This window comes from Synechococcus sp. CBW1107, assembly GCF_015841355.1.
Lineage (GTDB): Bacteria > Cyanobacteriota > Cyanobacteriia > PCC-6307 > Cyanobiaceae > Regnicoccus_A.
The window spans coordinates 1,436,438-1,489,010 of record NZ_CP064908.1 but is presented as its reverse complement, the minus strand read 5'-3'; the positions used below and the strand labels follow the sequence as shown (position 1 = coordinate 1,489,010).

At 63.9% G+C, this 52,573-nt stretch carries 62 protein-coding genes (2 of these 62 cut by a window edge); 31 read left to right on the top strand and 31 right to left on the bottom strand.

Annotated features, from left to right (window positions below):
* The 3 genes in view from I1E95_RS07755 to I1E95_RS07745 are tightly spaced (at most 12 nt apart) and all read left to right on the top strand, a layout consistent with a single transcriptional unit that may run on beyond the window.
* Nucleotides 1-521, top strand: partial view of a hypothetical protein gene (locus I1E95_RS07755; protein ID WP_197166699.1) — the 3' portion only. The gene continues 157 nt to the left of window position 1, outside the view; only the last 521 of its 678 coding nucleotides appear in the window; its start codon lies off the left edge, out of view; the stop codon is at nucleotides 519-521.
* Nucleotides 522-533: 12 nt separating this feature from the next.
* Entirely contained in the window at nucleotides 534-1,583 is a 1,050-nt protein-coding gene (locus I1E95_RS07750) for a hypothetical protein (RefSeq protein ID WP_197166697.1), read from the top strand.
* 3 nt (nucleotides 1,584-1,586) lie between these two features.
* A complete protein-coding gene (locus tag I1E95_RS07745) occupies nucleotides 1,587-1,781 on the top strand; it encodes a hypothetical protein (RefSeq protein WP_197166696.1) in 195 nt (64 codons plus the stop codon).
* Nucleotides 1,782-1,792: 11 nt separating this feature from the next.
* Here the strand turns inward: I1E95_RS07745 and I1E95_RS16865 are convergent, their stop codons facing one another.
* Entirely contained in the window at nucleotides 1,793-2,011 is a 219-nt protein-coding gene (locus I1E95_RS16865) for a sigma factor-like helix-turn-helix DNA-binding protein (RefSeq protein ID WP_231594934.1), read from the bottom strand.
* Nucleotides 2,012-2,048: 37 nt separating this feature from the next.
* Here I1E95_RS16865 and I1E95_RS16860 point away from each other — a divergent pair, with 37 nt between their 5' ends.
* Nucleotides 2,049-2,249, top strand: coding sequence for a hypothetical protein (locus I1E95_RS16860; RefSeq protein ID WP_231594933.1), 201 nt, complete (start codon nucleotides 2,049-2,051; stop codon nucleotides 2,247-2,249).
* Between the two features lie 304 nt (nucleotides 2,250-2,553).
* Here I1E95_RS16860 and I1E95_RS07735 read toward each other — a convergent pair whose 3' ends face one another.
* Nucleotides 2,554-2,748, bottom strand: a complete 195-nt coding sequence (locus I1E95_RS07735; protein WP_197166695.1) for a hypothetical protein — start codon at nucleotides 2,746-2,748, stop codon at nucleotides 2,554-2,556.
* A gap of 408 nt (nucleotides 2,749-3,156) precedes the next feature.
* On the opposite strand from I1E95_RS07735, the gene I1E95_RS07730 reads away from it, so the two are divergent.
* The gene (locus tag I1E95_RS07730) at nucleotides 3,157-4,548 is read left to right on the top strand and encodes a DNA cytosine methyltransferase (RefSeq protein ID WP_197166694.1); all 1,392 of its coding nucleotides are present in this window, start codon (nucleotides 3,157-3,159) and stop codon (nucleotides 4,546-4,548) included.
* Here the strand turns inward: I1E95_RS07730 and I1E95_RS07725 are convergent.
* The 5 genes from I1E95_RS07725 to I1E95_RS07705 form a co-directional block, all read right to left on the bottom strand.
* Entirely contained in the window at nucleotides 4,529-5,413 is an 885-nt protein-coding gene (locus tag I1E95_RS07725) for a hypothetical protein (protein WP_231594932.1), read from the bottom strand. The genes I1E95_RS07730 and I1E95_RS07725 overlap by 20 nt on opposite strands.
* Before the next feature lie 465 nt (nucleotides 5,414-5,878).
* Complete coding sequence (locus I1E95_RS07720; protein ID WP_197166692.1) at nucleotides 5,879-6,136, bottom strand: hypothetical protein; 258 nt, start codon at nucleotides 6,134-6,136, stop codon at nucleotides 5,879-5,881.
* 457 nt (nucleotides 6,137-6,593) lie between these two features.
* Entirely contained in the window at nucleotides 6,594-7,709 is a 1,116-nt protein-coding gene (locus I1E95_RS07715) for a tetratricopeptide repeat protein (protein WP_197166691.1), read from the bottom strand.
* Nucleotides 7,709-8,473 (bottom strand): hypothetical protein, encoded by a 765-nt coding sequence (locus I1E95_RS07710; RefSeq protein ID WP_197166690.1) that lies wholly within the window; start codon nucleotides 8,471-8,473, stop codon nucleotides 7,709-7,711. The genes I1E95_RS07715 and I1E95_RS07710 overlap by 1 nt, the downstream gene beginning before the upstream one ends.
* Nucleotides 8,474-8,543: 70 nt before the next feature.
* Nucleotides 8,544-8,954 carry a hypothetical protein gene (locus tag I1E95_RS07705; protein WP_197166689.1) on the bottom strand — a complete coding sequence of 137 codons (411 nt, stop codon included), beginning with the start codon at nucleotides 8,952-8,954 and terminating at the stop codon, nucleotides 8,544-8,546.
* A 42-nt stretch (nucleotides 8,955-8,996) separates the two neighbouring features.
* Between I1E95_RS07705 and I1E95_RS07700 the strand changes: the two genes are divergently transcribed.
* From I1E95_RS07700 to I1E95_RS07690, 3 genes are all read left to right on the top strand, one after another.
* Nucleotides 8,997-9,263 carry a hypothetical protein gene (locus I1E95_RS07700; protein WP_197166687.1) on the top strand — a complete coding sequence of 89 codons (267 nt, stop codon included), beginning with the start codon at nucleotides 8,997-8,999 and terminating at the stop codon, nucleotides 9,261-9,263.
* Nucleotides 9,264-9,484: 221 nt separating this feature from the next.
* Nucleotides 9,485-10,741 (top strand): IS256 family transposase, encoded by a 1,257-nt coding sequence (locus tag I1E95_RS07695; protein WP_197161565.1) that lies wholly within the window; start codon nucleotides 9,485-9,487, stop codon nucleotides 10,739-10,741.
* Between the two features lie 892 nt (nucleotides 10,742-11,633).
* On the top strand, nucleotides 11,634-12,608 hold the full coding sequence (locus I1E95_RS07690) for a hypothetical protein (protein WP_197166686.1): 975 nt from the start codon (nucleotides 11,634-11,636) through the stop codon (nucleotides 12,606-12,608).
* On the opposite strand, the gene I1E95_RS07685 is transcribed toward I1E95_RS07690, so the two are convergent.
* Together I1E95_RS07685 and I1E95_RS07675 are read right to left on the bottom strand one after the other, a co-directional pair.
* Nucleotides 12,601-12,951 carry a tetratricopeptide repeat protein gene (locus I1E95_RS07685; protein ID WP_197147803.1) on the bottom strand — a complete coding sequence of 117 codons (351 nt, stop codon included), beginning with the start codon at nucleotides 12,949-12,951 and terminating at the stop codon, nucleotides 12,601-12,603. The two genes, I1E95_RS07690 and I1E95_RS07685, sit on opposite strands and share 8 nt — an antisense overlap.
* Nucleotides 12,952-13,222: 271 nt before the next feature.
* Nucleotides 13,223-13,435 carry a hypothetical protein gene (locus I1E95_RS07675; protein WP_197166685.1) on the bottom strand — a complete coding sequence of 71 codons (213 nt, stop codon included), beginning with the start codon at nucleotides 13,433-13,435 and terminating at the stop codon, nucleotides 13,223-13,225.
* A 715-nt stretch (nucleotides 13,436-14,150) separates the two neighbouring features.
* On the opposite strand from I1E95_RS07675, the gene I1E95_RS07670 reads away from it, so the two are divergent.
* Together I1E95_RS07670 and I1E95_RS07665 are read left to right on the top strand one after the other, a co-directional pair.
* Nucleotides 14,151-15,287 (top strand): hypothetical protein, encoded by a 1,137-nt coding sequence (locus I1E95_RS07670; protein WP_197166684.1) that lies wholly within the window; start codon nucleotides 14,151-14,153, stop codon nucleotides 15,285-15,287.
* Nucleotides 15,288-15,403: 116 nt separating this feature from the next.
* Nucleotides 15,404-15,874, top strand: a complete 471-nt coding sequence (locus I1E95_RS07665) for a hypothetical protein (protein WP_197166683.1) — start codon at nucleotides 15,404-15,406, stop codon at nucleotides 15,872-15,874.
* A gap of 89 nt (nucleotides 15,875-15,963) precedes the next feature.
* Here the strand turns inward: I1E95_RS07665 and I1E95_RS07660 are convergent, their stop codons facing one another.
* From I1E95_RS07660 to I1E95_RS07650, 3 genes are all read right to left on the bottom strand, one after another.
* Complete coding sequence (locus I1E95_RS07660; protein ID WP_197166682.1) at nucleotides 15,964-16,803, bottom strand: RAD52 family DNA repair protein; 840 nt, start codon at nucleotides 16,801-16,803, stop codon at nucleotides 15,964-15,966.
* 105 nt (nucleotides 16,804-16,908) lie between these two features.
* Entirely contained in the window at nucleotides 16,909-17,532 is a 624-nt protein-coding gene (locus I1E95_RS07655) for a siphovirus Gp157 family protein (protein WP_197147809.1), read from the bottom strand.
* A 68-nt stretch (nucleotides 17,533-17,600) separates the two neighbouring features.
* Nucleotides 17,601-18,098 (bottom strand): hypothetical protein, encoded by a 498-nt coding sequence (locus tag I1E95_RS07650; protein ID WP_197147810.1) that lies wholly within the window; start codon nucleotides 18,096-18,098, stop codon nucleotides 17,601-17,603.
* A gap of 1,277 nt (nucleotides 18,099-19,375) precedes the next feature.
* On the opposite strand from I1E95_RS07650, the gene I1E95_RS07645 reads away from it, so the two are divergent.
* The 3 genes from I1E95_RS07645 to I1E95_RS07635 all read left to right on the top strand — a co-directional run bounded on the left by I1E95_RS07645 (nucleotide 19,376) and on the right by I1E95_RS07635 (nucleotide 20,713).
* Nucleotides 19,376-19,993: a hypothetical protein gene (locus I1E95_RS07645; protein ID WP_197157455.1), complete on the top strand. Its 618-nt coding sequence runs from the start codon at nucleotides 19,376-19,378 to the stop codon at nucleotides 19,991-19,993.
* A gap of 58 nt (nucleotides 19,994-20,051) precedes the next feature.
* Nucleotides 20,052-20,342, top strand: coding sequence for a hypothetical protein (locus tag I1E95_RS07640; RefSeq protein WP_197157453.1), 291 nt, complete (start codon nucleotides 20,052-20,054; stop codon nucleotides 20,340-20,342).
* A gap of 116 nt (nucleotides 20,343-20,458) precedes the next feature.
* A complete protein-coding gene (locus tag I1E95_RS07635; RefSeq protein WP_197157451.1) occupies nucleotides 20,459-20,713 on the top strand; it encodes a type II toxin-antitoxin system Phd/YefM family antitoxin in 255 nt (84 codons plus the stop codon).
* 40 nt (nucleotides 20,714-20,753) lie between these two features.
* Here the strand turns inward: I1E95_RS07635 and I1E95_RS07630 are convergent, their stop codons facing one another.
* The 5 genes from I1E95_RS07630 to I1E95_RS07605 form a co-directional block, all read right to left on the bottom strand.
* Nucleotides 20,754-21,176: a type II toxin-antitoxin system VapC family toxin gene (locus tag I1E95_RS07630; RefSeq protein ID WP_197157450.1), complete on the bottom strand. Its 423-nt coding sequence runs from the start codon at nucleotides 21,174-21,176 to the stop codon at nucleotides 20,754-20,756.
* A gap of 13 nt (nucleotides 21,177-21,189) precedes the next feature.
* Complete coding sequence (locus I1E95_RS07625; RefSeq protein ID WP_197157448.1) at nucleotides 21,190-21,486, bottom strand: AbrB/MazE/SpoVT family DNA-binding domain-containing protein; 297 nt, start codon at nucleotides 21,484-21,486, stop codon at nucleotides 21,190-21,192.
* Nucleotides 21,483-21,821: a type II toxin-antitoxin system VapC family toxin gene (locus tag I1E95_RS07620; protein WP_197166681.1), complete on the bottom strand. Its 339-nt coding sequence runs from the start codon at nucleotides 21,819-21,821 to the stop codon at nucleotides 21,483-21,485. The genes I1E95_RS07625 and I1E95_RS07620 overlap by 4 nt, the downstream gene beginning before the upstream one ends.
* Nucleotides 21,822-22,492: 671 nt before the next feature.
* Nucleotides 22,493-23,284, bottom strand: coding sequence for an SDR family oxidoreductase (locus tag I1E95_RS07610; protein WP_197166680.1), 792 nt, complete (start codon nucleotides 23,282-23,284; stop codon nucleotides 22,493-22,495).
* A 166-nt stretch (nucleotides 23,285-23,450) separates the two neighbouring features.
* Nucleotides 23,451-24,200: a hypothetical protein gene (locus I1E95_RS07605; protein WP_197166679.1), complete on the bottom strand. Its 750-nt coding sequence runs from the start codon at nucleotides 24,198-24,200 to the stop codon at nucleotides 23,451-23,453.
* A 482-nt stretch (nucleotides 24,201-24,682) separates the two neighbouring features.
* Here I1E95_RS07605 and I1E95_RS07600 point away from each other — a divergent pair, with 482 nt between their 5' ends.
* Both I1E95_RS07600 and I1E95_RS07595 read left to right on the top strand, forming a co-directional pair.
* Nucleotides 24,683-25,324 (top strand): hypothetical protein, encoded by a 642-nt coding sequence (locus I1E95_RS07600; RefSeq protein ID WP_197166678.1) that lies wholly within the window; start codon nucleotides 24,683-24,685, stop codon nucleotides 25,322-25,324.
* 54 nt (nucleotides 25,325-25,378) lie between these two features.
* A complete protein-coding gene (locus tag I1E95_RS07595) occupies nucleotides 25,379-26,719 on the top strand; it encodes an amidohydrolase family protein (RefSeq protein WP_197157439.1) in 1,341 nt (446 codons plus the stop codon).
* Between the two features lie 214 nt (nucleotides 26,720-26,933).
* Here I1E95_RS07595 and I1E95_RS07590 read toward each other — a convergent pair whose 3' ends face one another.
* The 3 genes from I1E95_RS07590 to I1E95_RS07580 form a co-directional block, all read right to left on the bottom strand.
* Complete coding sequence (locus I1E95_RS07590) at nucleotides 26,934-27,344, bottom strand: hypothetical protein (protein ID WP_197166676.1); 411 nt, start codon at nucleotides 27,342-27,344, stop codon at nucleotides 26,934-26,936.
* Between the two features lie 162 nt (nucleotides 27,345-27,506).
* Nucleotides 27,507-27,869: a type II toxin-antitoxin system VapC family toxin gene (locus I1E95_RS07585; protein WP_197157435.1), complete on the bottom strand. Its 363-nt coding sequence runs from the start codon at nucleotides 27,867-27,869 to the stop codon at nucleotides 27,507-27,509.
* 13 nt (nucleotides 27,870-27,882) lie between these two features.
* Complete coding sequence (locus tag I1E95_RS07580; protein ID WP_231594931.1) at nucleotides 27,883-28,179, bottom strand: AbrB/MazE/SpoVT family DNA-binding domain-containing protein; 297 nt, start codon at nucleotides 28,177-28,179, stop codon at nucleotides 27,883-27,885.
* 543 nt (nucleotides 28,180-28,722) lie between these two features.
* On the opposite strand from I1E95_RS07580, the gene I1E95_RS07570 reads away from it, so the two are divergent.
* From I1E95_RS07570 to I1E95_RS07560, 4 genes are read left to right on the top strand one after another with little or no spacing between them, the layout of a single operon-like run.
* Nucleotides 28,723-30,867, top strand: a complete 2,145-nt coding sequence (locus I1E95_RS07570; RefSeq protein WP_231594930.1) for a DEAD/DEAH box helicase family protein — start codon at nucleotides 28,723-28,725, stop codon at nucleotides 30,865-30,867.
* 53 nt (nucleotides 30,868-30,920) lie between these two features.
* Nucleotides 30,921-31,283 carry a helix-turn-helix domain-containing protein gene (locus I1E95_RS07565; protein WP_231594929.1) on the top strand — a complete coding sequence of 121 codons (363 nt, stop codon included), beginning with the start codon at nucleotides 30,921-30,923 and terminating at the stop codon, nucleotides 31,281-31,283.
* Between the two features lie 12 nt (nucleotides 31,284-31,295).
* On the top strand, nucleotides 31,296-31,802 hold the full coding sequence (locus I1E95_RS16845) for a helix-turn-helix domain-containing protein (RefSeq protein ID WP_231594603.1): 507 nt from the start codon (nucleotides 31,296-31,298) through the stop codon (nucleotides 31,800-31,802).
* Nucleotides 31,799-32,884, top strand: coding sequence for an IS3 family transposase (locus I1E95_RS07560; protein ID WP_231594602.1), 1,086 nt, complete (start codon nucleotides 31,799-31,801; stop codon nucleotides 32,882-32,884). Before I1E95_RS16845 ends, I1E95_RS07560 begins: the two co-directional genes overlap by 4 nt.
* A 641-nt stretch (nucleotides 32,885-33,525) precedes the next feature.
* Here the strand turns inward: I1E95_RS07560 and I1E95_RS07555 are convergent.
* Both I1E95_RS07555 and I1E95_RS07550 read right to left on the bottom strand, forming a co-directional pair.
* Nucleotides 33,526-33,747, bottom strand: coding sequence for a hypothetical protein (locus I1E95_RS07555; RefSeq protein WP_197166674.1), 222 nt, complete (start codon nucleotides 33,745-33,747; stop codon nucleotides 33,526-33,528).
* Between the two features lie 164 nt (nucleotides 33,748-33,911).
* Entirely contained in the window at nucleotides 33,912-34,196 is a 285-nt protein-coding gene (locus tag I1E95_RS07550) for a hypothetical protein (RefSeq protein WP_197166672.1), read from the bottom strand.
* 92 nt (nucleotides 34,197-34,288) lie between these two features.
* Here I1E95_RS07550 and I1E95_RS07545 point away from each other — a divergent pair, with 92 nt between their 5' ends.
* The 3 genes from I1E95_RS07545 (at nucleotide 34,289) to I1E95_RS07535 (ending at nucleotide 35,783) form a co-directional block, all read left to right on the top strand.
* Nucleotides 34,289-34,810: an AbrB family transcriptional regulator gene (locus tag I1E95_RS07545; RefSeq protein ID WP_197166670.1), complete on the top strand. Its 522-nt coding sequence runs from the start codon at nucleotides 34,289-34,291 to the stop codon at nucleotides 34,808-34,810.
* Between the two features lie 174 nt (nucleotides 34,811-34,984).
* A complete protein-coding gene (locus I1E95_RS07540) occupies nucleotides 34,985-35,374 on the top strand; it encodes a DUF6554 family protein (protein WP_197167265.1) in 390 nt (129 codons plus the stop codon).
* Nucleotides 35,355-35,783: a hypothetical protein gene (locus I1E95_RS07535; RefSeq protein ID WP_197166664.1), complete on the top strand. Its 429-nt coding sequence runs from the start codon at nucleotides 35,355-35,357 to the stop codon at nucleotides 35,781-35,783. Before I1E95_RS07540 ends, I1E95_RS07535 begins: the two co-directional genes overlap by 20 nt.
* Before the next feature lies 1 nt (nucleotide 35,784).
* On the opposite strand, the gene I1E95_RS07530 is transcribed toward I1E95_RS07535, so the two are convergent.
* On the bottom strand, nucleotides 35,785-37,401 hold the full coding sequence (locus I1E95_RS07530; RefSeq protein WP_197166663.1) for a DEAD/DEAH box helicase: 1,617 nt from the start codon (nucleotides 37,399-37,401) through the stop codon (nucleotides 35,785-35,787).
* A 138-nt stretch (nucleotides 37,402-37,539) separates the two neighbouring features.
* Between I1E95_RS07530 and I1E95_RS07525 the strand changes: the two genes are divergently transcribed.
* Nucleotides 37,540-37,953: an HNH endonuclease gene (locus I1E95_RS07525; RefSeq protein ID WP_197167264.1), complete on the top strand. Its 414-nt coding sequence runs from the start codon at nucleotides 37,540-37,542 to the stop codon at nucleotides 37,951-37,953.
* 13 nt (nucleotides 37,954-37,966) lie between these two features.
* Here the strand turns inward: I1E95_RS07525 and I1E95_RS07520 are convergent, their stop codons facing one another.
* On the bottom strand, nucleotides 37,967-38,185 hold the full coding sequence (locus tag I1E95_RS07520; protein ID WP_197167597.1) for a serine protease inhibitor: 219 nt from the start codon (nucleotides 38,183-38,185) through the stop codon (nucleotides 37,967-37,969).
* A 32-nt stretch (nucleotides 38,186-38,217) separates the two neighbouring features.
* Here I1E95_RS07520 and I1E95_RS07515 point away from each other — a divergent pair, with 32 nt between their 5' ends.
* The gene (locus I1E95_RS07515) at nucleotides 38,218-39,183 is read left to right on the top strand and encodes an SDR family NAD(P)-dependent oxidoreductase (protein WP_197166661.1); all 966 of its coding nucleotides are present in this window, start codon (nucleotides 38,218-38,220) and stop codon (nucleotides 39,181-39,183) included.
* Nucleotides 39,184-39,306: 123 nt separating this feature from the next.
* Complete coding sequence (gene pdxA / locus I1E95_RS07510; protein ID WP_197166660.1) at nucleotides 39,307-40,329, top strand: 4-hydroxythreonine-4-phosphate dehydrogenase PdxA; 1,023 nt, start codon at nucleotides 39,307-39,309, stop codon at nucleotides 40,327-40,329.
* A 37-nt stretch (nucleotides 40,330-40,366) separates the two neighbouring features.
* On the opposite strand, the gene accB is transcribed toward pdxA, so the two are convergent.
* Nucleotides 40,367-40,861 carry an acetyl-CoA carboxylase biotin carboxyl carrier protein gene (gene accB, locus I1E95_RS07505; protein ID WP_197166659.1) on the bottom strand — a complete coding sequence of 165 codons (495 nt, stop codon included), beginning with the start codon at nucleotides 40,859-40,861 and terminating at the stop codon, nucleotides 40,367-40,369.
* Between the two features lie 5 nt (nucleotides 40,862-40,866).
* Complete coding sequence (gene efp, locus I1E95_RS07500) at nucleotides 40,867-41,427, bottom strand: elongation factor P (protein WP_197166658.1); 561 nt, start codon at nucleotides 41,425-41,427, stop codon at nucleotides 40,867-40,869.
* A gap of 213 nt (nucleotides 41,428-41,640) precedes the next feature.
* On the opposite strand from efp, the gene I1E95_RS07495 reads away from it, so the two are divergent.
* Entirely contained in the window at nucleotides 41,641-42,705 is a 1,065-nt protein-coding gene (locus tag I1E95_RS07495; RefSeq protein WP_197167248.1) for a peptidylprolyl isomerase, read from the top strand.
* On the top strand, nucleotides 42,698-43,723 hold the full coding sequence (thiL, locus tag I1E95_RS07490) for a thiamine-phosphate kinase (protein WP_197166657.1): 1,026 nt from the start codon (nucleotides 42,698-42,700) through the stop codon (nucleotides 43,721-43,723). Before I1E95_RS07495 ends, thiL begins: the two co-directional genes overlap by 8 nt.
* 81 nt (nucleotides 43,724-43,804) lie before the next feature.
* On the opposite strand, the gene I1E95_RS07485 is transcribed toward thiL, so the two are convergent.
* Nucleotides 43,805-44,827 (bottom strand): type I glyceraldehyde-3-phosphate dehydrogenase, encoded by a 1,023-nt coding sequence (locus I1E95_RS07485; protein ID WP_197166656.1) that lies wholly within the window; start codon nucleotides 44,825-44,827, stop codon nucleotides 43,805-43,807.
* Nucleotides 44,828-45,003: 176 nt separating this feature from the next.
* Between I1E95_RS07485 and murC the strand changes: the two genes are divergently transcribed.
* The 3 genes from murC to I1E95_RS07470 are packed head-to-tail and all read left to right on the top strand — an operon-like array spanning nucleotide 45,004 to nucleotide 47,786.
* Nucleotides 45,004-46,467, top strand: a complete 1,464-nt coding sequence (gene murC / locus I1E95_RS07480) for a UDP-N-acetylmuramate--L-alanine ligase (protein ID WP_197167246.1) — start codon at nucleotides 45,004-45,006, stop codon at nucleotides 46,465-46,467.
* A 3-nt stretch (nucleotides 46,468-46,470) separates the two neighbouring features.
* On the top strand, nucleotides 46,471-47,403 hold the full coding sequence (murB, locus tag I1E95_RS07475; RefSeq protein ID WP_197166654.1) for a UDP-N-acetylmuramate dehydrogenase: 933 nt from the start codon (nucleotides 46,471-46,473) through the stop codon (nucleotides 47,401-47,403).
* A 47-nt stretch (nucleotides 47,404-47,450) separates the two neighbouring features.
* The gene (locus I1E95_RS07470; RefSeq protein WP_197166652.1) at nucleotides 47,451-47,786 is read left to right on the top strand and encodes a YbaB/EbfC family nucleoid-associated protein; all 336 of its coding nucleotides are present in this window, start codon (nucleotides 47,451-47,453) and stop codon (nucleotides 47,784-47,786) included.
* A gap of 30 nt (nucleotides 47,787-47,816) precedes the next feature.
* Here the strand turns inward: I1E95_RS07470 and rsgA are convergent, their stop codons facing one another.
* The 4 genes from rsgA to grpE are packed head-to-tail and all read right to left on the bottom strand — an operon-like array spanning nucleotide 47,817 to nucleotide 50,969.
* Entirely contained in the window at nucleotides 47,817-48,818 is a 1,002-nt protein-coding gene (gene rsgA, locus I1E95_RS07465) for a ribosome small subunit-dependent GTPase A (RefSeq protein ID WP_197166651.1), read from the bottom strand.
* Nucleotides 48,808-49,101 carry a sulfurtransferase TusA family protein gene (locus I1E95_RS07460; protein ID WP_197166648.1) on the bottom strand — a complete coding sequence of 98 codons (294 nt, stop codon included), beginning with the start codon at nucleotides 49,099-49,101 and terminating at the stop codon, nucleotides 48,808-48,810. The genes rsgA and I1E95_RS07460 overlap by 11 nt, the downstream gene beginning before the upstream one ends.
* A 15-nt stretch (nucleotides 49,102-49,116) precedes the next feature.
* Nucleotides 49,117-50,232 (bottom strand): molecular chaperone DnaJ, encoded by a 1,116-nt coding sequence (dnaJ, locus tag I1E95_RS07455; RefSeq protein WP_197166646.1) that lies wholly within the window; start codon nucleotides 50,230-50,232, stop codon nucleotides 49,117-49,119.
* Entirely contained in the window at nucleotides 50,232-50,969 is a 738-nt protein-coding gene (grpE, locus tag I1E95_RS07450) for a nucleotide exchange factor GrpE (protein WP_197166645.1), read from the bottom strand. Before grpE ends, dnaJ begins: the two co-directional genes overlap by 1 nt.
* Before the next feature lie 97 nt (nucleotides 50,970-51,066).
* On the opposite strand from grpE, the gene I1E95_RS07445 reads away from it, so the two are divergent.
* A protein-coding gene (locus tag I1E95_RS07445) for a GspE/PulE family protein (protein WP_197166644.1) crosses the window boundary here: on the top strand, nucleotides 51,067-52,573 show its 5' portion. It continues 302 nt past the right edge of the window; the window shows 1,507 of its 1,809 coding nt (coding positions 1-1,507); its start codon is at nucleotides 51,067-51,069; its stop codon lies beyond the right edge, outside the window.

The following is a 52,573-nucleotide window of genomic DNA, read 5'->3' as shown; positions in this document are numbered from 1 at the left end:
TCAAGCCCGGCACCAACCTCTCGGTGGATGCCGACGGCACCCTTCATGCCGCCATCCCCGGCGCCCTCACCTACAGGGGCGCGATCGACCCCACCACCACCGAGGCACCGGCTGGGGCTGCCGCGGGGGATGTGTACCTGGTCAGTGCTTCCGGTATTGCCCTCGAGAGCTGGAGCGGCCTCGCTGGCCAGCAGATCGCCCAGGGTGGCCTGCTGCTGTTTGACGGCAGCAACTGGAGCGCCAACGCCGCCCTGGGGCCCGATGGCGCCGGCGTGATCCGCATCCAGGTGGCCGCACCACTGGCCATTGATGAGAGCGATCCAGCCCAACCCCTGCTCAGCGTTGATCCAGCCACCACCGAGAGAGCCGGTGTGTTGCGGCTGGCCAGCGGCGACGACCTCACCGCCGGCACCGAGGGCGCCGCTGTGGATGCTGCCGCCCTCAAAGCGGCGATGGCCACCGCCCAACCGGCCGGGGACTACATGCCGCTGGACCTGAGCACCTTGCCGGCCCTGCCCTGATCGCCGCAGCTGATGACCCTCCAACCAGGCGACCTGCTCGCCATTACCCGCCCCTCTGGGCTCCAGGCCGGCACCTACCAGCTGCAGGCAGCGGCGATGGCAGACCTCCTGAGCCCGCCGCCGGTGCTGGGAATCAGCGGCGTGCTCTGGTCGACCGTGCGCTCGGCGGCGGACAACAGCTGGCAGGCGATCTGCTGGTCGCCGGAACTGCGCCTGTACGCCTGCGTGGCCAACAGCGGCAGCGGCAACCGGGTGATGACCTCCAGCGATGGCATCCGCTGGAGCACCCAACCTGCGGCCGCCGATCAGAACTGGGTGGCCCTCTGCTGGGCCGCCGAGCTGGGGCTGTTTGTCGCCGTCAGCGACAGCGGGACCGGCCAGAGGGTGATGACCTCGCCGGATGGCCGCAGCTGGACCCTTCGCCAGACACCGGCCGACAACAGCTGGACTTCGATCTGCTGGTCGCCCGAGTTGGGCCTGCTGGTGGCCGTCGCCATTTCAGGCACGGGCAATCGGGTGATGACCAGCAGCGATGGCCTCAACTGGACAGCCGGCCCGGCTGCCGCGGATCAGGAGTGGCGCTCTCTCTGCTGGGCGCCGCAACTGGGCCTGTTCGTGGCGGTGAGCAGCACGGGCGGGAGCCAGCGGGTGATGACCTCAGCCAATGGCCGCAACTGGACGCTGCGCACAGCCGCTGCAACCAACAGCTGGACGGCGATCTGCTGGGCGGCAGAGCTGGGTCTGCTGGTGGCGGTGAGCAGCAGCGGCAAGGGGAACCGGGTGATGACCTCCCCGGATGGCCTCAGCTGGAGCAGCCGCAGCTCGGCGGCCAACAACGCCTGGACCTCCCTCTGCTGGTCGCCGCAGCGGGAGCTCTTGGTGGCCGTGGCCAGCAGCGGCACCGGCAACCGGATCATGACCAGCCCCGATGCCATCATCTGGACCGTGCGCAGCTCCCCGGCTGATCTGGGCTGGCGCTCGCTCTGCTGGTCGCCCCAGCACAGGCAGTTCGCGGCGGTGAGCAACAGCGGCACTGGCAACCGGGTGATGGTGAGCCCCTGAGCCATGACCTCCAGCCCCACCCCCCTGCCGGCGATTGGCTCGCGCTGCTGGCGGGATCTGATCAGCCCAGAGACCGGCGCCACGGTGCTCAGCCTTGCAGCCGAGACCCCCGAAGCCGATCCGATGGTGGAGTTGGCCTACGACGAAGGCGGCACCGGCTGGTGGCCGCTCTCCACGCTGGTTGTCGAGCAGGCCTGAGCTAAGGGGCCTCAGCCCGCCCCCACCAGCTGCTGGCTGAGAGCAGCGAGGGCCTTCTTCTGAGCCCGCTGCACCGCCATCGGGCTGATCTGCAGCTGCGCCGCGGCGGCTCGCAGGGAGAGGCCCTCGCAGACCGTGAGCCGCAAGGCCTTGGCCTGAACCGCCGGCAGCTGCTCCACCAGCTGCTCCAGGGCCGGCCCGGCGAGGGAGGCCTCGAGCGACGGGGGCATCGAGGCTGCTGTGGCCGAGCGGCCAGGTGCCCTTTTCGTGCTCCAGGCGGGAGATGCGCACCAGGCGGAAGCGATCGCGGAGGTGGTGCTGCAGGGCCCCGCTGATGCAGCGGCGCAGATCGGGCCCCGCGGGCTCACCTGCTCTGCAGCGGGGAGCGGAGCGGACCAGGGCCTCTCGGGCCACATGGATCAGATCCTCCCGCTCCACCAGCGGGAACAGGTGCCGGGCGGTGGCTGAGGCGATGGCATCGGCCAGCGGCAGGTGCTGCAGCACCAGGGCATTACGGGCACGCAGGACAGCAGCCTGGCGGGCAGGACCCTGTTGGCGGCGGCGGGAGGAAGCGGGGGAAGCCATCAGCAGGACGGCGGAGAACCCCACCCCCACCAGCCGGCCGCAGCGCCGTGGCAAGGACGCCCGACACCGGAGGGCGCCTGGCCCGATCCTTGACGCGGCGCGAGGACTGGTCGCGGGATACGGTGGGTCTGGGCCGGCTCGGTGGCCAATGCATTGTCAGTCCCGACACACCCACACCAACTCAGAGTCAGGCGGCCTTATGCTCCTTCTCGCCCGGGCTGTTTTTCGTGCGGGCCTGCACAGCCGAATGGATGGCGACAGAGGCCGCAGTGGGTAACACCATCGGGCTTGCACCCATCGGCACTTGCAAAACCAGACGACCTGCATCCATGAAGCAGGTGGTGGCTGACTGCTCTGCAAGATCAATGGCGGCCAGGACCAAGGCAGAGGCTATTGCTCTAGGAATTATCAGTAGCACACATCTCGCAAACACCCACAAAGATCATCAATGCAAGGATTTCGCTACTGAGTCAAGATCGGAAAATATTGGTGCTCACTTCAACGGTTCATCGGAGTTAGAGGGCCTCAGCAGGCAGCAGCAAACACAGCTTCGCTCTGCCGATGGCCGGCTCCGCCTTCATCTAGCTAACAAGTGCTCAGCAGAAATCAAAGAAATTGCTATCATCGCCAATATCGCGGTAGTTTTTATATCGAATAAGATCGAGAATAATGTGCCATCGCATCCGAATGACAGAGAAGCAGGATCATCGCGACTTCGCATTGGCCCGCCCACTAGCGGACGCGGGAAGCAGCGCTACAATAGACCGAGATTCCGGCTGGGCCCCCCCGCATGAAGCCAACCGCACTCAGCCTCTTCTCAGGATTAGGAGGCCTGGATATTGGCGTGGAAATGGCCGGCTTTAACATACTTGGAGCTGTTGAGCTAAACCCTCATGCATGCAGGAGCCTACGAATTAACCGGCGGTTTGCAAGACAACAAGAAAAGCTAATCACGCTAATTCGCCAGCATGAAAAAAGCAAAAGCAGGCGACAGGCCAGTCGTCCGCACTGGATTGCTCTTCGCGACAATGTCAATACCGGCAGATACTGCAAAGACACGCTTGTATATGATCGCGATATAGCGAGTTTAGACCGCAAAAATCTCGGCCGTCTAACGAGGGGGAGAGATGTTGACCTTGTGTTCGGAGGACCGCCCTGCCAAAGCTTTTCTATGAGCGGACAACGACAAAGCGTGTATGACAAAAGAGGCATGCTATTCGTTGAGTTTGCTCGCATCGTCAGCATTGTTCGGCCTAGATATGTATTACTGGAAAACGTAAAGGGAATTCTCAGCAGTCGAGCGGACATCTGGAAAACAAAATGTCTCGATTGCGATAATCAGTGGATGCCAGCACTTCTTGCAGAAGATGAAGCAGCCGAGGTTTGCCCAAAATGCAACAGCTCCAGTACGAAGCAATTTATATCAGCTAAGGCACACAAAGGTGGAGCCATGCAGCTGATTGAAAATGAATTTACCTGGCAAGGATATCGATGCAGTTATTCGGTATGGAATTCTGTTTTCTTTGGCGCTGCTCAGCGGCGCGAAAGAATGTTGATGATTTTCTCAAGGCATGATATGCCCTTCATCGCGTCAAGTCACGATACTGAGAAGCAGGAGTTCGTGCAGAACTCGCTGTTTCAGGCGGAACTGCCCAAGTCAAATCCCATAATACCGCTCAAAACACAACCCAAATCACTTCGCGAGGCACTCATTCAATGCAATCAGCATAGCGAAGCTATATCTAGTCCAAAGGCATGTCTGTGGTTGAGAAATGTAGTGAGACCACATGATGAACCGGTTACCTGGACGCTTGATCAACCAGCACCAACGATTGGTGCCCATCAAGCAGCAAAGCTCGCAATAGCTCCCAATGGAGTCCCAGATGCGCAAATCAGGTTGCAACAGTGGCATACACTTGGCAATAGGTTAGGAAAGGGAAATCAGCTAGATGTTACGTATGAATTCCTCAGCGATGAAGCACTTCTTGCATTGCAGACATTCCCGCTTGACTGGGCAGTCAGTGGTACACGGATGGAAAGAGTCTTTCAAATAGGGAACGCTGTTCCGCCAGTACTAGGTAAAGCTGTAGCATCACTAATCGCAGGTTCACCTTGTTTCGTTGATGGAAGCGAAACAATAAAGACTCTGAATCTTGCGAACCTCACTCCGTTAGCCGCCTGATCAGGGAAGTCTTCCAATCAGACCCAATTCCACCAAGCTTTTGAACGACTTCAAATGTGACCGAGGGCTCGGCAACAAACTCTTCGCTTGAGTCGGAATGCTGTTGGTTCAAGATTGATGCAATTACTTGATCATGAGAACAACTGTCCTTCTCGGCTTTCATGGCTATTAATCTCTGAATGCTTTTTTCGATAGGAACTGGCTGCGACCGAAGATCAAAAACATATCTCTCTGGATGTTGAGCCGGAACATAGAAATAGGGTTGTATCTTCATCCCCGCCTTGGGTGAAGTAATAGACATGATCTTATTGCCGCCGTCGTAAACCCAGAGATTAGTAGTGGAGCGCCTGGATACCTTAATGCGCTCTACTGATCTATAACGCGCAACCAGCCGGCTTGGATCTAGCTGCTTGATTGGATATTCGAAGTACATAAAGGATGAAAAGTCTCCAAGATAGAGAAGAATCCCCCATCTGGCTGGCTTCCCCCGAAATGTCTTAGATATAAGATCATTGTATGCATTTACTATCATAAACATATTGTCCTGAGCCGAATCACTAGTAGACCACTCTGGAACCACCCTTGTAAGGGAGGGATGCATAATCCACTTCTTGTCCTCAAGACTCCCGACTCTAATGCACTTCATTTCGACAACGGACCCATCGGAAAGCTCAATGTCGTTGCCAAAAACATTGCTAAAAGACTGGAAGGGTATATTCTTGATCTCGCAATAAATTGAAGTCCAGTGCTCTTCCTCAAGTTTATCAATGCCGCCCAATGAGCTAATCTTGCGAATCAGCAACGGTGACACAAGACTCCTTTCAGTAATGCTGAACGCCTTTAGCGGCTCGTGTATATAAAACATCTAATCCGTCTCCTCACTTATAGAAAGGCAATCGCCTTCAGATGGCTCAATGCGTATAACCATTTGAGGGCGCGCGCGAGATCGCATAGTTTCCCTGCCGATAATCACCCTCCCCCTTACGATTGATTTCGAACGAACCAGCGTTCCTAAAAAGTTCACGTCAAAGCTGTTGGCGTGAAAATGCGACATTATAAAATCACCCGATGACACGTAAAGGTATCCACGGTCAAACTCGGACTGAGTAATTGTCTTTATTATTGGAAATCCCTTGGGGCGAGTTGAGTACCCGCGCAGGCGTGCGATCGATGCTGGACTTTTTTGATCCATCAATCTCGCGTGTTTGAAAAAGTCTAAAGGCGCTGACCATGAGGCGCCATCAGTACAGACGTATTATTGAGGGGGAGGGAGTGCGCCTGTTGGTTTCTGCTGAATGAATAGGATCTGTCGACATATGAGCGCCTAGAATCAATTTATCCAGTATTCATCCAATGCCCACTTGTAAAGGATGTGTTCTAACTCCGCCAATTCTGAAACATACTCAATGTTGCCTATCTGCAGGTAAAAAGTCCCGTCCCCTCGACTCACTATATGCAGTATCTCTTCGACGTTAAGTTCTGCGCTTGGTTGATGAATAAAACCACCATAGCAAAGAAGTTTCTCGTCTTCAGGCTGAGATGGATCTCTGACAACCGTCATTGATTCTTGAAACTGCTCGAAAGACATGGCTCCCACGGCAGGGCCTCCCTTGGGCGTTGGTGTATAATTGTAGGACAATTAACGTGATGTCAATGAAACCCCAAGAGATCGTAAAGGCGCTCCAAGATGGAATGAAGGTATATTGGCAAGCTGAATCGTATCCAGTTATCAGCGATCCGGCAGGGATTAACTTCTATATAAAATCATTGGCAACGGGCCACTGCATTAGGCTATTTCAGTCTGATGGCCAAACTCTAAACGGCAACGAGGATGATTTCTTCGTGAATGGGCGCCTCTTGCCTGCTAGAAGTATTGAGAATCGGGAGGCATAAACGACTCTACTTATCAAACGAATGAACCTTTATGCCATAACTTATCGATCGCAGTCGGAGTCCCTTATGTCAGAAAAGAGCAGCACGAAATCTTAGAACCTATTTGCGGGAAAGCGAGATTTATCAGGCTGACTGTAAATATTATGAGGCTGTCACGAGGCATCTTCCCTGCGGAACCTTTGCAACCGCACCGCCTCCTGGTACTCCGCCTCGATGCCCAGTCCTGAGTCTTCATCGGGTGTCAGCCGCTTCATGCCCACGTGGATCAGGCAGGCGAGGGCCAGATCACTCCAGCTGCCGGGGAGGTTCTTGAGGGTGCGGGCGGTGCCGCGCTCATTGATCTGCAGCCCGCTCTGGCCGACGGCCGCCACCTCGCTGAGCACGGCAATGAAGCACTGCTGGTCCATCCCTTCGAACAGCTGCAGGGCCTGAAGGCAGTAGCTCACGGCGTCCTGCCGCAAACCCTCTGGCTGATCGGCGCGCAGATCGCGGGCGGCGATGCTGCCCCGCAGGTCCTTGGCCTTGTTCGCCAGCTCGCCGTAGGGCTGGGCTTCGATCACCTGCAACAGCAGCCGATCGGCCTCGTCGCGGTGCTCGTCTGGATCGAGCTCCAGCAGCGCCTGGGCCAGGTTGAAGGTGGTGATCAGATCGTCTGGCGCCACCTGCAGGGCCTGGCGGAACCGCGCCACTCCGGCAGCGAAGGCACCGGCGATCACCAGCAGGCTTCCCAGGCTGCGCAGGGCAAAGCTGTTCTGCGGCTCCAGATCGATCGCCGCCTCCAGCGCCTGGCGGGCCTCTGCCTTGTCGCCCAGCCGCATCGCGGCCAGGGCCAGCGCCACCTGGGCATTGGCCTGGGCGTGGGCATCGTCGGCGTTCGCCACCACCGCTCGGCGCAGCAGCAGCCGGGCCTCCTCTGGCTTGCCCTCTTCGCTGGCGAGGACGCCGAGGTTGTAGAGCGCCTCCGGGTGCTCGGGCTGCAGCTGCAGCAGGGTTTCCAGCAGCGGCCGGGCTTCATCGAACCGGCGCTGCTGCAGCAGTGGACCGATGGAGGCCATCGCCGGTGCCTCCGGCGCCGTGGGTTCCCAGGCCACCTCGATGCGTCCAGCAGCGAACACCACCGACAGCTGCCCGCCCATGGAGGCATAGGAGCACTGGAAGTAGTCGGTCACCGCCCGGTGGAAAGCCTCGGTGCCAGGGGTGCGGCTGCCCTCCGGCAGCAGCGAGGCATCAAAGCCGGCCTCTTCGATCGAGAACGCAGTGCCTTCCATCAGGGCGTCTTCCAGACGTACCAGCGGCTCAGGCCCAGCTTCTCGGCCCAGCCATCGACGATCTCCCGATCTGGATCCGCCGTGGCGGGCTCGGCGCGGGTGATGGCGATCAGCTCCTTGGCCAGGGCCTCGAACCCTGCCGCCTGGTACGGAATCGCCAGCGGCGGAACGCCCAACAGCTCAGCGGTCTGGAAGGCCTGGGCCGCATTCATCGCCCGGCTGGCCTTCACGACCGCGGCGGGGCTCATCTTGTCAACCTCCGCATTGAGGCAGGGCACGTTCTGCTGCACCTGGCCCTGCAGCACTGCTGCCTGCAGGCCCCGCAGCTCCGGCATCTGCTCGAACAGCCAGCGATCCGCCCACAGCCCCGGACCCATCGAGCGCAGCTGCAGCATCAGGCCGTCGTAGAAGCGCAGCCCGGCCTTCCGCGCCTGGGCCAGCCCGATGGAGCCCTTGAACATCTTTTCCACCTGGGCCACCACCTTCTCTCTGGCCTCCCGCTTCTCGGTGAGGTTCACCCGCTTCTCGGGCGGCACCTGCACGATGCGAAGCAGCAGGGCGGCCTCAAAGGCCACGTGGTAGCTGCTGGCCTCATCGGCATCGCGGTAGGCGATCAGATGCGCCTGATATCCCTCCGTGGCCGGCCGCACCGTGGCCAGGGTGCTGAGGTCGCTCTGCTGGGCCACCGCCACCGGCAGGCCACTGGCCTCCTCCACCTGCTGCAGCAGACGGTTCACGGCCGGCAGGAGCGCATGGGCAGGCATCGCCGGGCCAGGACAAGCAGGAAGCAGCCCCACGGTATCGAGAGCCGCGGCGCGCTCCTTGCTGGATTCCTCAGCCGAAACCCTTAGCTGGCCCTCGGCTGCCGGGCGGCAGCAGCGGGATCTCGATCTCTGCCCCCTGCTCCACCGGGTAGCCCTCCAGCTCCAGGTGCAGGTCGCTGCACACCAGCGTCAGCGGTGGCTCCAGGTCCTGGGCCTCCATGAACACCAGCACCACGTCCTGCCCTGGCCCGGCGGCATCGGGATGGCGCTTGACGTCCTGCTGGAACCGCAAGGACGTGTACTTCTTGAGGTCGGGCCGGGCCGAGAGCACGTTGGTGCGCAGGAAGCGGGCGTTGCCGTACTCGGTCTGGTTGACGAACGTGTCGTAGGGCTCATCGCCATCGGGCCCGGGCAGGTCGTCCTGGGTGGTGATCCGGATGTCCTTCACGGCAGGGCTGGGCGTGGGCAGTGCACCCAGCATCCGTGATCCAGCCAGGATGGGGAACGCCCTCCAGAGAGCACCGTGAGCGCACCCCTGCAGATCGGCGACACCGTTCGCTTCTCCCGGGCCTTCCTGCAGTCGATGGCGATGGTGAGCGGCCCTGATGCCCCTACCAGCAGCGGACCCTTTGCGCGGGGCACGGTGACCGCCATCGCACCGATCACCCCCAACAGCCCGATGGTGGTGGCGACGGTGAGCTGGGCCGATGGTGCCACCACCCAGGTGAACGTGACCAACCTCGAGGTTCAGCCCGGCACCCCCCCGCTCACGCCTCGACGAGTCGGCTGACGCCTGAATCGATCCGAGCCAGCCAGGCTGAGCTGCCACCGATCGGCACAGGAATAGGAGGGCTACGAACAAGCGGCGTCCCAGCAAGTGGTGTAACTCAGGAGGATCAGCCCCGGCGTAGCCGGGGCTGACGGCTCACCTCCCTCAGATTTCAGCTGTGGCAATGGGTGGGCCGGTCTGTGACCCTGTTCGGAGAACTACCACCAAACCGAACACAGACCATGACCCTCACCCATAGTGGCGCCTCCGAGCTGAGCCAGCTCATGGAGGGCACCACCGCTGGCGCCCTGATCCCAGAGATCGTGCGCCGGGGTTTCCAGGACCTGCTGGAAGCCGAGGTTTCTGCCCTCACGGGCGCTCAACTCCATGAGCGCTGCCCCGATCAGCGCTCCACCCATCGCAACGGCTACCGGGAGCGGCTGCTCACCACCCAGGTGGGCGACCTCAGCCTGGCCATTCCCAGGTTGCGGCAGGGCAGCTTCTTTCCCAGCTGGCTGGAGCCACGCCGCCGGGTGGACAAGGCGCTCTACGCCGTGGTGATGGAGGCCTACACCGGCGGGATCTCCACCCGCAAGGTCGACGCCCTGGTGGAGGCGCTGGGCGGGGCCAGCGGCATCTCCAAATCGGAGGTGAGCCGCATCTGCCAGGGGCTCGATGAGCAGGTGAAAGCCTTTCTGGGCCGGCCGCTTGACCATGCCCGCTTTCCCTACGTCTACCTCGACGCCACCTACCTCCACGGCCGCCTGGGCCGAAATATGCAGGTGGTGTCGCGGGCGGTGGTGGTGGCGATCGGCATCAATGCCCTCGGCTACCGCGAAGTTCTCGGCATTGCCGTGGGCGACAGCGAGGCGGAGGGCTTCTGGCGTCAGTTCCTGGGCTCACTCAAGGAGCGTGGCCTCGACGGCACCCGCCTGGTGATCTCGGATGCCCACCTGGGCCTGACGGCAGCGATCAAGCGGATGTTCCAGGGCAGTAGCTGGCAGAGGTGCCGGGTGCACTTCCTGCGCAACCTGCTGAGCCATGTGCCCAAGGCCGGCCAGGACATGGTGGCCGCTGCCATGAAAGCGGTGTTCGTGATCCAGGCTCCAGATCAGGTGCGCGCCCACTGGCAGCGGGTCACCGAGATGCTGCGCAAGCAGTTCCCCGGCGCCGTGCCCGTGATGGAAGCCGCCCGGGACGACGTGCTGGCCTTCCTGCACTTCCCCCAGGAGCACTGGCGCAAGGTCTGGAGCACCAACCCGCTCGAGCGCCTCAACAAGGAGATCAAACGCCGCACCAACGTGGTCGGCATCTTCCCCAATGATCCAGCGATCGTGCGCCTGGTGGGCAGCCAGCTGCTGGAGCAGCAGGAGGAATGGCAGCTGGAGCGTCGCCGCTTCTTCTCTGAGGCCACCATGGCCAAGATCCCAGAGCCAGAAGAGCCCTTGGAGCTCACCGATGCAGATCCGAACGCCCAGCCGGCTGCAACCATCAGCTGAAGCGCACCAGCTTCTACCTCGATCTACACAGAACACATCGATCGCTGAGTTGCCAATTCAGCGATCAGGGTTCATAATGGATCAATGGAGCTGCGCAATCAGCTTCCAAGCAGTCATCCCCTGACTGCTCCTGTTCACCCTCCGGAGAGGGTCACAGGACCTCCTGAGTTACACCACTCGGAGGGGCGCTACCTACGAACAAGGCGCATGCTCAGGAGCAGGGTGATCAGGCCCCCGCTCGTTTTCTTACCTCCAGGCCAACACACTTATTGTTGGGGTGATGGCTTACTCCCTGGTGCCATGCCTGCGCCCCCTCTGGGCCTTAGAGAACAGGGCTGCGTGCAGCAATCCAGTATCTGCCTGATTCCTGGCTGTGCACTTAGGGCCGCCCGTTGTTGCGGACAATCATGGCAATGAGAAGCGGATCGAGGGGTAACAAGGTTGGAGGAGGCCCCAGAGCAGCACGCATCCTTAGGAACCGGCTCAAAGGACGTAGACCGCGGTTCCCATGGGCTCCAAAGCCAGCTCCCCGCCCTAAAGCGACAATCGTCTGGACCGATTGCTATTCGGATAGATATGGTTATTTCAGGCGCGTTGAAATTATCCGGCCAGCCCCGATCAAGCCATCTAAAAATCGACCAGCCCCAGAAATTCTCTATCTCCACAAGGAAGTAGAAGATTCGTAGTCCTACCAACCCTGCTCGAAAAGTGAATGGATCTTGGGGCGCTCTGCTGCAACCGGTTCAGCAATTCGACCCCATCTCTACTGCCGAAGCCCTCTGTGTCAGAGGCCTTCTGCTTCCGGCGCCCATAGGGTGGAGGGTCGGGCAGCCACCCAGGTGAACGTGACCAACCTCGTGGTTCAGCCAGGCAATCCCCCGCTCACGCCTCGATGAGTCGGCTGACGCCTGAATCGATTCGGGCCAGCCAGGCCGACCTGCCGCCGATCGGCACGGTGATCACCGAGCTGCGCCGCCAGGACCCCTACATCCAGCAGGAGCAGCACCGCTACCGCTCACCGCGGGGCTTCCAGAGCTGGGCCAATCACCTGGCCTATGCCGCCCTGATCGAGGCGGGGCTGGAGGTGATGGATGAACTGAACGATCCGATCGGCTTCTGGGCGGCGACCACCTGCCGCTGGGCTCGGATCGTGGAGACCCCGCCCCGCTTCCTGGCGCCGGAGCTGGCCGAGGCCTTCCGCCGCACACCCTCTCCCCGTCTGGATGAGGACTTCCCGCAGGTGCTGCCTTGCTTCCGGCTGATGCTCCCCGATGGCGCCCTGTTCACGGAAGCCAAGGTGCCGATCCCGGTGGTGATCGTGGCCGACCTGCGGGCGATGGCCGACTGGCTGCCGCCCCAGGCGCAGCGGATCGGTGGCATCAGCTGTGTGGGACTAGCGCTTGATGGCACCAGCTACCTCACCCGCCATTCTTTTGAGCAGATCGGCGAGCGGAACCCCACGGTCGATGACCTCAGTCATCCGGCCTGGCAGTGGGACGAGCAGGCGGTGCAGAGCACCAACCAGCGGATGGAGGGCCTGGCGATCAATGCCCTGCTGGTGCAGCTCTACCAGCCGGAACTGCTCTCCACCGGCCCCGCCGCCAAGGTGCGCAGCGGCAAGGGGTTCGCCGGTGCTGCCGATCCAGAGGGCACGGTGAGCCCGCAGGGTCCGGTGTGGATCGGCAAGGACTTCCGGCTCGATCGCACCCCCAGGGCTGGCGCCAGCAACAGCACCTCAGGGGGGGGCGGCGGTGCCGCCCGGCGGCCCCACTGGCGCCGGGGCCATTGGCACACCGTTCTGCATGGTGAGAAGCGTCAGAGCCGGCGGATGCAGTGGTTCCAGCCGGTGTATGTGGGGCTCAGCTGAGCAGCCGGTGGCCGTTCAGCACCATCATCAGCACGTGGCGCGCCTCCAGGTTGTCGGGTTCACGCTCCAACAGCTGCTCCAGCAGAGGGATGGCCTCCTCATGGCGGCCGTCTTCCAACAGCCAACGCACTTGCATCAGTTCGGTGCCGGGATCGCCCAGGGGGATCCAGCTGATTTCAAACAGTCCCTCGGTGTAGGAGCAGGAGAAGCTGCCCTCCATCCCCTCATACGGCTCCTGATACAGGGCAAACACCGCATCCACAAAGGCCTGGGACTCGATATCGCGGCTGTCCTCCGGCAGCCGCGAGAGATCCACGTCCTCCTCCCGAAACGAGACGGACATGGCAGGCAGTGCTGGAACCGTGGTCTCAGCCATTGAAACGGTGGGGACTCCCCTCAGGTTGCTGCCCCTGCAGATCCTCCCGCAGCTACTGGATCCAGTTGGACTCCTGCACGGCCTGGCGCTCGATCAGCAGATCATCAAAGAGTTGACCCAGGCGGGTCCTTGAAGCCGCCCCGTACCGTGAACAGGCCTTCGCGGCAGCCGTCCCCAGTTACAGCCGCAGAAGAGCCCGACGGTTCCCCGCCGGGCGATGAGCGACTGGGCTCGGGCTTCAGAGCACCTGCACCCAGCCCTGGGCGCCGAGCACCCGCTGCTGATTGGCAGCAAGGATCAAGGCCTCATCGCGGGGCACATAGTGAGGCATCGCTGTGATGTGCCCCTCGCGATCGAGGAAGAGCACCCGCAGGAGCTCACCGGCAGCCCCGAGGAGATGCACCGAGATGATGCGGATCGGGCAGGTGCGGCTGAGAGGAGTGGCGGCCATGGCTGTGCTGGCGAACGACACCGCCGTCAAGCCCCGGCGCAGCCTGCACCGCGCAAGGGGCGCGCAGCGACTCGCGTCAGCCCTTGCGCGGCGCGCAAGCCTGGGCAGGCCGGGTGGCGTGATCGCCAGGCACTCAGCAGTGCCACCCTTCTGCCCCTCCCGCGGAAGTCGTCGGAGCGGCAGGGTGCCCATGTCGGCTCTATCCCTGGAGGCCAGAAGCGGGCTCTATTAGTCGCAGCCGATCACAACAGCTGCAGCGCGAATAGCCGAAGCCCAGCGATTACCTCACAAACAGAAGGGGGGCTCAAGGCGCCAAGCGGGCCCAAGGGCACACCACAGGAGAGCCATGTCAGCATGTGCTGACGTAAATCCTGAGGCTCCAACTTCGCAGATCTCTTGCAGCGCAAGGGGCTCTTGATCTGGAAACCTAAAGAAATCTGGAAGACTGTTTGACGGGGTCGTAGCTTACTAGCCCCCTGTGCATCATGCGGCATCGCAGGAAGCACAGGGGGCTAGTAAAAATCAATGGCTTCCCGGGAATTCTTCACTGACCGTGCTGGTCACTTCGTGGCAGGGCAGTTAATTTGTTCCCATCGGCCGTAACGCCATCTGTGGTGTCTGCGTAGGGGGAGACCCCCAGATGCAGCGCACCCAGGGGTCAAATGGCCGACGTGCTGCGCCAACAGCACGCCACTGATAACCGGAGGAGGTCATCTTGACCGAAGCTACCGCGCCACTGAGCGCGCAGCCAGATTGCGCGCGTCTTGTTTACGAGGCTGAACAGGCCCCGATTGCTGTCAACCGCAGCTCCAAAAAGCCCAGGGGACTGGATCACCTCAAGGAAATTCAGCCCCCAGCTGAAGCCAACGCCTACGCGGCGCAGCTGCGCAAGGTCCGCTACGGCCCTGCCACGCTGGACGCCTTCCTGATGCCGGATGGCAGCTTCCGCTTCTCGATGCGGAGCGCCGCGGCCTCGGTGCACATGCTCTCCAACTCCCAGGCTCAACGCACTATCGAGCGCGTTGTTCAGGGGAACATGCCTGAACCAGGGCCTGCCCAGATCCCTGTGATCGCAGGTGATCCAGCGGCCAGCACGCCCTGCCCAGGGCCTCTGCTGCTGGATGTGCCCTTTGCGGGGCCCGCTGGCTATGCGACGACCATGGACCACCAGACGCTGATCCGCTTCTGGGGGGAGCTCAGCCGGACGTCGCGGACCTATGGCCCGGCTGCAGTGCGCATGCTGGAGATCGGCGCTGAGGTTTCACTGATCGCGCTGTGCCAGCAGGCCTTTGGGATCGTGGACCACCGCTCGGTGGAAGAGCGGCTGCTGGAAGCCTGGATCGACCTCGGTACAGAGCGCCCTGAACCTCTGTTTGATGCCCAGTTCCGGCAGTTCTACGAATCGGTCGTTGGACATCGCTGGGGGTCTCCCGCCACAGCGAGCTGCCTCGCTGATCTCGTGTATCACCGCATTCCGCCTCAGGTCTATCAGGCCCTGAAGGAGATCAACCCGGTGACCAGGCCGGTTCTGATCAACAGCAAAGGCGAGCAGGTCGGCTTCCGGCAGCGGCCCATGCACACCCTGATCAGCGATCCTGCGTTTGCTCGGGCGATCAAGCCGATCGTGGAGGCGGCGAAGGTTCTGCTGGCGATCACGCCAAAGGGACAGTTCCGCGAAGTGTTGAGGGTCCTGGACTCGACAAACCCGCGGTACAAATGCCGCGGCCGCAAGGCTCTCGGCGGCGCGAGCAATCAGCCCCGACTGGCGCCTGCCCCCGCGAAGTGGCCCCATCAGCTTGATGGGAGCCGTGCCAAGCAAATGCCGTTGCTTGGTGATAAGTCATGTGCCTGAAAACCAGGCGTTCATCAACTGGGAAGCTGCATCTCCCTCGGTTCCGGCAGGGGTTCAAGACTCAGACCCTGTTGCCCTTTCGTTCTCAACGTCCACAGACCACGCCCACGTTCGTGATGACCGAATCCCAGCCCTCGACGGGCATCCTGCATCAGATCAACTGGCATGGAACATCCCCCTATGGGGTTCCATTCGCTGTCGTCAGCATCATCGATGCAGCCAATAACCTCCACCGGGCGCTGGCCTGCAGCCGGCGCTTCGGTGACCTGTCACGCCTCTCTGAGTTTGAGGGCTTGCGCGTGAATCTGGTGGCAACTCCCAATGGGCTCCAGCTCAAGCCGATTGCCGACCAGATCCCGCCTGAGCAACAGCTTCAAGAGGATGCACAGCTGGAGGCTGTGGACGAACACGGCGTTGCACCGCTTGATGCTGCCAACTCGATCCATGTCATCGGAGCCTCGCTCGACGCAGCCGATCCGGCAGCGGAGACCATTCCCCTGAACAGGCTGCAGGAAGTGGCAGCGACCGTGGCCAAGCTGGCACGGGATCTGCGGCTTCCTACCTGCATGTGGATCCACCTTCCATAGATCCCACTGAGCCGGCCCGTCGCATCTGCCCCCGCCATCTGACGGGGGCTTTCTGATGTCTTGGTCCGGACTGACTCTCTCCGGCCGCCTCAACAGGGCACCAGCTGCTCCCTGCCGGGCTGGTGCTGCACCAAGAAGGCTTCGATCCAGTCGTGATGACACTGCTGGCAGATCCGATCAGCAATCGAGGGGGCATCGGACGGCACCTGGAAGCGCTTGCGGAACGCCTTGGTGAAGCCCTCCAGGGCAGGCCGAGGCAGAGAGCGGATGGTGCTGTGGAGCTGGTGGATCGTGGCGGTATCCAGCGGTGCCAGGGCAGGATCAACCTGCTCCGCTTCAGGGGGCTGCACTGCCGGACCCCGCTGGGGCGGGCTGGGCTGTTGAGATCCATGCCGCGTGGCTCGGGTGACGACAGGAGCAGGATCCCGTTGCTCGGGGCGGCCCCGTTCCTCTCCACCGGCCGATGAGGTCACGCCGCGCTGAAGACGGTCATACAGGGCCAGGCCAAATGGGTTCCCGAAGGTCATCAGGGCCCGCTTCATGGCATCGGTCTCGGCTTCCTTGATGGCCGATTCGTGGGCCTGGCCCAGGTCGATGTCGATGCCGTGGCCGGCCCCGCTGCCCTCACGGATCAGGGGGCTGCATTCGCCAGCACCCACCGTGATGCGGACGCGTGCGGTGTAGGTGACGCCCCAGCCCGAGCGACCATCACGGCCAATGGAGCGCTCGCTCTGGTTGACGCACTCCACGGCGATGGTTTCGCGCTGCCAGCCGTCAAAGCCAAAGATGCGATTGGCTTCGGCGATGGCTTGCCAGCCCTCCAGGTAGCTGACCTTGGCGCGACCCTGCTCGCGCTGCTTGACCTTGGAGCGATCGAGCGGAGCCGAGAGAGCGGCGACCTGCTCAGGTGAGAAGACGGCGGTGGTCATGGCTGTTTTCCGGGGGTGAGGACGGTTGGAGATCGGGATTGGAGGACAGGGGCCCACTCCAGGCGCGGGCCCGTTGGGAAGGGGCGATGCCCCCTCTGGCTGCCGTCAGTGGATGCGCCAGGAACGGCGGGAAAGGAGCTGAGCGCCGCTGATCTGGCGACCAGCCTTGAGGGCCTCTTTGATGGCGGCTCGATCCGGCTTGCTGGTGGTCGTGACCATGAGCCACTCGGAATCGAGGGCCTCTTCGTCGTCGATCACGACGGCCGAGGACTTGCGGCTGCTGAGCTCGTGATTGGGGAACGAGAAGCGGGTGGCTGCTGGTTGCAGCTGGGTGAGGACGAAGACCAGCGACTCCTCCAGGGAATCGGCGCGGCCGGCATCGGAGCGGGCCAGATCGCTGAGGCGCTTGGCCTGCTGCTGGCGGTAGGCGGCCTGGCCGCGCAGGTGCTCGATCACCCAGCAGGTGGCATCGGCCTTGGCCGCCAGGGCTGCTTTGTTGCCCTCCTCTGCAAGGAGTGCCGCCTCCAGCTCGGCGAGGGCTGAAGCGCGGTGCCCTGGATCATCCGCCTCCAACTGCTCAGCCAGCTGGCCGATGGCACTGGTGAGCTCCTGGGCCTCGATGCCCAGCTGCCATAGGGAACCGGACCGCTGCAGGGAACAGGCAGGACCTGAGGCTTCCGGGGCCGAAGCAGTGGCGGCAGCGGTGGGGATGGTGGTGAGAACGGCCATGACGGTGAGAGGAGAGAAGGGGAATGGAGCAGTAGGCGCCACAGAACGCCAAAGGCTTGTGGTGGGTATCAGGGACGGGTGACCCCTGCCGGAACGGCCCAGAGCCCGGCGGACGTGCTGACCTCGGCCACCGAGATCGGCACCGGCGAACGGGAGGCCATGCGGCGGGCCTGCTGCACGAGCGAGGCGGTGCCAAGGCCCCCGGGGAACGCCACCACCAGCACCGAGGCGATCGAAACCGGGGAGGTGTGGGCCACGGCCCGGGCAATGGCCTGCTCGAGTAGCTCCCGATTGCGGATCGGACCAGCCGCGCGGCCGTGCCGCTCCCACTGGGCTGGCATCACCACGGAAGACCAGCCCAGCTGATGGGCCGCGCGGCCAATGGCGACATCGGCGCCACGGGCCCCGCCATGGAGAACCAGATGCACCAGCCGGCCGCCCGCGCGGGCGAGCAGCTCAGCGGCAACGCGCTGATGGGGCCAAGCCAGATCACGGCCGCCGCCGGCAGCGATCACCAGAGAGCGCGCCGGAACAATTTCCGGCCGCGATTGAATACATAAGGCCATGGATTCAGTTGCCAGAAGGACAACTGATCGGGGCATCACTGCCGCTTAGGCATACGCAGCTGTGATGGCGAGACCAGGGATTAGGTTGCCGCCGGCGATGGGCTCTGGGCCTTTGGCGCAGTCTTCATTCTACCAGTACAAACGCACTGAGCGACCAGCAGAGTGGCTGCGGGGCAATGGATCTACGCAATGCAGTGCAATGCGCTGATGAAGCCGAAAGCCGATAAGTAAGGCCACCAGATTCAGCACTGAAAGCCCAGCTGACCACGCAGCCGGCGCGAGGAAACTTGGGGCCTTCCTCTTCTTCATAAACGCGGGCGAAGCTCCGGCCACCGCAGCCGCGGGAGGGCAGCCATGCCCTCCACCCCCACATCGGCCCCGGAGCGGAGGGCGGCGGCGGCTGGCCGATGCACGCCACGGCGCAGCCGTGGCACGCTGAAGGACGGCCGTCGCTGACCGGACGCACTGCTGAAACAGCAGGGGATTCGACGATGGTTACCTCAGCCCGCCAATCTCTTGAGCCCTCTGGATCCAACTTTCAGATCTCGCTTCTACCTCCCGGCCTTTGCAAAGGAATGCACTGGTCAAAGGATTGCTGGGCATGCGCAAAGAGAACGCCTTCCACAGAGCCGCCCATGCCCCTCTGCCCTACCTCCGCCGGCTCCAACCTGCGCCTTCTCACAGCAAGGGAGAAGGCCAAAACCTTCTCACAGACCTTCTCACATCCAAGCCTGAAGCCTTACGAGACTCATGGCGGCACAGGCGTTTCGGCTAATCAATCGAGAAGCTTCCCAAGCTGAACGTCGCCGGTTCGAGTCCGGTCACCCGCTTCCAGTCCAGGCCTTGAAAATCTCCCGAGAAGCCAGTCAGGCACTGGCCTGAGGGATTCCAGCGGCTGACCGCACCTGACAGGCCGGCTGTAGGGCCAAACATCTCACCAAACGTCTCACATGGCGCCGACCCGTGACTGGGAGGGGACGATCCGAACCGTGGTGTCTCACGCCCTGTCTCAGCGGGGCTGCCGAAGAGGTTGGACCGTTCTGAATCATCGGGGGAACGTCCGGTTGAACATTGCCGCAGGTGCGGCCGGAGGGAAAAGACGACAGGTATTGCTCCCCATTCCATGGCAATGCGATCAGGTCGATGAAATTCGGGATGCAGTTGTCTATGTGTTTGATGAATTTCAGAAGGGCGTTGATCCGGATCTCTGCGTAACTCGCATCCACCGGCCGCACCATGCTGGAACCGGTGCGAGATCAGCTGCAGAAGCTCTAGGCTTGTCCACCAGCACTGGTGGTGGCTCAAAGCTCAGCGCTCCTGCCGCAGCCCTCTCGATCGAGGACTGGTCCGAGCTGATCGAAGCCTTTCGCGACTACAAGCTGATCAGCGGTGAGATCAAGGGCTCGACCTGGGAACGGGTCTATCGCCACCACATGAAGCACGTGCTGGGAGCCATGGCGATGCCCGCTCCACCGCAGAACGCCAAGCAGTTGCTTGAGGGGCTGGCAAAGATCTGGGCGGACAAACCGGGAGGCCGCACCCGCCAGATCCAGATGCAATGCACCACTGCCCTGCTGCGCTGGGCCCGTGAGGAGGAGCGGCTGGGCGAGGAATGGGATCCCCCGCAGAATCTTGCGACCTATGTGGGGCGCTCCAGGACCCCACAAGCCATCACAACACCCCTGCAGGTGGAGGACATCCTGGCTCTGGTGGATGCACTCCCTGATCCTCGCTGGCGTTTTGACTTCCAGTTGATGGCGGCCTACGGATTGCGCCCTGAGGAACTGCACCACCTTCAGCTCCGTGATGGCCGCCTCTGGTGCACCTATGAAAAGGTGGCCTCACGCGGCAAGACCAAGCCCCGCACCCCGCGCCCTGAGGCTGCTGCCCTGTGATGACTGGGCTACCCAGTGGCAACTCGCCGAGCAGTACGCCCCCGACCGGCTTCCACCCATGCGAGTGGGCTTCGCAGGAAACGACATCAGGCAGTATCTGCACCGACGCCCTCTCTGGAACAAGCTCCGTCAGGACTACGAGGCCAAGGGCGAGAAACTCGTTCCTTACTCCTGCCGTCACGGCTACGCCCACCGGGCGCACGTGATCTGCGACCTGCCACCCAAGGTCGTGGCCGCGGCGATGGGCCACAGCGTGCAGACCCACCTGGCGGCTTACAGCCGCTGGTGCGGAGATGACGTGGTCGATGACGCCTTCGCCAAGGCGGAGCAGCGTTTTCTGGCGGCATGAGGATCACTGCCTCCGCCTTCTCGAACGCCTGGGCCCAGTCCGGCCCAGCCCCTGAGGGTTGCTCAGGGCCCCATACCGCGATTCAGACTGGACCGAAGAGCTGAGCTGGGTTGTCCATGGCGCATCGCGTGTTGACCGAGATCGCCGTGAGCATCTCGGCGCACAAGAAGAACCCCATGGCCACCGTGGCAGCGGGAGATGGGATGGCCGTGGCTGTGCTCAACCGCAACGAACCAGCGTTCTACTGCGTGCCGGCCAAGACCTACGAGGAACTGATGGACCTGGTGGAAGAGCTGAAGCTGAATCGCCTCGCTGATGCTCGCCTGGCGGATGGGCACGAGCCGGTGCAGGTCAGCCTTGATGCCCTCTGACGTCGGCTTTCCTCTGCAGGCCCTGCCTCGGATTGTTGGCTTACTCCAGTGCCGGCCTCATCCCGAGGGCAGTCGCGGCTTGCTGCATCCGACTATCGAAGCTGGCCAGATGGGTGCAACGGCTGTGCAGCGCCACCGCCAGATGCAAGGCGTCACCCGGGCGCAGGCCGAGCCCCGGATCCTGGAGCAGATCCGCTGCCTGGCGAAAGCGGTCGCGATCGAGGGAGCGAAGTTCCACACCGCCCTGCAGCAGGCGCTCGAACTGCTCCCCAGCGGCCTGGCGTACTTCAGAACTGAGGCCGTGATGGCGCTGCTTGATCCCCAGGGCGCTGTGGGTCTCGGTGATCAGCCAGTCGCTGCTGATCAGGAAGTCGCGGGATTCCGCAAACCAGTCGAGCGCTTGGGCACTGCGTTCTTCCGGGGTCAGCAGAGCCACCACCACGCTGGTGTCGAGATAGATCATCGAGGGCTCAGCGTCACCAGCGTTCACCGCCGCGGCATTCCTCGATCACCGAAGGGGTGAGAGGCATGGTGGCCTGAAGCTGGCGCAGATCAGCGGCCAGGACAGAGCGATCCAGCTTGCGCAGAGGCTCCAGGCTCAGTCGGCCATCAGGGCCAACCACGATCTCGATCTGATCGCCTTCCCGCAGGCCGGCCTGACGCAGGCAATCCGTGGGGAGCCGAACGGCCAGGCTGTTGCCCCAGCGGCGGATCGCCTGCTGGAAGTGCCTACCTGGATCCGGGGAAGAGCCCTGAGGCCCGGAAGAAGTCACAGAATCCCCTCGCTGTAGATACACAACTCTACATCTGGTGGGTGCTTCCGTTGATGCAGTGGCTCATCGCAGAGGCCGGCCCGCCGAGCCACGGCACAGCTGAGCGGCAGATCGACATCCGCCAGACGATGGAGGGCCATGGCGTAATTCTCAACGACGGAACGGGCGTGTTGCAGTTTTCCCAGCCTGCACTTGGTCGCGATCTCCCAGGCGAAGGCGGCGCTGACGACGAGCGTGTTGTCACTGTCCTCCAGGGAGTTGCGCAACTCCAAGGAGAGCTTCTGAGGCTCCAACAGAGCCCAGAGCAGCACATGGGTGTCGAGCAGCAGCTTCATGAGCCCCAGCGCTCCAGCTCGTCGTCGGGCAGGGGGCCCGAGAACGCCTCATCCACGCTTCCCTGCAGGAATCCGAGTTGCCGGCGCGGGCTGGGATCGAGGGGCACCAGCTGGGCGATGGGCTTGCCATGACGGGCCAGAACGATGCGCTCACCGGCCGCGACCCTGGCAGCAAGTGCTCGAGGGACTGGCGAAGATCTGGGCAGACAAACCCGGGGGACGCACCCGCCAGATCCAGAGGCCCAAGGCCAGCAGCAACTGCTCCGGCGTCTCCGAGGGCCATCCCTCGTAGGTATACAACTGGCAGAAGGTGGAAATATGCCGATCAAGGGCTTGATCAGCCAGCATGCAAATCAGCCACAGCGGATGACTGGCCGAGATCCGCCATGCTCGGGGTACCGCGTGTTATCAGGAAGGCCTCCAGCCAGGAGACTGAAGCACCCACTAGAGGCTACTGACAACCTGATTGGCAAGAAGCAAGTGTGAAGCCTCCTACCCGGCATGTGAACACAAAACCTGGGAAAACACAAAGTAGACTCATAACTTCATCAAGCATATCTTGGAAATGATGACAGAAAACCGTCGCCCAACATCGTGACGGCTCCATCGTTAGAGGCACCATGCCATTGGCGAGCCGCACAATTTCCGGGCTCCCGATCAAACCCTTCGGTTCATGGAGCTGCATAGGGAAAGTCTGCTCCCTCAGCCAGCCAAAGCGGCTGATACTCTCTCTCGTAGATGCACCATGGCTGGGCTCGGTTGAACGCTTCTGCTGTGGTCTGAGTCAACACCCAATAGCAGAACTGTGCCGCCACATCACTTGGAATCAGGTTGATGCGGTTGCCTCGAAAGAAGGGAGCGAGGGGGAACTCTTCAGGATCCGGATCGCGCAGGCTAGCCTGCATGCCAGTGTCCACCTCACCAGGAATCAACTCAGCCACCACGATCCCCGGACCCAGATCATGCCGCAGGCTTTCTGTGACTGCATGCAGCGCCTGCTTACTCATGCAGTAGGCACCCAGACCCGGCAAGGTGGACTGCGCTGATCGACTGGACAAGTTGAGAATCCGGCCGCCTGAAGACATCAGAGGCGCAATAGCGGCAGCCAACTGCGCCGGAGCCACGGCCATAAGGCAGAGCGCCCGCAGCAAATCAGACGCGGACTGGCGTACAAGAGCTCCAAGCGGCTCAACAACTCCTGCTCCATTCACAAGAGCCGCCACCGGTCGGCCATCAAGAGCGAGATTCAGCTGCTCTACAGCAGCGCCAAGCCCTGCCTCGTGGCTGAGGTCCACGCCCAGTGGAATGAGATTCTCGGCATCGGCGCAAGGCTGTCGCGAGAGCGCAACCACCCCCCGTCCGGAGCCAAGGAAAAGCTTAACGAGCTCATGACCGATTCCACGGCTGCCGCCGGTCAGCACAACAATTCCCTCCGGTAGCTGCTTAGGATGATTCAAACGCATCACTGCCAGGAATAAAATTGAGTGTATCGGGAATCTGGAGGAACTTAGTGCTCTGTCTCAGCAGGTTGTTCAGCTGACACAGGGGGGGGGTGAGGCCGCAAGCGCAGCAGAGGCGCCTGATCACACCGGTTAAACAGGGGCCCACAAGAAGTCCATAGAAATTACATCAAGCCAGCGTATTAATTGCCCTGGCCAGAATCACAATAAACACGACAATCATAGCAATGCCATGCGCAATTTGGAGTAGCTTGATTGACCGTCCCACCAGCAGATGCCCCTCTGGAGGCCCAAAGCAATTGCTGCTCAAGATGGCGAAATAGGCGTAGTCCACGAAGCCCGGCTGCCACCGATCCGACTGCGATAGCTCGCGCTCCAGAGTTTCCTCTGGAAACACGATTCCGTAAGGCATGCTGAGTGTCCCTGACTCAGCATGCCGCTGCTCCCAAAGCAGACCGCGACGACGCGGCAGATTATCGACGAACCAGTACCAGAACAGAAAAATGAGGCAGATGCTCAAATAGAGCATCAACGAATCCATCAGCAACGTATAGGAAGACAGATTGACCCGATAGATCACCAGATTCTCGGAAAGCAGATTAGCAACAGCCATTCCGGAGGCCAACTGCACCATCCGGCCCAGCTGACGCCTGGCAAGAGCAGCTCCCCGGCGCCAGACTGGGAGCACACGCAGCAGCACTAGACCACAGAACGCCAGAAAAAAGGCTGAAAACACCATCAACAGGCTGCGCTGGATGAGCAGCAGCAACCAGTGGCTATTGTCTTGAACCCGCAGCACATGCTCGATGATGCGCAGCCGCAGCCCCAGGTTGAGGACCACCGCCACCAACAGGGAGATCAGATACGGCAAAGATGAATGAAAGCTAGCGCGCACCCGGACATTAAACGCACCCACCATCCGGCACGGACACCGCTGAATGAGTCAAGTCTAGTTGACTGATCGCGATGCGGCCGCGGTAGTGCATGATCTCAGTTGGCTTCTGCTCAGCCGCCCGGATCTCAACGTCTCAGAACGCGTACCTCTCGGGTCGACAGCCAACCAAATGGCGTCGTCGGCGGCTACATGGACTTTGTCGAAGCCGACGCCATACCTACGCAGCTGACAGCAGACGAATTCTCGGCAAGACTTGCCAAGATGAACACCGTAAATTTTAAGATTGCCGCAATGCACATCCTTTAGGCGTTACAACCACAATCCTGTGCTCTCATCAAAGCAAAACAATGTCACCCGCGAAGCAAGTAGATTCACAACTGGATTACGATCCTTCGCAAGAATGTGCCGACATCCTGATAATGACTGGCCTGCATTAAGAGCTAAAGTGGCTCCAGAGAATATTCGGAGTTGAGTTTACACGCCAAGCACGTCACGGGACATCCTACATGGTCTGCGATGCGAAGCGAGCCCTGCGAAAGGTAAGGATTGTTGCACTCCGTCAGCAAGAAAAAGGGCTGACCAGCGCGGCCATCACCGCCACCAAGGCTATGTGCATTTGGAAGCCGAGATTGGCTTTGATGACCGGCATCTGTGCTGGCGTCAGAGGATCCGTGAATCTGGGAGATCTGGTCATAGCCAGCCAATGTTTTGAGCACTCCAGTGGCCAGCTCAGGGATGGGGAACTGATTCCGGTGCAGAATCGCATCTCAACACCGCCATGGGTTCTTGATTTTCTGACGTCGGTCACGGATACTCACGTTCTGCAGGAGCAGATTCCGGTAGACTTTGGCCACCCGATGCCATCTGATTCGAAACCAATCATTCATTATGGTTCGATGGCTTGCGGCCCACAGGTGATCAAAGACAAATCCTATATCGACCAGCTTAAATGCAAGGAGCATTCTCTGCTGGCCATCGACATGGAGTCTTATGGTCTTGCACTCGCCGCCTCGATGTGTAGCACGTATTCACGCTCCATTATTCCACTGGTCGTAAAAGGCGTCTGCGATTTCGCTGATTCAGAAAAAAAGATGACTGGCATGATTATTGCTCTTATGCCAGCGCTGCGTTTGTGCGTGCTTTGCTAGAACAAGCCATGGGTCGCGATAAGGTCTATAATTGGATTAAAGGTGCTCCTGATCATGAGTAATCAGCAATCCGTCGACACCCTCATTTCAGGTGGCATCGTCGTCACCATGGATATTCATCGACGCGTCATTGCCGATGGGGCCGTGGCCATTAAGGCAGGCAGAATCGTTGCCGTCGGGGAGCGTGCATCCGTCGAAGCGAGCTGCAGCCCCCAGCAGCGCATCGATGCCATCGGGCGCGCCGTCATTCCAGGGCTGATCAATGGCCATGCCCATCTGCCGATGACTCTGTTCCGTGGCCTGGCGGATGACCAGGACCTCGACGACTGGCTGCAACACACGATCTTCCCTGCCGAAGCGATGAACGTGGATGAAGCCTTCGTGCGCTGCGGCACACGCCTCGGACTCGCTGAGCTGATTCGCGGCGGTATCACCACCGTCTGCGACATGTATTACTACGAAATGGCCGTAGCCGAGGAGGTGGCAGCCGCCGGGCTGCGCGGTCTGCTTGGGCAAGCTCTGATTGACTTCCCAGCTCCCGACGCCGCCGACCATGCCACGGCGCTCAACACCATCCATCGCTTCGTGGAGCGCTGGCAGGGTCATGCCCTGATCACTCCGGCGATCGCCCCGCATGCCCCCTACACCGTGGGAGATGAGCATCTGATCGAGGCTCACCGATTCGCCCTTGAACGCGATTGCCCGCTGATCATTCACCTGGCGGAAAGCCGCCATGAGGTTTCAGAGAGCCTGCGGCTCAAGGGGGCCAGACCCGTGGAACATCTGGCGCGCCTCGGGGTGCTCAGCGAGCACATGGTGGCGGCTCATGTCGTCTGGGCAGAAGCCCATGAACTCGATATGCTGGCCCACCATGGCGTCGGCGTGGTGCATAACCCTCAGTCGAACATGAAGCTCGCCTCCGGTGTAGCACCGCTACCGCAGATGCTGTCGCGGGATATGGCGGTTGGACTAGGCACTGATGGCTCGGCCTCCAATAATGATCTTAGCCTCTGGGAGGAAATTGACACGGCAGCCAAGCTGCACAAGTTGATCACGGCTGATCCCAAGGTGGTCTCCGCACAGCAAGCGTTTGAGCTCGCTACGATCCGCGGGGCGAGAGCCCTGCATCTGGAAGCCCAGATCGGCTCTCTGGAAGTGGGCAAGCGGGCGGATGTCGTTGTGCTGGAAATGGAAGCGATCGACCAGGTTCCTCTAAGTAGTATCTATTCGGCTCTGGTCTATGCCACCAAGGCCAATGATGTCTGCGATTTATTAGTGAATGGCCGTGTGTTGATGCGTGATCGCCAGTTAATCACCATCGACGAAGCACAGGTCAGAAATGCTAGCCTTGTTCTTAGACATCAGATCATCGAACGGCTTCAAGCCGTTGCTTGACTGCCCTCTCACAGCCTGTTGATCCTGAAAGTCACTTAGGCGGCCTGAGCCGCCTTATTGCTTCCTTGGCCGGCGATCTTATTGGAGCCTTTAATGAATCGAAGGGGTTGCTTCTGAATCAAGCCGTGAAGACTCGCTTCCTAGGTGTTACCAATCGGCTGGAGCCATCGCTGGGGGTGAAAGGTTTGGCCTAAGATCGACACAAAAAGCCAATCTATTCAGGATGTGGGTATCCGCCAAAGACCCACATCGACAAGCGGCAAGAGAATGAAGAGGAAGTGTGCTGGGGAGAACTGCCCGTCTTGTACCCATCGAGCTCATCGAAGCCATCGGCTGGATCGTCCTGCTCGTAGGGCACGAACTCAAACACCTGAACGACGCGTAGCTGGAAGGTCATGCCACAGCCTTTCTCTTCGTCCCAACCGTAGATGTTGAATATGACGACCACGTTGGAGCCGTTGCCGATGGCCGCGCCATCCAAGTGCTGCTTTTTCTGATCGACGATGCGGGGACCCTCGGACAGGGAGCCATGGCGCCGCTGAAACTGAGGCACCTTGACTCGAGACGAACGGTGATCTCGCTCGGCTTCTCCTTGTCGGGCTTCCAGGGGAAGCCCAAGTTTCATTGCCGCGATGCAGAGTGGCCCGAAGAGCTGGGCTGGTTGAAGACGTGGAGCTGAATCGCCTCGCTGATGCTCGCCTGGCGGACGGGCAAGAGCCGTTGCAGGTCAGTCTTGCTGCCCTCTGACTTCGAGTTTCCTCTGGAGGCTCCGCTTCGTATTGTTGATTTACTCCAGTGCTGACATCATCCCGAGGGCAGCTGCAGCCTGCTGCATCCAGCTATCGAAGCTGGGCAGATGGGTGCAGCGGCTGCGCGAGGCCACCGACTGATGAAAGCGGTCGCGATCGAGGGAGCGAAGTTCCACACCGCCCTGCAGCAGGCGCTCGAACTGCTCCCCAGCGGCCTGGCGTACTTCAGAACTGAGGCCGTGATGGCGCTGCTTGATCCCCAGGGCGCTGTGGGTCTCGGTGATCAGCCAGTCGCTGCTGATCAGGAAGTCGCGGGATTCCGCAAACCAGTCGAGCGCTTGGGCACTGCGTTCTTCCGGGGTCAGCAGAGCCACCACCACGCTGGTGTCGAGATAGATCATCGAGGGCTCAGCGTCACCAGCGTTCACCGCCGCGGCATTCCTCGATCACCGAAGGGGTGAGAGGCATGGTGGCCTGAAGCTGGCGCAGATCAGCGGCCAGGACAGAGCGATCCAGCTTGCGCAGAGGCTCCAGGCTCAGGCGGCCATCAGCTCCAACGACGATGTCGATCTGATCGCCTTCCTGCAGTCCGGCCTGACGCAGGCAATCGGCCGGGAGCCTGACCGCCAGGCTGTTCCCCCAGCGGCGGATCGCCTGCGGGAAGTGCTGGCCAGCATCAGCTGAGCGATCCTGAGGCCTGGACTGTGTCAAGGAGCATCTGCGGCCGATCACGGCCGCCTGTAGAGACATGACTCTACGTCCGACTTGTGGCATTCTGGGCTGTAGATGCCGCCGGCTCCAGCCGGTGATCCTGGCTTCCACGTTCTCGAGTTGCCACTGCAGGGGCCCCCGGCCTTGGGTGCAGCCGCAGCTGGCGGAGTGTTTCGCGGCTTATGCCCAGGGCAGCGCATGCCTCGGCGGTCGTCACCCAGACCCGGTGACGACCAGACGGGGGTGGGGTCGTCTGGTTCTCCATCAGCCCAGCTCCCGCACCACGTCGACAACGGCCGGGTTCCAGAGGATCTGCTAGCCGCTATGTCCATGCCGCCAGGTGCCAGGGCTGACTGAGCCCAGGATCCCCGCGAGCAAATTGCGTAGATCCTCCAACCGCTACAACATCAAATGTCGTGCCTCCGGGTACTGCCTCGTCTACGAGGTGCGTGAGCACGAGCTGCTGGTGCTGGTTGTGGCGGTTGGCAAGCGGGAGCGTAATGCTGTCTACCGACAAACTGCCCAGCGCTGAGGCCCTGCCTCATGGCCGACTCGATGCACCCCGAGCTGGATCAGCTGCGCCGGGAGAACGCCCGCTTGATTGGGCTTCTGGAGGCCCACGGCATCGCCTGGCGATCCGGCGGCCCTGCCCCAACGGAACCCGCGCCGATTTCGCAGGCAGCACCTGCCAACGGCCCCAGTTCCACGCGGGAGAAGGTGGCGCTGTTCCGGCGCCTGTTCCGCGGTCGCGACGACGTGCATGCCCTGCGCTGGCAGAGCAACAGCAGCGGGCGCTCGGGGTATGGGCCGGCCTGTGCGAATGAATGGAAGCCGGGGATCTGCGAGAAGCCTCGTGTGGCGTGCCGCGACTGCAGCCACCGGGAGCTATTGCCGCTCAGCGATGCGGCGATCTACGGCCATCTGGCCGGAGACCACACCATCGGCCTCTACCCCCTGCTGGAGAACGACCACTGCCACCTGCTGGCCGTCGACTTTGACGAGCAGGACTGGCGTGATGACGCCCGGGCCTTTCTGGGCTCCTGCCGGCAGCTGGGCGTGCCAGCGGCCCTGGAGATCTCCCGTTCCGGAGAGGGCGCCCACGTGTGGGTGTTCTTCGAGGAGGCGGTACCGGCCCGAGAGGCCCGTCAACTCGGGGCAGCCCTGATCAGCCACACCTGCGCTGCGTCATATCAATTGCAGCTGAGCTCCTACGACCGGCTCTTCCCCAATCAGGACAGCATGCCCAAGGGGGGCTTCGGCAACCTGATCGCCCTGCCGCTGCAGAAGGAAGCCCGGCAGCGGGGTTGCAGCGTGTTCGTGAATGACGACCTGCATCCCTATCCCGATCAGTGGGCCTATCTGGCAACCCTGCAGAGGTTGCCTGTGGCGGGGCTGCAGACCTTGATCCAGAGCGCCACGTGCGGTGCCCATCCTCTCGATCTGGCGTTCATCGACGAGGAGGACATGGCGACTCCATGGAAGGCAGCGGTGCCGCTTTCGCGGCTCAGGGGACCGCTGCCCACCTCCCTCACGCTCACCCTGGCTGATCGCCTCTATGTGGAGCGCTTGGGCCTACCGCAGCCACTACTCAATCGCCTGATTCGCCTCGCCGCCTTCGCCAACCCGGCCTTCTTCAAGGCCCAGGCGATGCGACTGTCGGTGTGGGACAAACCGCGGGTGATCGGCTGCGCCGAGAACTTTCCTCAGCACATTGCCCTGCCTCGGGGCTGCCTGGAACCCGTGCAGACCCTGCTGCAGGAGCAGGGGATCAGCTGGGAGCTGGTGGATGAACGTCAGAACGGCTCACCGCTGGAGATGGCGTTCACGGGCCAGCTGCGCGCTGACCAGGAGGCCGCCGTCGAAGCGATGCTGCGCCATGACATCGGCGTGCTGCAGGCACCGACGGCCTTCGGGAAAACGGTGGTGGCGGCAGCGATCCTGGCCCGGCGGGGTGTGAACACCCTGGTGCTGGTGCATCGGGCGGATCTGCTGCGCCAATGGCAGGAGCGGCTCCACACCTTTCTGGATGTCGCTCCCGAGGCGATCGGTTGCATCGGTGGAGGCAAAGCCAAGCCCACCGGCCAACTCGACATCGCCGTGATGCAGTCGCTGGTGCGCAAGGGCGAGGTGAATCCCTTGGTGCAGAGCTACGGGCAGGTGATTGTCGACGAATGCCACCACATCGCGGCGGCGTCCTTTGAGGCCATCCTGCGCCAGGTGAAGGCCCGCTACGTGCTGGGGCTGTCGGCCACCCTGGTGCGCCGCGACGGTCTGCAGCCGATCCTGTTCATGCAGTGCGGCCCCATTCGCCACACCGCCCAGCGGCCTGCCGGAGCGCCCCAGACCCTGGAACTGGTGAGCCGCACCCATCAGCTCGAGGGGCTGCCAACCGATCTGCCGATCCAGGAGCTGATGCGCCGCTTGGCGGAAGACCCACGCCGCACCGAGCGGATCGTGGAGGAGGCTCTCGCCTGCTGGGGTGACGGCCACCGTTTGTTGCTCCTGAGCGAGCGCACCGATCACATCACGACGATCGCCGCCGCTCTGGCTGACAGGGTGGCAAACCTGTTCCTGTTGCATGGGCGGCTGAGCGCACGCCAGCGCAGCGCCACCCTGGCCGCGCTGGAAGCGTTACCTCCTGATGCACCCCGCATCGTGCTGGCCACCCCCCTCTGCCAGGAAAGATGACGCCTCTCCATTCCGACCATTTCAACCACCAGGGGGCCTGATGGAACCGACCAATGCGTCCTTACAGCGAGGCCGTCAAGGCTGATGTCCGCCGGCGGATGGGGCCTCCCCACCGCCAGAGCTGCACTGAGATCGCCCAGGAGCTGGGCATTCACGTGATCACCCTCTACAAGTGGCGGAAGGCCTGGCGGCTGCAGGGGGAGGTGGTGCCAGCCACCCAGAAGGATCCGGAGGGTTGGGGTCCCTCCGACAAGTTCACAGTGGTGCTGGAGAGTGCTGGCATGAATGCCACCGAACTCAGCACCTACTGCCGCGAACGGGGCCTTTTCCCCGAACAGGTGGACCGCTGGCGCCCCCCTCTGCCAGGAAAGATGACGCCTCTCCATTCCGACCATTTCAACCACCAGGGGGCCTGATGGAACCGACCAATGCGTCCTTACAGCGAGGCCGTCAAGGCTGATGTCCGCCGGCGGATGGGGCCTCCCCACCGCCAGAGCTGCACTGAGATCGCCCAGGAGCTGGGCATTCACGTGATCACCCTCTACAAGTGGCGGAAGGCCTGGCGGCTGCAGGGGGAGGTGGTGCCAGCCACCCAGAAGGATCCGGAGGGTTGGGGTCCCTCCGACAAGTTCACAGTGGTGCTGGAGAGTGCTGGCATGAATGCCACCGAACTCAGCACCTACTGCCGCGAACGGGGCCTTTTCCCCGAACAGGTGGACCGCTGGCGCCAGGCGGCGCAGGATGCCAATGCGCAGCCACTGCTGACCATGGCCGAGCAGAAAGACCTGGAGAAGCGCCACCAGGCCGATCAGCGGGAGATCAAGCGCCTGCAGCAGGAATTGCGCCGTAAGGACAAGGCCTTGGCAGAGGCGGCTGCTCTGCTGATGGCGTCAAAAAAGATCCAGGCCTACTGGGGAGAGGACGGGGACGATTGACCTCTCCAGTTGATCGCCGTAAGGCGCTGGAGATCCTCGATGCCGGTATGGCGGCTGGTGCACGGTCTTTTGAACTGGCCACGCTGCTGGGCGTGGGGCTGAGCACCCTGCAGCGCTGGCGGCGTCAGTTCGCAGGTGATGGGGACGGCCATGATGGCCGTAAAGGCAGCCACCGCCTGGTTTCTCACCGATTGACAGATGAGGAACGCCAGCGGATTCTCCTCACCTGCAACCAATCAGAATTCGCAGCTCTGCCACCCGCGCAGATCGTTCCTGTGCTGGCCGATCGGGGCGTCTACATCGGCTCAGAGCGCAGCTTCTATCGGGTGCTCCACGCCCATGGCCAGGCTCACCATCGCGGTCGGGCCCGTCCACCGCAGGAACCCCGCGCAGTGCCACGACTCGAGGCAAGGGGGCCGAATCAGGTGTGGAGCTGGGACATCACCTACCTGCCCACCAGCGTGCGTGGTGTCTGGCTCTATCTCTATCTGGTGATCGACGTCTGGAGCCGCAAAGTGGTGGCCTGGGATGTCGCCGATCGCGAGGACGCACAGATCGCCGCTGATCTCGTCAGCCGGGCCTGCCTGCGGGAGCGGATCAGTAGAAGGCGCCGCCAGACGCTGATCCTCCATGCCGACAACGGCAACGCCATGAGAGCGGCCACCCTGGAAACCCGGCTGGAGGAGCTGGGCGTTCTGCGGTCGTTCTCCAGGCCGAGGGTCAGCAATGACAACCCCTACTCGGAGTCGCTGTTCCGCACCGTGAAATACCGGCCGGACTACCCCCGGCGGCCATTCAACAGCGTGGAAGAAGCCTGCTCCTGGGCCTGTGCATTCGTGGACTGGTACAACCACCAGCACCGCCACAGCGGCATCCGGTTCGTGACTCCCGATCAGCGCCATAGCGGCCAGGCCGTTGCGATCTGCAGCCAACGAGCCCAGCTGTACGAACAGGCCCGTCAACGGCATCCTCGCCGCTGGAGCGGCAGCACACGCTGCTGGCGTCAGCCGGAGGTGGTCTGGATCAACCCACCAGATCCAGAAAACAGCACCAATCCGACTACGTTGGTAATGGCCGCCTGATCAGCGGCAGGGACGTCATCTTTCCTGGCAGTCACCGCAACGGATGTGGGAGCGGCGGCTGCGGGGCTATCGGGCCATGGGCTATGCGCTGCGTGCAGATCAGCTATCAATGGCAATCACCTCATCGAAAGCTTCTCACGGACCTTCTCACATCCAAGCCTGAGGGCTTGCGAGACTCACCGCAGCGCAGGCAGTTCGGCCAATCCATCGAGAAGCTTCCCAAGCTGAACGTCGCCGGTTCGAGTCCGGTCACCCGCTTGTGATCTGAAGATCAATTCCTCGTCAATCCCTGACCGGGACTGAATGAAGAGTGTCGAGCCCTTCAGGATCTCGGCTTGATCACCTGGAGAATCTGGGGTCCAATGCTCCCGGCGCGACGCTCACAATCCAGAGATTTGAGTACAGCCTGAGCCGCTTCGACAAGATCACCTCGCTGGGCAGCAGCTTCGGCACGGGATTCATGCTTGGCCGCATCGCGGAGAAACTGGCTTCGTTGCTCTGATCCTTGTGACATGGCGATCGAAGATCGCGTTTGAACCGCAAGCACAACAACAGATCAATCTTGGGCCACTCTAACGCTTCGGCGAGAATATGGCTTGAAAGAGAGAGGAATCCTGACAGGAAGAGACCGGTTCAGCTGATCAGGTGCCGGGCTCTTCGCCCAGACCACCGAGGGCCTCGATCTGGATACGCAACTGGCCCGCCCGGCTGCTGTCCCCACGGCTGATGGCGATGGCCAGCGCGAACTCCAGCTTCTCGAGCTGATGGCCACCTTCAATGTAGCCAGGGCGGTGGACGGTGGACGGAGCGGTCAACGACCCCCCGTTACGGGGCAGGGGGCAGGCCGGATAGGTGCTGGCCATGGTTGTTTTTCTTTTCATTCTGCCACTCAGAAGCAGGGCGCTGCCAGCTTGAGTGATAAGGACGCTCCTTGAGTGGTCAGGATCTGCCCCTGAGTGATCAGGTCCTGTCACGACGGGACGGGATGAGGTGCTGACCCAGACGCCGGAGCGGTGCCGACGACCACCTAGGCGGCCAGGTCCAGCTCCTGCGGTGAGGCAGGCTCGACCGCCACCGGAGCGGACGCCGGCGCTGACGTCTCAAGCAGCTGGCGGCAGTCCCGCAGCAGCACCTCCACATTGGAGAGAGCCTGGAGCTGATCGGACTCCGGCTGCTGGTCGTCCTCCAGCGCCATCTCCAGCAGGCCCAGCCGTTGCTCCAGGTGCACCAGCCGATGCGACAGGGCCGCCACCGTCTGGGCGAGATCCTCCGCCGTGCGGGTGATGCGGAACGACACCGATTCCGAGGGCATGGCAACCGAACCAAGAAGGCCGATCACAACACAGAACCGCTCACCGCTCAAGCCATCTCCCAGACTGAGTCGTCCTGGCGTCACCTGCGGGCATGCCCAGCCTGGCCACTCTGGCGATCTACCTCCTTGCCGGCCTGGGCGGTGGCCTGCTCGCCCTGCGCACGGGGATTCCAGCGGCGCCCCTGGCGGGGGCCCTGCTCGGCGCGGGCCTGGTGAGCATGAGCGGGCGCTGGGATGTGGCCCACTGGCCCCCTGGCACCCGTACGGGCCTGGAGATCGCCATCGGCACGGTGATCGGCACCGGCCTCACCAGCACAGCGCTGACGGAACTGCGGCAACTGTGGCGGCCGGCGATCCTGATCACCGTCACCCTGGTGGCCACCGGCCTGGTGGTCGGCCTCTGGAGCAGCAGGCTGCTGGGCGTGAGTCCGATCATCACCCTGCTCGGGGCAGCCCCTGGCGGCATCAGCGGCATGAGCCTGGTGGGCGCTGAATTCGGAGTCGGGGCAGCCGTGGCGGCCCTTCACGCCGTGAGGCTGATCACGGTGCTGCTGGTGGTGCCCATCGTGATCAGGATGGTGCTGTCATTCACAGCTGGTCATCCCTCCGGTTGACAGGCACCCGTGCCGCCCCCTCGACAGTTCGGAGTCGACCGATACGTTGGTGCCCGATGACCGGCTCCACTGACCGACTCGATGCTGTCCCGTCTCCTCCGTCCCTGCCCAACGTCCACGGCACCCGCCAGGGACCGTAGCCACAGTTTGAGGTCGGCCCTGCACGGGATCCTGCTGCCCGGCCTGGTGCTCCTGACGGGTCCGCTCCCCGTGCTGAGCCAGCCGAACCCCAGCGATCCAGGCACCAAAGGCGCGGAGGTGTACTGCTTCATGCGCAAGGCCGGCAATGATCACGACGTGAGCTGGAACGCCGCCTATGCCCTGATCAAACGCCAGGGCTCCAGTCTGTTCAAGACCTCTCCAGAACATGCCGCGGTGATGATCACCGAGGCCGTGGTGAATTCCCCCGAGGCCTTCCCCGACTGCGGCCGCTTCATGGGAGCCCTCTATGGCGGTGATAAGCCCGTGCCACTGAGGACCGACATCCCCGCCAATGGCAGCACAGGTCCTGTTCCCATCCCCAGCGGCGGCGGAACCACTCGCCATGACCGCTATTCCTACTGATTCCCTTCGCACAGCCCCCCCCCGGGCCCTCTGGTGCGCTCTGGCTCTGGTCCTGGCTCTGGCCGGTTGCGCGGCAGCGGAACCCCCGACCACGGAATCCCCACGGCTGCGTCGGGACGAGTGCCTCGATGAGGTCAAGGTGGATCGGCTCGATCAGGCCCTCGAGCACTGCGACAGGGTGGTGAGCGCCTACCCACTGGAGGCCCGTCCCCTCAGTGACCGCTTCGTGATTCACACCCTCAGGGGCGAACTGGCCAGGGCCTGCCAGGACATCGACAGGGCGGCAGAGCTGCTCAAGGCCACCGGAAACGGCAAGCCCGCGAAGGATGCCGACGACCCCCAGCTGGTCACCGACATCCGTGTGCGCCAGGAAAGCTGCCGCGACATCCCGGCGGCAGCGGCCCCCTGACTCACCAGGCCTCCAGCAACTGGCGCACCATCGCCGGCAGGGCCTGGCGGCGCAGGATCGCCTGACGGCCCCCGAGGGCCAGGGCGATCCGCTCGGCCTTGCTGGCGATCAACCCGTCCACCAGCTGATCGGCGACCCCCAGCTGCAGCCAATGGGCCGTGAGGGGACCGGCCATACCGATCCGATGGGCCCGGTCTTCCGCCTGCTCGGTATCGCCCGGGGTCCAGGGCCTCTCCAGCAGCACAACGTGACTGGCTCGGTGCAGCGTGAAGCCGAGACCCGCCACCGCGAAGGTGGCCACCAGCAGGGGCACCCGACCCGCCTGGAAGCGCTCCACCTGGCGCTGGCGCTCCGGTGGCTTGAGACGGCCCGTGAGCACGGCACCACCAAGGCTCGCGGCCAGCCGCTCGGCAGGGGCCACGAAGGCTGTGAACACCACCACCGCCGCTCCGTCCGCGAGCAACTCGGTGACCAGAGCCTGGGCCGCCGGCAGCTTGTAGGCCGCGCCGATCTGCCTGAGGGCCGTGAGCATCGCCAGGGATTCAGCGTCGCGGCGCACCTCGCCGCGGGCGGCCCGAAGGCGGTAGCGCTCCACCCGTTGCTGCAGCTCATGCTCGAAGCCCCGGGCCTCGCTGGCGCTGAGCGTCACGGGGCAGATCAGACGCCGCTTGGGGGGAAGGTCGAGGCAATCCTGCTTGCGACGGTGCAGCACCAACGGCTGAATCAGACGGTGCAGGTCCTCCAGACGTTCAGCACCGTTGGCCTGCCAATGGCGGCGCCCGCCGCTTTCGCACCAATGGCCCTGGCAATAGGTCTGCTCAAAGCTGAGCTGATCACGGCCAAGGGGATGATCGATCGCCGCCAGGAGGGGGAAGAGCTGCAGCGGGCGGCCGTTCTTCATCGGGGTGCCGCTCAGAAGCCAGATCGCCCGCAGGCGCGGATGGCGGGCCAGGCGCAGCAGAGCGCGGGTACGGGCCGCCCCCAGGTTCTGGGCGAAATGGGCCTCATCCACAAGCAGCACGGTGCCGGCAGGGGGCAATTCCGCCGGCAATCGCGCCCAGCTGAACAGCTCCACGGCCAGTTGCAGGGCCAGGGACTCCTGCCGCCAGAAGCCGTGCAGACCCACCGGAGCCACCACGGCAATGCGGCAGTCGGCGCAACGGGACAGGGCGCGGGCCGCCATCAGGGCTGTGAGGGTCTTGCCCAGGCCCATCGCATGGGCCAGAACAGCTCCACGGCGCGCCAGCAGCCAGCGGGCCGCCGTGCGCTGGTGGCTGAACAGCTGGCGCCCGTCCGGCAAGGGAGCCTCCAGCTGGGCCGCTGCCACCAACTCCCGATGAGGGGGCAGGGGAGGGAGGGGCTGGCGCAACCAGGCCAGCCACTGGGCGAGGTCCGGCTCGATCAGGAAGCGCTCCCCCAGCAGAGCCTCCAGCTGGCCGGCGGCCTCGAGCGGAAACTCCCAGCATTGGCGCTGGGCCCTCCAGCGGCCCGGCGGCCTGATCCGTCGCAACTGGGCCTGGGTGACCGGGTCGAACGGGGAGATCACCTCGATCAGGCCGCAGGACCCAAGCCGCAGCAGGCAGCGCAGCTGAGTCCCTCGCGTGACTCGCAGGGACACAGCCGCGCATCGTGGACTTGGATTCTAGTCGGCTTGGCGCCTTGAACAAGGCTCCTCGATCAGCTTGAAAAAATGAAGTCGTCGACACATTGACAGTCCAGAAGCCATGGGCAAACTGTCCGCAACCGAGGCATGGGAATGCAGGTCAGGGATGCGGTCTTCCTTGAGGATCTCTGCCCCAAGTTGCGAGTCAGACGCTGGAGACAATCCCTGCACAAACAGACCCAACATCGCTGTATTTATTGCGGCAATCGTTCGGAGTCGATTGATCATCTGATGCCGCGCTGCCGCGGCGGGCTGAGCGTGACCGAAAACTGCGTTCCCGCCTGCCTGGCCTGCAACGGCCACAAAAGCGACGCTGACGCTTTCGACTGGTACCGGCGTCAGCGCTTCTACGATCCGCGCCGGGCGATGGCGATCCGCGCCTGGATGGATGGGGACCTGCGCCTGGCCGTGCGCCTGTTGCAGTGGGCCGCTCCCGAACCGGCAGCGGCGCCAACCCAACCGGCACCCCTGGCTCAGAGGCCGCCCCTGACCCTGCAGCCGGCCTGAAACCAAGTCTTCGTCACCAGACACGACAGGCCGCTGGACCGTTGTGACGCTCGCAGAGGGCCGCGAGCTGCTCGGGCTGCTCGGGAGCCACCAGGGCCGCGGTGAGGACCAGGGCCACCACCACCAGCGGAAGAGCCCCCACGGCATGGGGGAAGCTCCAGGGACGGGCCTGGCCAGGGCGGGGCAGACTCGCTGGGAGGGGACGGGATGTAGAGAAGCAGGAGGAAGCCATCGGCGGAACCGAGCAGTGATACAGGTGTACTCATGGTGAATGCTGTTGTCAACCGCAGCCCCTGGAGAGGGGCCTCCGGCCGGATGCTCGTGCTGGGGGGCGGTTACAGCGGCCGGCGCTTCGCCTCGGCGGTAGCCGCCACAGGCATGCCTGTGCTGATCAGCCAGCGCCACGGTGGCCATCGCGTCTTCGAGGAGGGAATCAGCCCGGTGGCCTTCGCCAGCGAGCTCAGGCCTGGGATCGAGCCCGCAGCCCTGGAGGAGGTGACCCATGTGCTGGTCACGGTTCCCCCAGGCCGTGACGGCAAGGATCCGGTGCTGGAAAGCCTTGGCGCCATCCTGGCCGGCCTGCCGCTGCAATGGCTGGGCTACCTCTCCACCTCCGGGGTCTATGGCGATCGCGGCGGCGCCTGGGTCCACGAAGGCGACCCGCCTGCTCCGGGACTGCCCCGCAGCCGTGCCCGGCTGGCCTGCGAACAGGCGTGGCAGGCCAGCGGCCTGCCCCTGCAGGTGTTCCGCCTGCCGGCGATCTACGGGCCGGGGCGCTGCCCGTTCGATGGCCTGCGCGCCGGCAGCAGCCGCCTGATCCACAAACCGGCCCAGGTGTTCAGCCGCATCCACGTCGATGACATCACCGGTGCCCTGCTGCACAACCTCGCCCTGCCGAGTGATCAGCGGCCTTCTGTACTGAACGTGGCGGACGACAGGCCCTGCCCATCGAGTGAAACCCTGGGCTATGCCGCCCATCTGCTCGACTGCAAATTACCCGAGGTGGAGTCCTACGCGCAGATCCAGGAGAGCCTCAGTCCGATGGCCCGCAGCTTCTGGAGCGAGAATCGCCGCACCAGCAACAGGCGGCTGCGCGTCGAGCTCGGTTACCGGCTGCGCTTTCCCAGTTACCGGGAAGGATTCAGGGCTTCCCTGCTGGAGGAACAGGCTCTTCAGCGAGGGGATGGCTGCAGCACCTCCTCAGGGCAGACCGGAGCTGCCAGCGGTTGAAGATTGGTGAGGCTGGGAATGTTCAGGTCAGCCTTCAGTCGGCACCAGTCGATCACAACCCATTTCTTCTGCAACCCGTGAGCCAGGCCCAGAACCAGTCCCCCCAGAAGCAACCAGCGGATCATGACTCTCAAGGCCACTGGCAACAACGCTAAACAAGGAGTCATCGCCCTGGCCCTGGGGGATCCCGCCGGCATCGGCGCCGAGGTGACCCTCAAGTCCCTGGCTGTCCTGAAGGCGCGGGGCACAGCTGAGACTGTGGTGCTGGTGGGCTGCCGCCGCTGGCTGGAGCAGACCTACATGGAGCTGCGCGACCGCAGTGCGGCGCCGCTGGCGGATCCAGGTGACTACCCCATCCTCGACAGGCCACTGCAGGAGGGGATCGTCCCGGGGCAGGGGACGGCGGCGAGTGGTGCGGCCAGCTTCGCCTGGCTGAATGCGGCGGTGGATCTGGTGCTCAGCGGTCAGGCCCGGTCCCTGACCACGGCGCCGATCGCCAAACACGCCTGGCACGCCGCCGGCCATCGTTACCCCGGTCAGACCGAGCGGCTGGCGGAACTCTGCGGGCGAAAGCAGGCTTCGATGCTGTTCACCGCCCGCTCACCCGGGGGCCGCTGGCGGTTGAACACCCTGCTGGCCACCACCCACATCCCCCTGGCCGAGGTGCCCCAGGCCCTCACACCCACCCTGGTGGAGCATCAGCTGGAGATGCTGCTGGACTTCTGCCGGCGCTTTCAGCCCGAGCCCAGCCTGACGGTGGCCGGTCTGAATCCCCATGCCGGCGAAGGGGGCCAGTTGGGGATGGAGGAGCAGGACTGGCTGATTCCACTGCTGGAGGGCTGGCGGCAGAGGCATCCCTCGGTGACGGTGAAGGGGCCACTTCCGCCGGACAGCTGCTGGCTGGGGGCGGCCGCGGCCTGGCGTGGTGATGGTCAGGGAGCTGACGGGTACCTGGCGCTGTATCACGATCAGGGGCTGATCCCCGTCAAGCTGCTGGCCTTCGATGCGGCCGTGAACACGACCCTGGGGCTGCCCTTCCTGCGCACGTCACCGGATCACGGAACCGGCTTCGACATCGCCGGTGCTGGCCTGGCCCGTGCCGACAGCATGGTGGCGGCCCTGGAGACAGCCTGGGAGCTGGGCTGAGCCCGGCTACAGCCGGCTCGGCTCAGCATCTCTGGATTCAGGCGGGCTTGACCCGCAGCAGCACCTGGCCGAATTCCACCGGTGTGCCGTTCTCCACCAGGATCTCCACCAGTTCACCGCTGACTTCAGCCTCCAGCTCGTTCATCAGCTTCATGGCCTCGAGAATGCATACAGGCTGGCCGACACTGATCCGGCTGCCGATCTCGACGAAGGGCGGATCGGTCGGCGAGGGAGAGCGATAGAAGGTGCCCACCATCGGGGCCGTGATGTCGACGAGATCGGCCCGCAACGACGAGGGGGCAGGCGGGGGGCTGGAGGGAGCCGTGACGCCGGCGGAACCCTGGGCCGGAGCGGCGGCTGGAGCTTCCGCGGGAGAGGCCACCGGGGCCGGTGCAGGGGGCAGCACTGCTGGAGCCGGCAGATTGCGGCGCACTTCCAGACGGAAATCGTCACCCTCGAGCTTCAGCTCCTGGATGTCGCTTTGCTCCAGGAAGATGAGCAGGTTGTGCAGTTGGTCGTGGTCGAGCTGCATGGCAATCAGGACTCCCGCCCGAGATAACTGTCGTTGCGCGTGTCGATCTTGATCTTCTCGCCAATGGTGATGAACAAGGGCACCATCACCTGGGCGCCGGTCTCGACGATGGCGGGCTTGGTCCCCCCGGTGGCGGTGTCACCCTTGACGCCAGGGTCGGTCTGGGTGACCTCGAGCACCACGGAGTTGGGAAGTTCCACCTCCAGGGGCGACCCGTTCCAGGACACCACGTTCACCTCCATCCCTTCCTTGAGGTACTTGCGACCATCACCGATCTGCTTGGCCGTGAGACGAGTCTCCTCGTAGGAGGCCATGTTCATGAAGACGTACTCGTCACCCTCCATGTAGGTGTGTTGCAGGGTGGATTTCTCGAGCTGGGCCTGGGCGACGGTCTCCCCGGCTCGGAAGGTCTTCTCGACCACGTTGCCGCTTTGCACGGCCTTGAGCTTGGTGCGCACGAAGGCAGAGCCCTTGCCAGGCTTGACATGCAGAAACTCGACGACCCTCCAGACCTGTCCATCGAGCTCGATGGTGGTGCCAGTTCGGAAGTCGTTGCTCGAGATCATTCCGGCGGAACGGGTGAGCGGGATTGTACGGCTGGCCGTTGAACCCCCTCAGAGACTGGCTCTGGCCCCCGGCAGGCTGTGCCAAAGTCCGAAGTACGGCAGAACGCCCGGAGACCGGCAGGGACAGCCATGAACAGGAGTTCTCAGCAACCGCAAGCCCGCAGGCCCGTGGCCCAGCGTCCGGGAGAGCAGCGCCGGAACCCCTGGCGGGCCATCACACGACTGCTGCTGGCGCTGGTGATCGCCTGTGGCGCCAGCTTCTTCGGCCTGATCAGCCCGGTGGCGGCGGCCCTGCCGCCGGGGAACGCCGTCACCGATCCTGCAGCCCTTCTGCGCAATGCCTTGCCGATCGAGCAGCCGGATCTGCAGAACCTGCAGCATCGCCTGGAAGACAGCAGCGACGACCTGCGTGCCAAGCGCTGGAGCGCGCTCACCGGCAAGACCCGCAAAGCCCAGGCTCTGCTGAGCAGCCGGCGCTCAGCCCTGCTCGCGGCCTACCAGCCCGAGCAGCGCGATCAGGCCACGGCCCTGCTCGACCGCCTCGAATCTGAATTGCAGGCCGTGGCCGAGGCCGCCGAGCAGCAGGACCGCGACGCCTTCCTGGCCACCCGCCGCCGTGCCCTGAGCACCATCGGAGAAGCGGAAGCCCTGCTGGTGGGGCCGTTCCCCTTCGACATTCCGGCAGAGTTCGCCGACCTGCCCAGGCTGCTGGGTCGCGCCACCGTGAAGCTCACCACCACCAAAGGGGACCTGATCGCCGTGGTGGATGGCTACAACGCACCACTGACCGCCGGAGCCTTCGTTGATCTGGTTCAGCGGGGGTTCTACGACAACCTGCCCTTCATCCGCGCCGAGGATTTCTACGTCCTGCAGACCGGCGATCCAAAAGGAGCCGCCAGCGGCTATGTGGACGCCTCCGGCCACGAACGGAAGGTGCCCCTCGAGATCATGGTGCCGGGTGAGAGCAAGCCCTTCTACAACAGGACCTTCGAGGAGCTCGGCCTGTTCAAGGCCACTCCGGTTCTGCCTTTCGCCACCAAGGGGACCCTGGGCTGGGCGCACTCCGACACCGCCCTCGACGATGGCTCCTCCCAGTTCTTCCTCTTCCTGTTCGAGGCGGAACTCACCCCGGCGGGCCTCAATCTGATCGACGGCCGCTACGCCGCCTTCGGCTACGTGGTCGAGGGCTTCGATGTCCTCGAGGAGCTCACCGCCGACGACGGCATTGTCAAAGCGACCGTGGTGGAGGGGGCCGACAACCTGCGGCCCCATGGCTGAGGGCTCAGGCCTGGCGCCGACCCTCGCCGACCTGGGTGAATGGGAGCTGATCGAGCGGCTCGGAGCCTTCGCTCCCCCCGGACAGTTCACCGATGATGCCGCTCTGCTGGATGGCCCCTCGGAGCGGTCACTGGTGGTCAACACCGACGTGCTGGTGGAGGGAGTTCATTTCAGCGACTCCACCATGGCCGCCGACGATGTGGGCTGGCGGGCGGCGGCGGCCAACCTCTCGGACCTCGCGGCCATGGGCTGCCGGGAGGTGCTGGGGCTGACGGTGGCCCTCGTGGCCCCCGCGGCCACCCCCTGGGCCTGGGTGGAGGGGGTGTACCGCGGACTCAGCGCTGCTTTGGGGTGCTACGGCGGCACGCTGCTGGGGGGCGATTGCAGCGGCGGCGGCCAGCGGCTTCTTGCTGTCACAGCCCTGGGGCGGCTCGGAGCGGACGGGCCGATCCGGCGCCGGGATGGTCACCCCGGTGATGCCCTGGTGAGCACGGGACCCCATGGCCTCAGCCGGCTGGGCCTCGCGGCTCTGCTGGACGAGATGCCGTCCTCACCGCCGGCTGCCGACTGGCGCCTGGCGGGCGCAGCCCTGCTGGAGCGAGCTGTTCAGGCGCACCGCAGGCCGCGGCCCCGGTTGGATGCGGTTGCGGCGCTGGCCTCATGCAGGCCTGTGGGCAGCCCCTGGAGAGTGGCTGGCACCGACAGCAGCGATGGGCTGGCAGCGGCGCTGAAGACCCTGACCGAGGGGAGCGGATGCGACGCTCTCCTGGAGCGCCGGGACCTTCCGATCGACCCGGAGATGGCGGCCCTGGCCGTCGCCGAAACCTGGTGCCTGAACGGCGGTGAAGATTTCGAACTGGTGCTGGCCCTCGATCCAGGCTGGGCCCGGGAGCTGATCCGGTCCCTGCCCGGGAGCCGCCGGATCGGATCACTGACCCCGGGCTCGGGGATTCTGCGCTGGGCCGGTGACGGTTCACCCCTGGCGGACGTGGGCCGAGGCTTCACACATTTTCACTGATCCCTGGCGCTGGACCATGAAAAAGCCGCCCTGCAGCCAGGACGGCCCCGACACTCCGAGCTCAGGGACAGGGAGCAGACCTCACTTCCAGTTCTTGGCCACCAGCTCGGCCAGATCGACCACCCGCTGGCTGTAGCCCCACTCGTTGTCGTACCAGGAGATCACCTTGACCATGTTGTCGCCCATCACCAGGGTGAGATCGGCATCCACGATCGTGGATTCATCCGTACCGGCATGGTCGGAGGACACCAGCGGCAGATCGGAGTATTTGATGATGCCCTTCATGCCGTTCTCCGAGGCTTCCTTGAGCACGGCGTTGACCTCCTCACGGGTGGTGCCGCGGCTCACTTCGATCACCAGGTCGACCACAGAGACGTTGGGAGTGGGCACGCGCATGGCGATGCCGTTCAGCTTGCCCTTCATCGGCGGATACACCAGAGCGACGGCCTTGGCGGCACCGGTGGAGGTGGGGACGATGTTGATGGCGGCGGCACGGGCGCGGCGAAGATCGCGGTGGCTGGCATCAAGAATGCGCTGGTCACCGGTGTAGCTGTGGGTGGTGGTCATCGTGCCCTTGACGATGCCGAAGGCCTGATCCAGAACCTTGACCAGGGGCGCCATGCAGTTGGTGGTGCAGCTGGCGTTGCTGATCACGTCAAAGTCGTCGTGACGGTACTGATCGTCGTTGACCCCGACGACGAAGGTTCCGATGCCGTCACCCTTGCCAGGAGCCGTGATCAGCACCTTGCTGGCGCCAGCTTTGAGGTGCTTGCCGGCACCTTCGGTGTCAATGAAGACGCCCGTGGCTTCAATGACCAGATCGACCCCCCAGTCCTTCCAGGGAAGGTTGAGCGGATTACGGTCGGAAAAACATTTGATCGGCTTACCGTTGACCGTGATCGTGTCATCGGTGTAACCCACCACGGTGTCACGAATCCTGCCCAGCATCGAGTCGTACTCGAGCAGATGGGCATTGGTGCGTGGATCGGAAGTGTCGTTCAAGCCGACCACCTCGATCCCGGTGTTTTCGCCACGGCTGAGCCAACAACGCATGAAGTTGCGACCGATCCGGCCGAATCCATTGATCGCAACGCGCAGGGTCATGGCAGGAACGGGAAACCCGTTGACAAGGGGAGTTTGACTGCCGATCATACAGAAATGGTCTCCCCCCTCCAGGAGCCGCTCCAGCCGCTGAACCTTTCGCGGAGCCAAACAAGCGTTAAAAGGGGAGAGACAAGCGCAGCGTCAACACCTACCTTCGGGTCCGCATGGAGACGCATTTGGCACCGCTGCTCGACCACCGGGCCCCCCTTCACTTCATCGGGGTCGGCGGCATTGGGATGTCGGCACTGGCCGGAATCCTGGCCGACCGCGGTTTTCAGGTGAGCGGATCCGACCCGCGTGAGAGTCCCGTGCTCGAGTCCCTGCGCCGACGTGGGGTGCGGGTGTTTGCCCACCAGGACGCCGAAACGATCGCGTCCCTGAACAGCGATGGCGACACCCCGGCGCTGGTGGTGATCAGTACGGCGGTGCCGGCGGCCAATCCCGAGCTGATGGCAGCCCGAGAAGCCGGCCTGACCATCTGCCACCGCTCCGACGTGCTGGCAGCCCTGATCAACGCACAGCCCTCGATCGCCGTGGCCGGCAGCCACGGCAAGACCACCACCAGCACGCTGATCGCCACTCTGCTGGCGGCCACCGACCAGGACCCCACCGCCGTGATCGGTGGCATCGTGCCCGTGTTTCAGAGCAATGCCCGCAGTGGCCGCGGCCGGGTGCTGGTGGCCGAGGCCGATGAATCTGATGGCTCCCTGGTGAAATTCAGATCCAGTCTCGGATTGATCACCAACCTGGAGCTCGACCACACCGATCACTACCCCGACCTCGACGCTCTGATCCAGACGCTCCAGCGCTTCGCGGCCGGCTGCGGATCCCTGCTCGCCAATGCCGACTGTCCCGTGCTGCGCCAGCATTTCCAACCCGCAGCCTGGTGGTCGATCGAGCGCAGCGAGGGAGTGGAGTTCGCCGCCCTGGCGGTGGAGGAGCACGGCGAAGGCACCATCGCCGACTTCTACGAACAGGGAGAGCTGGTGGGGCGCTTCAGCCTCCCCCTGCCCGGCCGCCACAACCTCAGCAATGCCACCGCCGCCCTCGCCGCCTGCCGCCTGGAGGGCGTCCCCTTCGGCGCCCTGGCCACGGCGATGCGAACCCTTCGCTCCCCCGGTCGCCGTTTCGACTACCGGGGCCGCTGGGCAGGCCGCCAGGTGGTCGACGACTACGCCCACCACCCCAGCGAGGTGGAGGCCACTCTGCGCATGGCGCGTCTGATGGTGACCAGCGGCCGCAGCCCTCTGCCGGACGTGCCCCAACGACTGGTGGCCGTGTTCCAGCCGCACCGCTTCAGCCGCACCGCCGAATTCCTGGATGCTTTCGCCGCTGCCCTCACTCTCGCCGACACGGTGCTGCTGGCTCCGCTCTACGCCGCCGGAGAAGTGCCCATTGCCGGTGTCGACAGTCAGGCCCTGGCCGATCGCCTGCAGCAACTCCGCCCTGACCTGCCTCTGAAGGTGAGTGGCACCTTGGACCAGCTGGCTGAACAGGTGGTGCGCCGCAGCCAGCCCGGTGATCTGGTGCTGGTGATGGGGGCGGGCGATGTGAACGGCCTCTGGTCTCGACTCCAGGCCCTCGCCGAGCTGATGCCCCCCGATGCGCCCGATGCGCCCGCCGCCCGTCTGGCCGCCTGAGCCGTGCCCCTGACCCCGGCTCACGAGCCTGCCCTGAGCCAGGTGAGCCTGGCCGACTACACCACCTGGAAGGTGGGAGGACCGGCTGAATGGTTCGCGGAGCCGGCCAGCCGTGACGAACTGATGACCCTCGTCCGATGGGCCCGGGCCGAAACCCTTCCCCTGCGACTGATCGGAGCCGGCTCGAACCTGCTGATCAGCGACGGTGGACTCGAGGGGCTCACCCTCTGCAACCGCAGGCTGCAGGGCAGCGTGATCGATGCGGCCACGGGGCTGGTGGAAGCCCAGGCCGGGGAACCGATCCCGACCCTGGCTCGCAAGGCGGCCCGGGCTGGGCTGAGCGGTCTGGAGTGGGCTGTGGGAATCCCCGGCACCGTGGGCGGTGCCGCGGTGATGAACGCTGGCGCCCAGGGGGGATGCACGGCGGACTGGCTCCAGGAGGTCACGGTGGTCGATCCCAACGGCGAGGGTGGCCCCTTCGTGCTGCAGGCCAGCGAGCTGGAGTTCGCCTACCGCCACAGCCGGCTGCAGCAGGACCATCTGCTGGTGCTCTCGGCCCGGTTCCGCCTCAGCTCGGGCCATGATCCCGCTGAGATCAGCCGGCGCACCAGCGCCAATCTCTCGAGCCGCACCAGCAGCCAGCCCTACCAGCAGCCCAGCTGCGGCAGCGTCTTCCGCAACCCCGAGCCCCGTAAGGCCGGTCAGTTGATCGAGCAGCTCGGCCTCAAGGGGCTGGCGATCGGAGGAGCCATGGTCTCGCCGATTCACGCCAACTTCATCGTCAACACCGGCGGCGCCAGCGCCGATGACATCGACCAGCTGATCCAGCTGGTCCAGCAGCGGGTCTTCAGCGCCCACGGCCTTGAGCTCCAAACCGAGGTGAAGCGTCTGGGGGATTTCAGATCCCGGCGCCAGCCAGCCGGGCGAGGAGCCTGAGCGTCGAAGGGGAGGCCGTAGCCTGAACCGGCGCTCTTGATTCCTGCATGGCCGGCTTCGGACTCCCCAACTTCGGACAGCTGACCGAAGCTTTCCGCAAGGCCCAGCAGATCCAGCAGGATGCCCAGAAGCTCCAGGACGAGCTCGACGCCATGGAACTGGAAGGAAGCAGCGCCGATGGCCGGGCCAGCGTCTGGCTGACGGGCAACCAGCAACCGCTCAAGGTGCGCCTCTCCCCCGAACTGCTGGCTGATGGCACCGAGGCCGCCGAAGCCGCCACCCTCGAGGCCCTGAAAGCCGCCTACGACATCTCCACCGGCACGATGAAGGAGCGGATGGAGGAACTCACCGGTGGCCTGAACCTGCCCGGTCTGGGGGGATGAGGCCCCCGGTGGCCCTGGCTTTCCGTCACGTCAGCCCAGATCAGGCGCCTGCTGACGCTGACGGCGACGGGAAGACCCGCTGGGGGGCCGCTGGGAGCGGGTTTCCTGAGCTGCGGCGCTGGCCTGCAGCAACTCCGCCAGGCCCTCGGCGTAGTAGGGGTAGCGCTCCCAGGTGGTGCCCACCCGGCAACCGGGATCACCTCGGTGCTGGCAGTTGCTGAAGCGGCAGGGCCCTTCCAGCAGGGCTGAGGCGATCTCCGGAAACAGGGCCGGCAGAACAGCGGGATCGCGGGGCAGCTCAGGCCGGTTGAAGCCAGGGGTGTCGGCGATCAGTGCCCCGGGGGCCAGGGGGAAGAGCTCCACATGCCGGGTGGTGTGGCGTCCGCGCCTGAGCCGACCCGACACGCTGCCGACCCGCAGGGCCAGGGCAGGCACCAGAGCATTGAGCAGGCTGCTCTTGCCCACCCCGGACGGACCACAGACCACGGCGATTCCGGGCCGGGCGAGCCGGTCCCTGAGGACGGCCAATCCCTCACCGGTGGCTGTGCTGACCGCGATCGGGTCATAGCCCCAGCTCCTCAGCCGTTGCCGCCAGCAGTCGAGCTGATCGGGCGGGACCAGATCCACCTTGGAGAAGACCACCTGCACCGGCTGACCGCTGTGTTCGGCTGTGAGCAGAAAACGGCTGAGTTGCTCCGGATCCGGGGCCGGATCGGCCATCGCGATGACCACCACGATCAAGTCACAGTTGGCCACCGGTGGGCGGCCCAGCAGGCTGGTGCGCGGGAGCAGATCTCCCACGGCGGCTCGACCGGCAGGCCAGTCGATGCCCTCCAGCCCCACCCGATCGCCCACGTGGATGCGAGCACCGGCCTGACCCAGCCGGCTGCGCCGGGTGCAGAGCAGCTGATCCAGTCCACCGGGGCCAGGGATCTCCAGGCTCACCAGGCAGAAGTTGGCCTGAATCGCGGTGACCAGGCCCCTGACCATCGCCTTGCCCCCGACAGGCCTGGCCTCGGTCTCAGTCCCCATGGCGGCGGATCCACAGGCGGACCCCCTCCCGGCCAGCCGAATCCTGTGGTTCGGGGATGGTCCCGGATCCCCGCTCGACCAGGTGTCCGTCCTGGCGCAGGCCCTCGGCCACCATCAACTCGGGTTCACCGGCATCGAGATCGAGCAGCAGCCATTCACCCGCCGCGATCGTCTCGAGTGCCAGTCGGCTGCGGATGAAGTTGAGGGGACAGGGGGTGCCGCGCAGATCGAGCCGCAGGCTGGGTTCCGCGGGCGGAGTCCCCGAGGGAGGGCTGCTGGTCACAGGCGGGCCATGGCGCTAACCGAACAGCCCGCCGAACAGGCCGCTCTTGTGGGGATGATCCTTGGTGGAATGATGCCCGGCCAGCTGCTCGAGCAGCTCGCGCTCATGGCTGCTGAGCTTCGTGGGCAGCTGCACCTTCACGGTGACGTGGTGGTTGCCCCGCGCCACCGGGTTGCCCAGCTTGGGAACGCCCTTGCCCGTGAGGGTGAGGGTGGTGCCGGGTTGCGTGCCCGCGGGTATCTCCAGGGTGGCTGGCCCATCCACCGTGTCCACCTCGATCGTGTCGCCGAGGATCGCCTGGAGATAGTTCACCGCCACATCGGAGTGGATGTGGATGCCGTCGCGGCGCAGTTTGTCGTGGGCCTGAACGAACAGGTACACGTAGAGATCACCCGCTGGGCCGCCACGCTGGCCGGCATTGCCCTCGCCGGCCACGCGCAGACGGGTGCCGGAGTCGACACCGGCGGGAATCGTGATCCGCAGCTTCTTGCGCACCTGCTGGACCCCCTGGCCGCCACAGGCGCCGCAAGGGTCGGCGATCACCTGGCCGGTTCCCTCACAGGTGGGACAGGGGGCCACCTGGGTGAAGCTGCCAAAAGGGGTGCGGGTGGCCCGGCGCACCTGACCCTGACCACCGCAGGTGCCGCAGGTGGTGGGACCGCTGCCGCTCTTGGCGCCGCTGCCCTGGCAGGTGGCGCAGGTTTCCAGGTGGCGGATCTGCACCTCCTTCTCCTGGCCGAAGACCGCCTCGTTGAAGCTGATGCTGAGATCCAGGCGAAGGTCGTCCCCCTGGCGGGGCCCACGACGGCGTGGACCTGCTCCAGCGCCAGCGGAGGCACCGCCGAAACCGCTGAAGAACGTCTCGAAGAGGTCGGCGAACCCTCCCATGTCGCCCATGTCGGGGGCTCCGGCTCCGGAGACACCCGCTTCTCCGAACTGGTCGTAGCGGGCCCGTGACTGGGGGTCACTGAGCACCTCGTACGCCCGGCCGATCTCCTTGAAGCGTTCCTCCGCGCCGGGCTCCTTGTTGATGTCGGGGTGGTACTGGCGGGCCAGGCGTCGGTAGGCCCGCTTGAGGGTGTCGGCGTCTGCGTCGCGGGAAACCCCAAGCAGGTCGTAGTACTCGGCCATCAGCTGGATTCCTCACCACCCGCTGCCCCGTCCTGGGCCGGGGGCGCGACCCCCTCCGAGGCCCCGGGACCCGGTCCCATCGAGACTTTGACCAGAGCATGGCGCAGCACGCGCCCGTTCAGCTGATAGCCGCGCTGGAGTTCCTCGATCACCACGTCCTCACTCACCAGGTCACTGGGCTCGCGCAGCACCGCTTCGTGCAGGTTGGGATCGAAAGGTTCACCCTCCACCCGCATCGGGGTCACCCCCAGCTGCTTGAAGGCATCCACCAGCTGCTTGTAAAGGCCCTGATAGCTGCGGTGGAGGCTCAGGGCCTCCTCGCTCTGGGGATCAAGCTGCTGACGGGCGCGGTCGAAGTTGTCGACCACGGGCAGGATCTCGCTGAGGGTGGAGCAGGCGATCTGCACGCGCAGATCCTCCTGATCACGGCTCTGGCGTTTGCGGAAGTTGTCGAAGTCGGCGGCGATGCGCATGTACTGACCGCGCAGCGTTTCATGCTCCCGCCGCAGGGTCTCGAGTTCCGCGGACAGACGCTGGGTCACAGACTCGGCATCCTCCTCCGCGGCCCCCGTTGCCGTGGGCTGCGGATCACTGGAGGCCGGCTCGGCTGAGCCGGTGTCGGCCGGAGAGTCCCCCCCCAGCGGGTCAAGGTCCTGTTTCAGGGACTCCGCCCCGGCGGAGGGATCCTGCGGGTAGGCGGAGGGATCCTGTGGGTAGGGAGTGGCTTCGCCGCTCATGCTGACTGCAACGCCGATCGGTCCTAAACATGTTGCTGGTCGACGGGCTCCTCCCACAAGCGGCGGAAGCCCGCACCTGATCCCTGCGGCCTCGGCCATGACCCTCTTGGCGACACGCCCGGTCCCTGCGGCCGAAACGCTCCAGCAGCGGCGCCTGGAGGCCGAGCTGCTCAGCGGTGAGAAACTGCTGCTCCCTGCGGACCTGCAGCTGGCCGATCCGCGGGCCGCTGAGGCCTGCCCCAGGATTGACGCCCAGCACTGGCGGGAGTGGGTGGCCCTGCCCCTGGTGCGCCAGGGAGAGCGGCTCCATATCGCGATCCCCAGCCACTGGCAGGCACAGCAGCGCCGGCAGCTGGAGGAGGCGGTGCTGGCCAACGGCATCACACCGGAGTTGCGTCTGGGGCTGCAGGAGGAGATCAGCGAAGCGCTGCAGCAGAAGATGGCTGACTGGCGTCATCGCCCCAGCGAGGACACCGCCCTGACCTCCCAGCCCAACGGCCTCTCGCTGCTGGAGGGTCTGAGCCTGGAGGACCGCCTGGAGGAGGCGCCCGCTGCCGAGGAGCAGGAGCTGGATCTTGAGGCCAGCCTCAAAGCCTCCAACGCCTCACCGGTGGTGAGCCTGGTGAACCGCATCCTGATCCAGGCGATGGAGTCGGAATCGAGCGACATCCACGTGGAGCCGGAGGAGGACGGGCTGCGGATCCGCTTTCGCCAGGACGGTGTGCTGCATCCGGTCGAACACCTGCCCAGAAGCCTGGCGCCGGCGGTCACCTCACGCTTCAAGATCATGGCCGAGCTGGACATCGCCGAACGGCGGATGCCCCAGGACGGCCGCATCCGCCGGATGTTCCGCGGCCGCACGATCGAACTGAGGGTGAGCACCCTGCCAGGCCGCTGGGGGGAGAAGGTGGTGCTGCGTCTGCTCGACAGCAGCAGCACCCGTCTGGGCCTCGAGCGGCTGATCACCGAGCCGGCCGCCCTGAGCACCGTGCGATCGATGGGCGCCAGGCCCTTCGGGATGGTGCTGGTGACCGGGCCCACCGGGTCGGGCAAATCGACCACGCTCTATTCGTTGCTCTCGGAACGGAACGAGCCCGGCATCAACATCTCCACCGTCGAGGATCCCATCGAGTACATGCTCAAGGGCATCACCCAGACCCAGGTGAACCGCGACAAGGGCTACGACTTCAGCACCGCCCTGCGGGCCTTCATGCGGCAGGACCCGGATGTGCTGCTGGTGGGGGAAACCCGCGATGGAGAGACGGCCAAGACCGCCATCGAGGCAGCCCTGACCGGCCACCTGGTGCTCACGACCCTGCACTGCAACGACGCCCCCAGTGCCATCGCCAGGCTCAATGAGATTGGCGTGGAGCCCTTCATGGTGAGTGCCTCCCTGATCGGGATCGTCTCCCAGCGGCTGCTGCGCAAGGTCTGCGAGTCGTGCCGCGTGCCCTACCACCCAGGGGAGGAAGAGCTGGGCCATTTCGGCCTCTTCGCCAGCCAGGAGCAGTCGGTCACCTTCTACAAAGCCAATCGGGGACCCAGGGCCGACGGCAGCACCTGTCCCGTCTGCCAGGGACGGGGCTACAAGGGCCGCATCGGCG

What these genes read in the sequence shown, in the direction of transcription:
- I1E95_RS07750 (WP_197166697.1), top strand. Translation starts at nt 534, where the DNA reads ATGACCCTCCAACCAGGCGACCTGCTCGCCATTACCCGCCCCTCTGGG.
- I1E95_RS07745 (WP_197166696.1), top strand. Translation starts at nt 1,587, where the DNA reads ATGACCTCCAGCCCCACCCCCCTGCCGGCGATTGGCTCGCGCTGCTGG.
- I1E95_RS16865 (WP_231594934.1), bottom strand. Translation starts at nt 2,011, where the DNA reads ATGCCCCCGTCGCTCGAGGCCTCCCTCGCCGGGCCGGCCCTGGAGCAG.
- I1E95_RS07730 (WP_197166694.1), top strand. Translation starts at nt 3,157, where the DNA reads ATGAAGCCAACCGCACTCAGCCTCTTCTCAGGATTAGGAGGCCTGGAT.
- I1E95_RS07725 (WP_231594932.1), bottom strand. Translation starts at nt 5,413, where the DNA reads ATGTTTTATATACACGAGCCGCTAAAGGCGTTCAGCATTACTGAAAGG.
- I1E95_RS07720 (WP_197166692.1), bottom strand. Translation starts at nt 6,136, where the DNA reads ATGTCTTTCGAGCAGTTTCAAGAATCAATGACGGTTGTCAGAGATCCA.
- I1E95_RS07715 (WP_197166691.1), bottom strand. Translation starts at nt 7,709, where the DNA reads ATGGAAGGCACTGCGTTCTCGATCGAAGAGGCCGGCTTTGATGCCTCG.
- I1E95_RS07710 (WP_197166690.1), bottom strand. Translation starts at nt 8,473, where the DNA reads ATGCCTGCCCATGCGCTCCTGCCGGCCGTGAACCGTCTGCTGCAGCAG.
- I1E95_RS07705 (WP_197166689.1), bottom strand. Translation starts at nt 8,954, where the DNA reads ATGCTGGGTGCACTGCCCACGCCCAGCCCTGCCGTGAAGGACATCCGG.
- I1E95_RS07695 (WP_197161565.1), top strand. Translation starts at nt 9,485, where the DNA reads ATGACCCTCACCCATAGTGGCGCCTCCGAGCTGAGCCAGCTCATGGAG.
- I1E95_RS07690 (WP_197166686.1), top strand. Translation starts at nt 11,634, where the DNA reads ATGAGTCGGCTGACGCCTGAATCGATTCGGGCCAGCCAGGCCGACCTG.
- I1E95_RS07685 (WP_197147803.1), bottom strand. Translation starts at nt 12,951, where the DNA reads ATGTCCGTCTCGTTTCGGGAGGAGGACGTGGATCTCTCGCGGCTGCCG.
- I1E95_RS07675 (WP_197166685.1), bottom strand. Translation starts at nt 13,435, where the DNA reads ATGGCCGCCACTCCTCTCAGCCGCACCTGCCCGATCCGCATCATCTCG.
- I1E95_RS07665 (WP_197166683.1), top strand. Translation starts at nt 15,404, where the DNA reads ATGACCGAATCCCAGCCCTCGACGGGCATCCTGCATCAGATCAACTGG.
- I1E95_RS07660 (WP_197166682.1), bottom strand. Translation starts at nt 16,803, where the DNA reads ATGACCACCGCCGTCTTCTCACCTGAGCAGGTCGCCGCTCTCTCGGCT.
- I1E95_RS07655 (WP_197147809.1), bottom strand. Translation starts at nt 17,532, where the DNA reads ATGGCCGTTCTCACCACCATCCCCACCGCTGCCGCCACTGCTTCGGCC.
- I1E95_RS07650 (WP_197147810.1), bottom strand. Translation starts at nt 18,098, where the DNA reads ATGGCCTTATGTATTCAATCGCGGCCGGAAATTGTTCCGGCGCGCTCT.
- I1E95_RS07640 (WP_197157453.1), top strand. Translation starts at nt 20,052, where the DNA reads ATGCGAGTGGGCTTCGCAGGAAACGACATCAGGCAGTATCTGCACCGA.
- I1E95_RS07635 (WP_197157451.1), top strand. Translation starts at nt 20,459, where the DNA reads ATGGCGCATCGCGTGTTGACCGAGATCGCCGTGAGCATCTCGGCGCAC.
- I1E95_RS07630 (WP_197157450.1), bottom strand. Translation starts at nt 21,176, where the DNA reads ATGATCTATCTCGACACCAGCGTGGTGGTGGCTCTGCTGACCCCGGAA.
- I1E95_RS07620 (WP_197166681.1), bottom strand. Translation starts at nt 21,821, where the DNA reads ATGAAGCTGCTGCTCGACACCCATGTGCTGCTCTGGGCTCTGTTGGAG.
- I1E95_RS07610 (WP_197166680.1), bottom strand. Translation starts at nt 23,284, where the DNA reads ATGCGTTTGAATCATCCTAAGCAGCTACCGGAGGGAATTGTTGTGCTG.
- I1E95_RS07605 (WP_197166679.1), bottom strand. Translation starts at nt 24,200, where the DNA reads ATGGTGGGTGCGTTTAATGTCCGGGTGCGCGCTAGCTTTCATTCATCT.
- I1E95_RS07600 (WP_197166678.1), top strand. Translation starts at nt 24,683, where the DNA reads ATGGTCTGCGATGCGAAGCGAGCCCTGCGAAAGGTAAGGATTGTTGCA.
- I1E95_RS07595 (WP_197157439.1), top strand. Translation starts at nt 25,379, where the DNA reads ATGAGTAATCAGCAATCCGTCGACACCCTCATTTCAGGTGGCATCGTC.
- I1E95_RS07590 (WP_197166676.1), bottom strand. Translation starts at nt 27,344, where the DNA reads ATGAAACTTGGGCTTCCCCTGGAAGCCCGACAAGGAGAAGCCGAGCGA.
- I1E95_RS07585 (WP_197157435.1), bottom strand. Translation starts at nt 27,869, where the DNA reads ATGATCTATCTCGACACCAGCGTGGTGGTGGCTCTGCTGACCCCGGAA.
- I1E95_RS07570 (WP_231594930.1), top strand. Translation starts at nt 28,723, where the DNA reads ATGGCCGACTCGATGCACCCCGAGCTGGATCAGCTGCGCCGGGAGAAC.
- I1E95_RS07565 (WP_231594929.1), top strand. Translation starts at nt 30,921, where the DNA reads ATGCGTCCTTACAGCGAGGCCGTCAAGGCTGATGTCCGCCGGCGGATG.
- I1E95_RS16845 (WP_231594603.1), top strand. Translation starts at nt 31,296, where the DNA reads ATGCGTCCTTACAGCGAGGCCGTCAAGGCTGATGTCCGCCGGCGGATG.
- I1E95_RS07555 (WP_197166674.1), bottom strand. Translation starts at nt 33,747, where the DNA reads ATGGCCAGCACCTATCCGGCCTGCCCCCTGCCCCGTAACGGGGGGTCG.
- I1E95_RS07550 (WP_197166672.1), bottom strand. Translation starts at nt 34,196, where the DNA reads ATGCCCTCGGAATCGGTGTCGTTCCGCATCACCCGCACGGCGGAGGAT.
- I1E95_RS07545 (WP_197166670.1), top strand. Translation starts at nt 34,289, where the DNA reads ATGCCCAGCCTGGCCACTCTGGCGATCTACCTCCTTGCCGGCCTGGGC.
- I1E95_RS07535 (WP_197166664.1), top strand. Translation starts at nt 35,355, where the DNA reads ATGACCGCTATTCCTACTGATTCCCTTCGCACAGCCCCCCCCCGGGCC.
- I1E95_RS07525 (WP_197167264.1), top strand. Translation starts at nt 37,540, where the DNA reads ATGCAGGTCAGGGATGCGGTCTTCCTTGAGGATCTCTGCCCCAAGTTG.
- I1E95_RS07520 (WP_197167597.1), bottom strand. Translation starts at nt 38,185, where the DNA reads ATGGCTTCCTCCTGCTTCTCTACATCCCGTCCCCTCCCAGCGAGTCTG.
- I1E95_RS07515 (WP_197166661.1), top strand. Translation starts at nt 38,218, where the DNA reads ATGGTGAATGCTGTTGTCAACCGCAGCCCCTGGAGAGGGGCCTCCGGC.
- pdxA (WP_197166660.1), top strand. Translation starts at nt 39,307, where the DNA reads ATGACTCTCAAGGCCACTGGCAACAACGCTAAACAAGGAGTCATCGCC.
- accB (WP_197166659.1), bottom strand. Translation starts at nt 40,861, where the DNA reads ATGCAGCTCGACCACGACCAACTGCACAACCTGCTCATCTTCCTGGAG.
- efp (WP_197166658.1), bottom strand. Translation starts at nt 41,427, where the DNA reads ATGATCTCGAGCAACGACTTCCGAACTGGCACCACCATCGAGCTCGAT.
- thiL (WP_197166657.1), top strand. Translation starts at nt 42,698, where the DNA reads ATGGCTGAGGGCTCAGGCCTGGCGCCGACCCTCGCCGACCTGGGTGAA.
- I1E95_RS07485 (WP_197166656.1), bottom strand. Translation starts at nt 44,827, where the DNA reads ATGACCCTGCGCGTTGCGATCAATGGATTCGGCCGGATCGGTCGCAAC.
- I1E95_RS07470 (WP_197166652.1), top strand. Translation starts at nt 47,451, where the DNA reads ATGGCCGGCTTCGGACTCCCCAACTTCGGACAGCTGACCGAAGCTTTC.
- rsgA (WP_197166651.1), bottom strand. Translation starts at nt 48,818, where the DNA reads ATGGGGACTGAGACCGAGGCCAGGCCTGTCGGGGGCAAGGCGATGGTC.
- dnaJ (WP_197166646.1), bottom strand. Translation starts at nt 50,232, where the DNA reads ATGGCCGAGTACTACGACCTGCTTGGGGTTTCCCGCGACGCAGACGCC.
- grpE (WP_197166645.1), bottom strand. Translation starts at nt 50,969, where the DNA reads ATGAGCGGCGAAGCCACTCCCTACCCACAGGATCCCTCCGCCTACCCG.